The organism is Mycobacterium sp. SMC-19 (genome assembly GCF_045310815.1).
Taxonomy (GTDB): domain Bacteria; phylum Actinomycetota; class Actinomycetes; order Mycobacteriales; family Mycobacteriaceae; genus Mycobacterium.
This window is the reverse complement of sequence record NZ_JBJIAM010000014.1, coordinates 1-56741: the sequence shown is the minus strand read 5'-3', so window position 1 is coordinate 56741 and position 56741 is coordinate 1. Positions and strand designations below refer to the sequence as shown.

Genomic DNA, 56741 nt, shown 5'->3' with positions numbered 1-56741 from the left:
GACCAGGCGAACGCAGCGTCTGGCGGCCGCATGCAGCCGCGGGTCGGCCAGGCCGATCCGGGCGGCGACGTCCCAGGCGGTGGCGACGGGCGCGACGGCTTCGGCTGCGCTGTCGGTGGCGGCCGGGTCATCGAGCAGGGTGGCCAGAGTGAATACCAGTGCCGGCCAAAGGTTGTCGTCAACGCTGTCGAGGTAGCGGATCTCCAGCCATCCGCGCGGGCGCACCGGAGGAAACAGCGTGGTCAGGTGGTAGTCGAGGTCTTCGATGCCGGCGCGGCGGCCACCGAGCCGCACCCGTCCGTCGGCCCAGTCGGCAAACGGCACGTAGCGGCTGACCGGAATCGCTTCGGGAGTGTGCACCAGCATGACGGGCGCCTTGAGCGCATACCGCGCCCAGTCGGTGGCGGGGTCGGTGCCGTCCAGGCCGAGGACGGGACCGCAACGCGCCGAGTCCAGCCGGCTCCAGACCCGCTGCCGGGTGGAACGCCAGCCGGAGAGCTCGCCGGCCAGCAGCGGGGAGTTGGCGGAGATCGCGACCATCGTCGGGCCCAGCGCGTGGGCCAGCCGGACCCGATCGGCCCAACCGGAACGCGCACCGGCATCCAGATTGAGCTGGACCGAGGCCGTCGCCGTCATCATCGCCGCGCCGGCCGAACCGGTGTGGCTGGCGGCGAAGAACTGTTCCATCGCGGCGTAACGCTCGCCGGGGTTGACCCGCTCGGTGGGCCGGAGCGGGTCGGCACCCAGCTGCACCAGCCCCAGTCCGGCGTCGGCGAAAGCCGCCCGCAGCACCGCCTGATCGGCGGTCATCGCTTCGATCGCGGCGAGCGCATCGGCCAGCGGAGGGCCGGAGAGCTCCACTGCGCCGCCGGGCTCGACCGTGACGACACTGCCGCCCGGCAACTCCGGCAGGGACCGCAGCACATCGCCGATCTCGGCCCAGCCCGGGCGACGGTGCGGGTCGGTCGGGTCGAAGCAGTGTGCCTCGATCTCCAGTCCCACCCGGCCGTGCGGGGCATCGGTGAGGCAACGCTGCGTGATGTAGTCGGCGGCCTCGGCGGCACCAGACAGCTCGGGGCCGCCCAGGCAAGACTGATCTCCGCGGGACAGTTGCGTCGCCGCGGCGAACCCCATATCAACCCCTCCGCCCGTTGATCTTCCCGACGCTACCGGAGAGGGCCGACAAGAGGACCGGTGATTACTGACCCAGGGAGTTCTGCATCGCTCCTGCCAGCACGTTCACCGCCGGGCCGGCGTTACCGGACTGACAGACCTTGGCTTGCAGCACGACGTTGGCCCGCAACCGGGTCTGGTTGAAACAGCGCCGATCGGTGCCGGCCTCCTGCTTGCTCCAGGCCGCATCCGTTGCCGTGGCCGGCCCGCCGCCGAACGCCCAGACCTGCGTGGCTCCGTTCTCCAGATGCATCGCGGTGGTGCGGCCCGAGCAGCCGACGGTCCGGTCGACGACACGATGGAACGCCGCGGCGGCAGCATCGTTGGTGGCGAACACCCCCACCGCCTGCTTGACGAAGTGCCCCTGATCGGTGGCCGAGGTCTGGGTGACCGCGCTGTTGTAGGACGCCAGGTCGGGATCGTTGTAGACCTCGGGCAGGCCGATGTCGGCCCAGTTGTTGCATGCCGGGTCGTCGACCCAGAAGGCCTGGAACGGTTCGCCGGAGACGGCTTCGTAGCCCATCGGGGCGCCGACGATGTTGCCGACCGATCCCTTCGGCAACACCGCATAGGAGACCACGCCCGGTTCGGAGGGGCCCGCGCCGGCGACCGGAGCGGCCACTGCGCCGGCAGCGGCCAACCCCAGTCCCGCCAGCAGGGTTGCGGCGGCCCGCCGGCCGTCAGGCAAGGTTGGCCCGCACCCCGGCCTCCACCGCGCGACCCAGATCGGGATCGACGTTGCGCCAGTATTCGAACACCCGGGACAGCACCGGCTCGGTGACGCCGGCCGATACGTGCCCAATAATATTGGCGGCCAACCGTTTCCGTGCATCGTCATCGAGAACGTCGCGGACCAGTGTCCGAGCCTGGCTGAAGTCGTCATCGTCGGGGCGCAGCGTGTAGGCGGCACGCACCATGTCCCCATCGGCGTGCCAGCGCACTTCGGCGGCACGGGCCGGGTCGGCCTTGGGGCCGCCCATCGAGTTCGGCGCATACACCGGGTCCGTCGCGTTGACGAACCGCATGGCGCCGTCCTTGGAATAGCTGTGCACCTCGGATTTCGGTGCATTGACCGGCAATTGGCTGTAGTTCGTCCCGATCCGGGCGCGGTGCGCGTCGGCGTAGGAGAAGCCTCGGGCCAGCAGCATCTTGTCCGGGCTCAAACCTGTCCCGGGCACCATGTTGTTGGGCTGGAACGCCGCCTGCTCGATCTCACTGTGATAGTCGCTGACGTTGCGGTCCAGGGTCAGCTTGCCGACGTCGATCAGCGGGTAGTCGGCGTGCGGCCATACCTTGGTGAGATCAAACGGGTTGTAGCGGTAGGTCTTTGCCTCCTCGAACGGCATGATCTGCATCTTGAGTGTCCAACTCGGATATTCACCACGCTCGATCGCCTCATACAGGTCGCGCTGGTGATAGTCGGCGTCGACGCCGGCCAACCGGTCGGCCTCCTCCTGGGTGAGGGACTCCACGCCCTGGTCACTGATGAAGTGGTACTTGACCCAGAAGATCTCTCCGGCGGCGTTGATCCAGCTGTAGGTGTGACTGGAGTAGCCGTTCATGTGGCGCCAGTTCTTCGGAATGCCCCGGTCCCCCATCAACCAGGTGACCTGGTGCGCCGACTCCGGCGTGAGGCTCCAGAAGTCCCATTGCATGTTGTGGTCGCGCAGGTTGCTGGCCGCGCGACGCTTCTGGGAGCGGATGAAGTGTTGGAACTTCAGCGGGTCACGCATGAAGAAGACCGGGGTGTTGTTGCCGACCAGGTCGAAGTTGCCCTCAGACGTGTAGAACTTCGTCGCGAAACCGCGGGGGTCGCGCCAGGTGTCTGGGCTGCCCCGCTCGCCCGCGACGGTGGAGAACCGCGTCAGTGTCTGCGTCTTGGCCCCCGGCGCGAACACCGCGGCCCGGGTGTACTTGGTGACGTCCGCGGTGACCTCGAAGTGCCCGAAAGCCCCACCACCCTTGGCGTGCGGCTGACGTTCCGGGGTGCGTTCCCGGTTGAACATCGCCATCTGTTCGATCAGGTAGTGGTCCTGCAACAGGATGGGACCATCCGGGCCGATCGTCAGCGATTCGCCGTCACTGGGTGCCGGGATTCCGGCATCGGTGGTGGTGTGGTGCTCGGTCATCTGCCTGTCTCCTCTTGTGGTCAAGACCTTGTGACTCAACGCGTTCCGGGGAGTGTGCGGTTACCTACGCCCGGCATGACCAGTCGCGCAGGAGACCGCACACTCAGCAGCCCTTTGCAGGGTCAGCGGTGCGGTGGAGCCGACGGCGGTGGTGGCGGAGCGGGTGGGCCACCGGGACCACCGGGCCCATTACCCGGGCCGGCCGGCCGGAAGCCCGGCCATTCCGGTTCCTCACCGGGACCTGCGGGCCCGAAGCCGGGGCCGAATCCGGGGCCCATCGGCGGGCCGTGATGCATCATGCCTGGGCCGTGGTGGTGATGGTGCCAGCACCCACCGTTGCCGCTGAGGTAGACACCGGTGCCGAAGATGACGGCCGCGACGAAGACCGTTCCGGCGACGATCACCACCCAGGCCGCGGCTTGGTAGAGCCGGTTCGGCGGTGGTGGCGGAGGCGGCGGTGGCGTGGGGGCTGGCGACTCGCTCATACCGATCAATCATGCCCGAGAACGACGCCGGCCGCCGCCCTTCGGGAGGGGCGGCGGCCGGTTGCTCGTAGCCGGACCGGGTTACCGGCCGGGTGGTGACGGCGGAGACTGGGTGCTCACCGATGGCGGCAGCTCGCCGGGTCCCCGCTGGTCCGGGCCGGGTCCCATCGGCCCCGGTCCGCGGTGGTGGTGGCCCTTGTGGAACATCGCGTGTTGGCCGTGATGCCCGTGATGACCATGGCAGTGGTGTCCGCCCGGGCCGCCGCGGCTGACCCAGACGCCGGCGAAGAAGATCGACGACACGATGAAGACGATTCCGGCGACGATGGCGACCCAGGCAGCCAGCCGGTAGACCCAGTAGGGCTTGGGCTCACCCGGCGGTGCGGGTGGGGTGGTTGTGGTGACAGGTGTTTCGCTCATGTAATGCATCTTGCCGGGGGCAACACCGGGCACCGCTAGGTCTCGGCTATGCATCCGCTATGAGCCGCCGCGCCCGGCCAGGCAGTCCGCCGGATGGCCCGAAGAGCCCGGGGTCACCCTATAAACAGGGTCAGAAAATTCAGGGAAAACCCTGTATCCCCGCCACGCCGCTCGCTCCTAGCATCGCTCTCAACACCAGCCAACAGGGCGGGGAGCAGCAGGGGAAGGCAGAAAAATGGGGAATCTGAAACGTGTGAGCAGCCTTAGCGTATTGGCCGCTGGGCTGGGCATCGGCGCCGCTCTGGCGGCTACGCCGGCCGCTTCGGCCGGGACGAACTCGGTGGACGGCGGAGCCGGTGCGCTGGGCGTCGTGGCCGCCTTTGCGGCCGCAGACATCGGTGACGCGGTCGCCGGGATCGGTGCGGCGGGCTCGATTACCCCGCCGACCGTCCCCACCGATTACGCCAACTTTGCGATCTCGTTCAGCGGGATCCCGTTGTATCAGTCGGGTACCGCGTTTGCCGTGTCGGATTTCGGCAACTTCGCGATCGCCCACGGCGACGGTGCCGTCGCCACCGCCTGGCACGGCCTGTTCAACTACGCCTCGGCCACCGGTGACAACAGTGTGGCCGACGCCGGCTACGGCGGTGGATCGTTCAACACCGCCACCGTGGTGGGCGAGAACAGTGCCGCCTATGCGGGGTGGGTCAACGGAATCACCGCCAACGGCAATGTCGCCAGCGTCACCGGTGACTTCTCCACGGCCTACGCGGGAGTCCCCAACGGGGGGATTGCGGGCGGCAGCTTCAACTCGTCCACGGTTGAAGGCGCGCACTCCTTCGCCACCACCGGCCTTGACGGCAGCAGCGGCAACGTGGCCAGCGCGATCGGGGACTACACCACGGACGTCGTCCCCGCCTCGAGCGTCGCGGACGCCAACCTCCTCGGTGACGGTGGCGGGGACTTCTGGGCCGACCTGTGGCAGCTGTTCAGCTGACCGACCAGGGCTTGAACGGGTTCACCGCGAACTGGATCACCCGATAGGGCGCGCGGTCACGCGGCTGGGTGTTCCATTGGCTGACGAACACGCGCAGCTCATCGAGGGTTGATCCCGGCGAGATGTAGCCGCCGTAGGGCTGGGCCAGCCGGTTGTCGTAGGGCGACGGCAGGGTCTCGACGGGCACCGGCGGATCCGGCCACTCGGCGTGCTGCACCACCGTGGTCACCGGGGCGGTGCCCAACCCGGTCGGCTCGTAGGCCACCCGAACTTCCATGTTCCCGGTGGTGCCGTTGAAGTAGGACAGCACCGGCCTGCCGTCGATCTGGCGCAAGCTGAGCTCGCCGATCTGGTCGTTCCACAGCGGCGTGGGCGCATGGCCCCAGCCTGCGGTGGCCGACCAGCCCTGCCAGGCCGACCGGTCGGTGAACGCGCCCGGAGCGACCCGATACAGCGTCACCGCCGCACTGCGGTCGAAGTTGTTGGCCACGATGTACACCCAGCCGGTGGCCGAGTCCGGGGTCGGAATCGGGTCGTAGTAGCCGCTGATCTGGGACTGCCCGTGATCCTGGTAGGAGGCGGGCCGCACCGATCCCGGCACCGTCTGCCAACCCGGTTGCGCCGGATCGGCTTTCACCAACCGTGTGCTTTGGGGAACCAGCATCTTGGCGGTGGTCACCAGCAGATAGTTGGTCCGGTTGATCGAGACGATCCCGGCCGGCAGCTGCGTACTGCCCGCCGGCGCCGGGTCGGCCAACAGCGGCCTGTCCACCCCGATCACCCCGGTGTAGCGCACCCCGTCGGAGTCAACGACCGAATCGGGGTCGGCGCGCAGCGCGATCGGCGAATACCAGCCGCCATACCCCACGCCCTGGCCTGCGAAGCTGTCCCCGCAGATCTGCAGCACCGCGGTGGGGAACTCCATGAACTCGCACAGGTCGGTGGCGCCGATACCGTAATCCCCGGTGGGCGTTCCGGTTCCGGCACTGGGGCCGATCCGCACCACTTGGCCTTCGGCCAGCGGCCACAGCACCGGACGCGGGATGGGCGCGGGCGGCTCGGCGTGCGCCACCCCGGGCAGAGCCAACAGCAGTGCCATCAATACCGACCCCGCCGAGCGTGCACTCAGCCCGAAAAATCGCGGAGAATTTCGCGCTGAGTGCACGTTCGGCGCCTTGGCAGGGCCGCGTCAGGACCCGGAAGATGCAGCCAGCAGCTCGGCGATCTGAATCGTGTTGAGCGCCGCGCCTTTACGTAGGTTGTCCCCGGAGACGAACAGCGCCAGGCCACGCCCGTCGGGAGCACCCGGGTCGACCCGGATTCGGCCCACCAGCGAGTCGTCGGCGCCGGCGGCGGCCAGCGGCGTCGGCACGTCGGTGAGCGTGACGCCCGGGGCATCCGCCAGCAGCTCGGCGGCCCGTTGCGGAGACAGCGGCCGGGCGAACTCGGCGTTGATCGACAGTGAGTGACCGGTGAACACCGGCACCCGGACACAGGTGCCGCTCACCAAGAGCTCTGGGATGCCGAGGATCTTGCGGCTCTCGAACCGCAGCTTCTGGTCTTCGTCGGTCTCGCCCGAGCCGTCGTCGACCAGCGAGCCCGCCAGCGCGACCACGTTGAACGCGATGGGCGCGACGTACTTGTCCGGCGCCGGGAAGTCGACCGCGCCGCCGTCGTGCACCAATTGCTCGGCACCGTCCACGACCGCACGCACCTGCGTCGCCAGCTCCTGCACGCCGGCCAGCCCGCTGCCCGAGACCGCCTGGTAGGTCGAGACGATCAGCCGGGTCAGACCGGCCTCGTCGTGCAGCGGCTTGAGCACCGGCATCGCCGCCATGGTGGTGCAGTTCGGGTTGGCGATGATGCCCTTGGCCAACTGCTTCCCGCGCACCTCGCGGTCGAAGTTCACCTCGGAGACCACCAGCGGCACATCGGGATCCTTGCGCCAGGCCGACGAGTTGTCGATCACCGTGACACCGGCCGCGGCGAACCGCGGCGCCTGCACCCGCGACATGGTCGCCCCGGCGGAGAACAGCGCGATGTCCAGCCCGGACGGGTCGGCGGTCTCGGAGTCTTCGACCTCGATCTCGGCGCCGCGGAATGCCAGCTTGCGTCCGGCCGAGCGCGCCGAGGCGAAGAACCGCACCTCGTCTGCCGGGAAGTTGCGCTGCTCCAGCAGAGCGCGCATCACCTGGCCGACCTGGCCGGTAGCACCGACCACACCGATGGAAACCATTTAGCGCCCCGTCCCGCCGTAGACCGTGGCCGCCTCGTCGGTGCCGAGGCCGAACGCCTCGTGCAGCGAAACGACAGCCTTGTCCAGATCATCTTCGGCGCACAGCACCGAGATGCGGATCTCGGAGGTGGAGATCAGGTCGATGTTGACCCCGTTGTCGGCCAGCGTCTCGCAGAACGTGGCCGTCACACCCGGGTGGCTGCGCATCCCGGCGCCGATCAGCGACACCTTGCCCACCTTGGCGTCGTAGAGCACCTCGGTGAAGCCGATCTCGCCCTTGAGCGACTCGAGCTTGGCCACCGCGGCCGGCCCGTTGTCACGCGGGCAGGTGAAGGTGATGTCGGTCTTGCCGTCCTCGACCTTCGAGACGTTCTGCAACACCATGTCGATGTTGATGTCGGCGTCGGCGACGGCACGGAAGATCTTGGCCGCGTAGCCGGGCAGGTCGGGGATACCGACCACGGTCACCTTGGCTTCGCTGCGGTCGTGCGCGACTCCGGTCAGGATGGCGTCTTCCATGGGGATGTCCTTGATCGATCCGGAAACGATGGTGCCCGGCTTGTCCGAGTAGGACGACCGAACGTGGATGGGCAGGTGGTAGCGGCGGGCGTACTCCACGCAGCGCAGCATGAGCACCTTGGCGCCGCACGCGGCCAGCTCGAGCATCTCCTCGAAGGTGACGGTGTCCAGGCGCTTGGCGTTGGGCACGATGCGCGGGTCGGCGCTGAAGATGCCGTCGACGTCGGTGTAGATCTCGCAGACGTCGGCGTTCAGCGCCGCAGCCAGCGCTACCGCGGTGGTGTCGCTGCCGCCACGCCCCAAGGTGGTGACGTCCTTGGTGTCCTGGCTGACGCCCTGGAACCCGGCGACCAGCACCACCTGGTCTTCGCCGAGCGCGGCCTGCAGCCGGCCCGGGGTGACGTCGATGATCTTGGCCTTGCCGTGCGCGCCGGTGGTGATGACGCCGGCCTGCGACCCGGTGAACGAGCGGGCGTTGCAGCCCAGCTCCTCGACGGCCATCGCGACCAGGGCATTGGAGATCCGCTCCCCGGCGGTCAGCAGCATGTCCAGCTCACGGGCCGGCGGTGCGGAGCAGACCTGCTGTGCCAGGTCCAGGAGGTCATCGGTGGTGTCGCCCATCGCGGAGCACACCACTACGACCTCGTTACCAGCTCGTTTGGTCTCGACGATGCGCTCGGCCACCCGGCGGACCCGGTCGGCGTCGGCCACCGACGATCCGCCGTATTTCTGCACGACGAGCGCCACGGTCGTCCTTTCCGCCGATTTGACTGATCGGGCCTCTACAAGAACCTCAACAAGGATAGGGGAAGGACTTCGCCGGTTCACTCGGCCTCCAGCGCGGCAACGTGCCAGGACATCGCGGTGCGGCCGCCGGATCGGCGTGTAAGCTTCTTCACGTGCAGCGCGCGCTCCTGCTCGGTCGCCGCGACGGGGTCTGACCAGGACCGGCTCCCCGTCGCGGGTTTCGCCGATGCGCCGGTTCTCCAGTCCACTGGACAAGTCCCCTTGACAAGCCGGAGCGAAAATCGTGACTACCTATTCCAGCCCTTCTCACCCGGACGCCTTCACGTCCACCCGCGCCATCACCAAACCCGCGGGACCACCCAACCCCGGCCAGCCCGCTTGGAACCCGCAGCGCGGCTCGGCAATGCCGGTCAACCGGTACCGCAGCTTCGCCGATGAGGTCGAGGCCATCAGGCTGCCGGATCGCACCTGGCCCGACCGCGTCATCGAGCGCGCCCCGCTGTGGTGTGCGGTCGACCTGCGCGACGGCAATCAGGCGCTGATCGACCCGATGAGCCCGGCCCGCAAGCGCCGGATGTTCGACCTGCTGGTGGCCATGGGCTACAAGGAGATCGAGGTCGGGTTCCCGTCGGCCAGCCAGACCGATTTCGACTTCGTCCGCGAGATCATCACCGAGGGCGCCGTTCCCGACGACGTCACCCTGCAGGTGCTGACCCAGTGTCGTGACGAGCTGATCGAGCGCACCTTCGAGGCCTGCGCGGGCGCATCGAGCGTGATCGTGCACTTCTACAACTCGACCTCGGTCCTGCAGCGCCGGGTGGTGTTCCGCGCCGATCAGGCTGCGGTGCAGGCCATTGCGGTGGCCGGGGCGCGCAAGTGCCTCCAGGAGCAGGCCAAGCACCCGGGGACCCGCTGGCGCTACGAGTACTCGCCGGAGTCCTACACCGGAACCGAACTGGAGTACGCCAAGGCGGTCTGCGACGCGGTGGGCGACGTCATCGAGCCGACGCCGGACAACCCGATCATCTTCAACCTGCCGGCCACCGTGGAGATGGCGACCCCGAACGTCTACGCCGACTCGATCGAGTGGATGAGCCGCAACCTGAAGCGACGCGACTGCGTGATCCTGAGCCTGCACCCGCACAACGACCGCGGCACCGCCGTGGCCGCCGCGGAGCTGGGCTATGCGGCCGGGGCCGACCGGATCGAGGGCTGCCTGTTCGGCAACGGCGAACGCACCGGCAATGTCTGCCTGGTGACGCTGGGCCTGAACCTGTTCTCGCGTGGCGTGGACCCGCAGATCGACTTCTCCAACATCGACGAGATCCGCCGCACCGTCGAGTACTGCAACCAGCTGGGTGTGCCCGAGCGTCACCCCTACGGCGGCGACCTGGTCTATACGGCCTTCTCCGGCAGTCACCAGGACGCCATCAACAAGGGCCTGGACCAGATGAAGATCGACGCGGACGCGGCCGACTCCGACGTCGACGACATGCTCTGGCAGGTGCCCTACCTGCCGATCGACCCACGCGACGTGGGCCGTACCTACGAAGCGGTGATCCGGGTCAACTCGCAGTCCGGCAAGGGCGGCGTGGCCTATGTGATGAAGACCGATCACGGCCTGGTGCTGCCGCGCCGGCTGCAGATCGAATTCTCGCGTGTGATCCAACAACTGACCGACGGTGAGGGCGGCGAGGTCACCCCCAAACAGATGTGGGACGCCTTCGCCGACGAGTACCTGAACCCGATCCGGCCGCTGGAGCGCATGCACCAGAAGCTGCTCGCCGCCGAGACCGACGACGGCACCGACCGCATCGAAGCCGTCGTCAAGATCGACGGAACCGAGACCGAGATCGCCGGGTCCGGCAACGGCCCGCTGGCCGCGTTCGTCGACGCGCTGAGCCAGGTCGGTGTACAGGTCCACGTGCTGGACTATTCGGAGCACGCGATGAGCGCCGGTGAGGAGGCTCAGGCCGCGGCGTACGTGGAGGCTCAGATCGGTGACCACACCGTCTGGGGCGTCGGGATCGCACCGTCGATCACCACCGCGTCGCTGCGGGCGGTGGTCTCCGCGGTGAACAGGGCGGCCCGGCTCGGCTGACGCGACCTACGGGGGGCAGGTATGACGCGAGTGACGCGATGTCCGGGGATGACAACCCGCTGCTGAGGGCTGCCGCCGACCGGATGGCATTCCTGGAGTTCGGCAGGCCAAGCGTCGCGGGAGTCTCCGACCTGGTTGTCGCTTCGTGGGAGCGCAGCCGGGATGCCGGGGTGGATGTCGTCCGCCCGATCAGCACGTTCACCGATGAGATCGACACCGACTCGCTGCTGGCGCGCTGCGCGCGACCCGTGCTGAAGCAGTTGGGCGACGACACCTCCCCCGCCGATCTGCCGCTGGCCATCGGCCTGACCGACCGCAGGGTGCGCGTCGTCGAACGGATCGACACCTCGGCGACGGCCACGCGCCTGTTCGATCGAGTCCAGTACGCCCCCGGATTCGACTTCTCGGAGGCGGCCGTGGGCACCAACGGGGCCGGAACCGTCTTCGAGTCGGGCCAGCCCGCCAGTATCGTCGGACCGGAGCATTACAGCGAGAGCCTGGAGAACTTTGCCGCCTGTGGCGCTCCGATCCTCGACCCCGTCACCGGCCGCGTCGAGGGCGTGGTGGCAATCGCCACGCTGACCCAGGCGTGGAACCCCATGATGCACGTTCTGATCAAGAACGCCGCGAAAGAGATCAGCCGCAACCTGCTGCTCGACCGCAGCCAGACGCAACAGGCCGTCTTCGACGCCTACCTACGCGTCACGGCCCGGTCGGCCCGGGCGGCGGTCTTCGCCTTCGGTGCCGCACTGTTGATCGCCAGCCCCGCCGCCCAGCAGATGTTCGACGCCGGCGAACAGCAGGTGCTCCGCGACCACGCGACCTTCCTGCTGGCCCACAAGGAACGCGCCAGCGACACAGTCGTGCTGCCGAGCAGTCAACGCCTGGTGCGCATTCGCGGAACCCGGGTCTTCGCCGGCACCGAGGTCGCCGGCCTGTTGGTGATCGCCGAACCGGCGAGCGCTGGGCGCGCCGGGTCGGCGGTGGCGTCCGCTGAGCCCGGCGTACTCCCGCCCGGGGTGAGCACGTTGTTCGGCTCGCAGAAATCCCTGGCCGGCGGTCGCTCGCCGGCGTGGGTGCGAGCAACCGACGACCTACGGCAGGCGCTGGAGAACACCGTGCCGGTACTGCTGGTCGGCGAACCCGGGGTAGGCAAGTTCACCCTGGCGACGCAGCTTTTTCAGTCCGTCTACCCCGGCGCTCGCAGCATCACCGTCGACGCCGAACAGCTTGCGGCGCACGGCGCGGCCGGCCCGCCGCCCAACGGTCCGGGCGGACCCGCGTTGCACATCGCGCGTGATATCGATCAGGCAGGACCGGCCGGTACCGCGGCGCTGAACGCCTACTTCGCAGCGGTCGAATCGCTCGATCTACCCGGATGGGTGGTCGCCACGGTGTCGCAGGAACCGTCCGGCTCGACGCCCGAGCTCGGTGAGCTCTTGAGCCATTTTCATGCCGCGATCACCGTGCCGCCGCTGCGATACCGCACCGATGATCTGCCCGGCATCACCGGCGCCCTGCTGCGCGGGATCGCACCGGAACGCAAAGTACGGCTCAGTCCGGCGGCGCACCGGCTGATCAGCCGATATTCCTGGCCCGGCAACATCGCTCAGCTGCGGGAGGCGTTGGTGCATGCCCTTCGCCAACGCCAGATCGGCGAGATCGCCGACACCGACCTGCCCGGCTACTGCCAGAGCGTGGCCCGTCGCGCCTTGACTCAGCTGGAAGTCATCGAACGAGATGCGATCGTCGCGGCGCTACGACAGGCAGACGGCAATCGGGCCGCCGCCGCGATGCAACTGGGGATGTCTCGGTCGAGCCTGTACCGGAAGCTGAAGACCTACGGGATCACCACGTAATCGTCGATCCCGTCCGGAACTGCCATCCAATCGGTCACATCACGGATGTACTGGCCGATCTGGCGCAACGAGCGGACAGCCTCCGGCACCATCGGACCGGCGATCTGGAACACGTGCATCTGGCCCGGCCACACCCGCAGCTCGACCGGAACGCCAACCTCGGCCAAGCTGTGCGCAACCAGCCGGGCGTCCTGCAGCATGGCCTCGGAGCCGGACACATGGATCAGGGTGGGGCACATCCCGGATTCGATGTGGTCCAGCGGTTCGAAGACCTCTTCCGGGACGCCGCCTGTGCTGCGGCGGTCGGCGGCGTGGGTGACCAGGTCGATCAACGCGTCGAACGCCTTGGCCGGGAACATCGCATCGCTGCCGCTGTTGGGGTGCGTACGCCGCGAGGTCTTGGCGATCTGGGTCAGCGGCGACATGCAGACCAGAGCCGCGGGTTGTTCGGCCTCGTCGAGAAGCCGTTGGGCCAGCGCCAGAGCCAGGTAGCCGCCGGCGGAGTCACCGGCCACCACGATCTGGTCCGGCGCGTAGCCCTGGCTACGCAGCCACTGGTAGCCCTCGTAACAGTCGTCGACCGCGGCGCCTACCGAGTGTTTGGGGATCTTCCGGTAGTTCACCGCCAATGCGGGGCTGTCCGCGTACTTCGACAACATGGTGATCAGCCGGTCATGGGTGTTGACGCCGCACGTCAAGAAGGCGCCGCCGTGCAGGTAGAGCACGACGCGCCCGGCACCGTCCGCCGGCCGCACGCCGGCGGCGCGGACCAGCCGTGCCGTGCAGCGCGACAACCGAACCGTGTGGCGAACGCTGCCCGGGGCGGAGGGGACGACCCGGGCAGCGTGGTCTACCAGGCCCCAGGGCCATGGCGCCTTCGGCAGCTGACTGCCGATCGCCAGGATGGGCCGGATGCTCAGACGGGCGGCGAGCCCGACCAGTTGGCCGGCGAGGCTGGGACCGTTCTCCACGACCTCGTCCGGCATCGAAGAATCCCGCAGGCGAGCCGGGGTCGACGCGCCTCGGCGAGCCCGGCCTAGCAGCGGGGTCACGCCGGCGGTTGCCCGGTCTTCGCGTACAGCGGTGGTCATCGCCGCAGCGCCGATGACCGCAAATGTTTCGTCACGGTTAACAGCATGGCGTTATCCGTTCACCTGTGGATGTCCCAAATTGGGACACTCCCCGCCTCGGGAAGGCACTAAAACAGCGAGATCTGGTCGCCGGCGACCCCGGTGTCGACGAATTCTTCGATGCCGGTGCCTCCGACGACGCCGCCGATCCCGCCCACGCACGCCATGAAGTCGCGGTCCGAGACCGTCGGCACCCCCAGCTCGCGCGCCAGGTAGCCCTTGCCCTGTTCGGGGCGGTCCTCGTTGCAGATCACCAGCGACGTGTGGGCGTCGACGACGTCGCTGTAGGCCAGCCCGGCGTGCAGGATGCGCTCGACGAGTTCCTCATGCGTGCGGGTGCATTCCGCGGACAACGCCACCCGCATGCCCTGCACCAACGGGCGGCCCCGCACGTAGCGGCCCGGATTGAGGTACGCGCACGGCATCCGCGACGCCAGCGCCTTCAGCGGCCGCAGTTCCTCATGGGTGATCCGGCCGTTGGGCCAGCGGCGCCGAGTCACCGGCCGCACCGGCAACCACACGTCACGCTCCCGGGCGCGCTGCAGGGCGGGCTCCAGCACGCCGGCCAGCACCCGGGCGTCATCGAGTGCGTCGTGCGCCCGGGTCTGGACGACGCCCCAATGCGCGGCCAGCGTCTGCAACCGGAGGTTGGGCAGGCCCAGGTCCAACCGTCGCGCAAGCTCGAGCGTGCACATCACCGAATCGACGGGCAGCACGGCCCCGGCCATCTCCGCTTCGGCAGCCAGGAACGTGTAGTCGAACGCCACGTTGTGGGCCACCAGGGTCCGCCCCGCCAGCAGGGCGACCACCTCGCCGACGACGTCGGCGAACTGCGGCTGGCCGGCCAGCATCTCCGCGGTCAGCCCGTGCACGTGGGTGGGCCCCGGGTCGGTGCCCGGGTTGACCAGGTGCGACACCGATTGCTCTACCCGACCGTCGACATCGAGCGCCAGCGCGGCGACGCTGAGCACCCGGGCCTGTCCCGGCCGAAACCCCGACGTCTCGACGTCGACAACGACCCAGCCGTCGCCGGGTTCGCGGGCCGGACGGCCCCACCGAGCACTCATGTGACGAGGATGGCATGCGGGTCGGACGATGCCGGCCGGCGATGGCCCGTGTCGGGGCACTTTAAACTCACCGGATGATCACCGCCCGTGGACGCCTGGCGCTGGCCGCCGGCGCCAGTGCCCGTTGGGCGTCGCGGGTGACCGGCCGCGGCGCCGGCGCGATGATCGGCGGTCTGATCGCGATGACCCTCGACCGATCGATCCTGCGTCAGCTCGGCGACGGGCGACGCACCGCGATCGTCACCGGCACCAATGGCAAGTCGACCACCACCCGCATGCTGGCGGCCGCGCTGGGCGACCTGGGCGCGGTGGCCACCAACTCCGAGGGCGCCAACATGGACGCCGGGCTGGTTGCGGCGCTGGCCGCCGACCGGACCGCACAGCTGGCGGCACTCGAGGTCGACGAGATGCATGTGCCCCACGTGGCCGATGCGGTGTCGCCGGCCGTGGTGGTGCTGCTCAACCTGTCCCGCGATCAGCTGGACCGGGTCGGGGAGATCAACGCCGTGGAGCGCGCGCTGCGCACCGGCCTGGCCCGTCATCCGCAGACGGTGGTCGTCGCCAACTGCGATGACGTGCTGATGACCTCGGCCGCCTACGACTGCCCCAACGTGGTCTGGGTCGCCGCGCGCGCCGGCTGGTCGGGCGACTCGGTCAGTTGCCCACGCAGCGGCGAGGTGATCGACCGCCACGAGGACCACTGGCGCTCCACCGGAAGCGAGTTCAGCCGGCCCACCCCGCAGTGGTGGTTCGACGACGACTCGCTGTATGGGCCGGACGGTCTGGTGCTGCCGATGCGGCTGGCCCTGCCCGGCACCGTCAACCGCGGCAACGCCGCCCAGGCCGTCGCGGCCGCCGTCGCCCTGGGCGCCGATCCGGCCAAAGCGGTGGCCGCGGTGTCCGCGGTCGACGAGGTGGCCGGGCGCTACCGCCGCGTGCAGGTCGGCGACCACACGGTGCGGATGCTGCTGGCCAAGAACCCCGCCGGCTGGCAGGAAGCACTGGCGATGGTCGACAAGCATGCCGCAGGCGTGGTGATCGCAGTCAACGGTCAGGTGCCCGACGGCGAAGACCTGTCCTGGCTGTGGGATGTGCGCTTCGAGCACTTCGAGGACACGACGGTGGTGGCGGCCGGCGAGCGCGGCACCGACCTGGCGGTGCGGCTGGGCTACGCCGGCGTGCAACACACCCTGGTGCACGACACCCTCGCCGCGATCGCATCGTGCCCACCCGGGCCGGTCGAGGTGGTGGCCAACTACACCGCGTTCCTGCAATTGCAGCGGAGGTTGGGTGATGGCTGACGGCACCGTGCGGATCGGGCTGGTGCTGCCCGACGTGATGGGCACCTACGGTGACGGCGGCAACGCGGTGGTGCTGCGGCAGCGACTGCTGCTGCGCGGGATTCCCGCCGAGATCGTCGAGATCACCCTGGCCGAGCCGGTGCCCGAGTCGTTGGACCTCTACACCCTGGGCGGCGCCGAGGACTACGCGCAACGACTGGCCACCCGGCATCTGATCACCCACCCGGGCCTGCAGCGCGCGGCGGAGCGCGGAGCGCCCGTGCTGGCGATCTGCGCGGCCATCCAGGTGCTGGGGCACTGGTATGAGACCTCGGCCGGCGAGCGGGTCGAAGGGGTCGGGTTGCTGGACGTGACCACCTCTCCGCAGGAGTCGCGCACCATCGGCGAGGTGGTCGCCACGCCGCTGCTGGCGGGGTTGTCGGCGCCCCTGACCGGCTTCGAGAACCATCGCGGCGGCACCGTGCTGGGGCCGGACGCCTCGCCGCTGAGCGCGGTCACCAAGGGCGCCGGCAACAAGGCCGGCGACGGCTACGACGGCGCGGTGCAGGGCAGCGTCGTCGCCACCTATCTGCACGGGCCATGCCTGGCCCGCAACCCCGAACTGGCCGATCTGCTGCTGGCGAAGGTGGTCGGCGAGCTGGCACCCCTGGAGTTGCCGGAAGTGGACGTGCTGCGCCGCGAACGACTAGCCGCGCCCCGGCGGGTCTGACTACGTTTGCGACCATGACCGATCAGAGCACCATTGCGCAGGCCGCGATCGGCGTCTCGGAACGGCTCTACGATCGACTCGCCGACACCACCCAGGTGATCGAGGATCTGGTGGCCAGCCAATCGCCGGAGCTGACCGGGGACCCGTCCCTGCTGGGGCTGCTGCACGGCACCGTCGCCGCCAATGTCGACACCTACTTCACCGCGATCCGGCACAACATCCCGGTGGCCGAGATCGCCGCGCCCGCCGTGGCACTCGAACACGCCCGCCGGCTGGCTCAGCGCGGAGTGCCGGTGAACGCGCTGGTGCGCGGCTACCGACTGGGCCACTCGATTGCGCTACAACTGGTGCTCGAAGAGATCCGCGCCGCCCAGCTGGAACCCGATCTGAGCCTAAGCGTGCTCGGACAGATGTCGACGCTGATGTTCGGCTACATCGACGAGATGTCACAGCAGGTGGTCGCCGTCTACCAGGTCGAACGGGAACGCTGGTTGGAGAGCCGAAACGCGGTGCGCGCGTTACGGGTCCGCGAAATCCTGTCCGGCGACGACTTGGACGTCGATGCGATGACGACCGCGATACGTTACCCGCTGCGTCGAACCCACGTCGCGATCGTGGTGTGGTACCCCGAGTCGGGCGGCGACAGGCTTTCGGCCGCGGAGGCTTTCACCAAGCACCTCGCCGAATCACTTGCGGTGCATGGGGCGCCGTTGTTCATTCCGGCCGACAACACCACCGGATGGGCGTGGATTCCACTGCCATCTGCCGACGCCCCCGATGTGGTGGAGCAGATCCGCGCCTACGCCCAAGCCGCCAGCGACGAACCCTGGGTCGCGATCGGTGATCCGATGCCGGGCGTCCAGGGCTTCCGCCGGTCGCACCAGCAGGCGCTGGCGGCACACGGCCTGGCAGTCGCCTCCGGCTCGGCCCGGGTCAGCGCGGCGGGCGATCCGGGGCTGTCCGCCGCGGCACTGCTCGGCGGCGACAACCTGCCCGCCGCCCGGGCCTGGGTCGGCGAGGTGCTCGGCCCGTTGGCCTGCGCCACCGAGGCCGACGAGCGGCTGCGCGAAACCCTGCGGGTGTTCCTGCGGACCGGATCGAGCTTCAAGGCGGCCGGCGAGCTACTCCATTTCCACGTCAACACCGTGAAGTACCGGGTGCAGCGCGCGGTCGAGCGGCGCGGTCGCCCGATCGCCGACGATCGCCTGGACGTCGAGATCGCCCTGCTGCTGTGCCAGTGGTACGGCGCTGCGGTGTTGTCTTCGCAGGACGAATAGCCGGCCGAATTCCGGCCGCGCGGGACGAGCGGCGAGGCTGCGGCGCTACCTAACGTCAGGCACATCCGAAAACACGTGGTGTGACCAAGGCGAGGGATGAATGCGATGAGCACCGAGATGGCCAGCGAACCGAAGCTCTGGCAGGACAAGAAGCGTCACCTGTGGCTGTTGGGCCTGGTGGTGCCCACCATGCTGTTCTTGATGCTGCCGCTGGTCTGGGCGCTGAACCAAGCCGGCCTGCACACCGCGGCGCAACTGCCGTTGTACATCGGGCCGATCCTGCTCTACGTGCTGCTGCCGGCGCTGGACCTCTGGATCGGTGCCGACGGGCAGAACCCGCCGGACGAGGTGATGGCGGCGCTGGAGAACGACAAGTACTACCGCTACGCCACCTACGCCTACATCCCCTTCCAGTACGCCAGCGCCATCTTCGGCGCCTACCTGTTCACCGCCTCGGATCTGGGCTGGCTCGGCTTCGACGGGTCGCTGGGCGCCCTGGGCAAGATCGGCGTCGCGCTCACCACCGCGACCGTGGCCGGGGTCGGCATCAACACCGCCCACGAGCTGGGCCACAAGCGGGAGTCGCTGGAGCGGTGGCTGGCCAAGATCACCCTGGCCCAGGTCTGCTACGGCCACTTCTACGTCGAGCACAACCGCGGCCACCACGTCCGAGTGGCCACCCCCGAAGACCCCGCGTCGGCCCGCTTCGGTGAGACGTTCTGGGAGTTCCTGCCGCGCAGCACTTTCGGCGGCGTCCGGTCTGCGTGGGAGCTGGAGGCCCAACGGGTGCGCCGGACCGGCAAGAGCCCGTGGAACCCGCGGACCTGGGCGGACAACGACGTGGTCAACGCGCTGGCGATGTCGGTGCTGTTCTGGGGCGTGCTGATCGCGGTGTTCGGCGTGGCGCTGCTGCCCTACGTGCTGATCAACGCCATCTACGGGTCGTCGCTGCTGGAGTCGGTGAACTACCTGGAGCACTACGGACTGGTGCGCCAAAAGCAGGCCAGCGGCCGCTACGAGCGCTGCACACCGCAGCACAGCTGGAACTCCGACCACATGGTCACCAACCTGTTCCTCTACCACCTGCAGCGGCACAGCGACCACCACGCCAACCCGACCCGGCGCTACCAGACGCTGCGCAGCTTCGACGACTCGCCGAACCTGCCGGCCGGCTACGGGGCGCTCATTGGGGTGACCTACTTCCCGACGGTGTGGCGCAAGCTGATGGACCACCGGGTGCTCGAGCACTACGCCGGTGACATCACCCGGGCCAACATCTCGCCGCGGCGCCGCGAGAAGATCCTGGCTCGCTACGGGGCGGTCGCCTGATGGCCGGGTACGGATGCCCGGGCTGCGGGTACGTCTACGACGAGGCGGCCGGGGAACCCCGAGAGGGGTTTCCCGCCGGGACTCCCTGGCAGCAGATCCCCGACGACTGGACCTGCCCAGACTGTGCGGTACGCGAAAAGCTGGATTTCGAACCGATCGGAGTGAACTCATGAGCGACTACAAACTGTTCCGGTGCCTGCAGTGCGGCTTCGAATACGACGAGGCGCTGGGTTGGCCGGAGGACGGCATCGAGCCCGGTACCCGCTGGGCCGACATCCCAGAAGACTGGAGCTGCCCGGACTGCGGTGCGGCCAAGGCCGACTTCGAGATGGTGGAAGTGGTCCGGCCGTGAGCGGGGTGGTCATCGTCGGGGCGGGCCTGGCGGCGGTGCGCACCGCCGAACAGCTCCGGCGTAACGACTTTGGCGGCCCGATCACGATCGTCGGCGCCGAAGAGCACCCGCCGTATGACCGACCACCGCTGTCCAAGCAGATGCTGCGCGGCGAAGTCGACGACGTGGCTTTGAAGCCGGCCGGGTTCTACGAGGACAACGGGATCGGGTTGCGTCTCGGCTGCCCGGCAGTTGCCGTCGACGCCGCGGCGCACACCGTGACGCTGGCCGACGGTCAGGTGCTCGGCTACGACCACCTGGTGCTCGCCACCGGCCTGGTGCCCAACCGCATCGCGGCGTTCGGCGACCTGGACGGCATCTGTGTGCTGCGCTCGCTCGACGACTGCGTCGCGCTGCAGCGCCGGGCTGCTGATGCGCGGCGCGCCGTGGTGATCGGCGCCGGCTTCATCGGCTGCGAGGTCGCGGCCAGCCTGCGCGGTCTGGGAGTGCAGGTGACGCTGGTGGAGCCGCAGCCCGCGCCGCTGGCCGGCGTGCTGGGTGAGCAGGCCGGGGCACTGATCGCCCGGCTGCACCACGATGAGGGCGTCGACGTGCGCACCGGTGTGACGGTGGAGGCCGTCTTGGGCGGCGACGACGTCGAGTCGGTGACGCTGTCCGACGGGTCGGTCATCGAGGCCGACCTCGTGGTGGTCGGCGTCGGGTCGCGCCCGGCCATCGACTGGCTGACCGGCAGCGATGTCGACGTGGCCGACGGCGTGGTCTGCGACGCGGTCGGGCGTACCAGCGCCCCGGATGTCTGGGCGATCGGCGATGTGGCGTCCTGGCGGGACGCCACCGGCGCGCAGATCCGCGTCGAGCACTGGAGCAATGTCGCCGATCAGGCCAAGATCCTGGTGGCGGCGATGCTGAACTCCGAAGCGGTGGTGAGTCCTGGCGTGCCCTACTTCTGGAGCGACCAGTACGGCGTCAAGATCCAGTGCCTGGGCCGGCCCCGAGCCGGCGACACCGTGCACCTGGTCTCCGATGACGGCCGCCGGTTCCTGGCCTACTACGAGCGCGACGGGGTGCTGGTCGCCGTGGTGGGCGCGGGCGTCCCGGAGAAGGTGCGCACCGCCCGTGCCGGGATCGCCGCCGGTGTGGCGATCTGCGAGGTGCTGCAGCCGGCTTAGGGCTTCAGGGTCGCCAGCCGCGAGACTGCAGGGCCGCGCGCACCCGGGTTGTCACGTCACGGGGATGGTCTTCATTGATCACCCGGATATTGATCCAGCCCACGGCTTCCAGCCGGCGCTGACGCTGGTGGTCCTTGACGTACTGCGGACGGTCGGTGCGGTGCTGATCCCCGTCGTACTCGGCGGCCACCCGGTACTTCTCCCAGCCCAGGTCGAGGTAGGCGAACGGCGCATAGCTGCGGTCGCACACCGGGATCTGGGTGGTCGGAGTCGGCAGCCCCGCATCGACGAGGAGTAGCCGCAGCCAGGTCTCCTTGGGTGAGGCGGCGCCGGCGTCGACGAGCGGCAGCACCGTGCGCAGCCGGCGTAGACCCCGTGCGCCTTTGTGATGCTTGGCGATCAACAGCACGTCCTCGGTACTGAACGGGGTGGCCCGGGCCAGGGCATCGAGCCGGGCGAGCGCCCTGCCGCGGGGCAGGTGGCGGGCCAGGTCGTAGGCGGTGCGGGCCGAGGTGGTGACCCGCAATCCCCCGGCGTGGGTGATCTCGTCGTCACGCAGCGTCTCGTCGCGCACGATCAGGCCGGTTTGCGGGCGGATATCGGTCGCGATGAGCTCGACAGCGATGTTGTGGTCGACCCATTGGGCGCCATGCAGGGCAGACGCCGCGACCCCGGCGATCACTCCTTCGCGCCCGGCACTTAACCAAGCCGCCATCGTGCGGTCACGCAGCGTAGGAGTCGCGTCTTTGCTCAGGTAGGTCCCGCGGTAGAGGCGGCGATACCAACGCTGCAATTCGTGGCGGGTCAGGCGGCCGTCGGCGATCGCCTCGCTGGCGACAAAGACCTCTCCCATGGCGAGATGGTGCCAGCCCTCACCGACACGTCACCGAGACCGACGTTTTGCAGGGAAAGTGCGAGTAGAGATCTGCAAAACGTCGATTTCGCGGCATTAGGGGCTAGGCCATAGCGCGGCGGCCGGTGAAGGCCCGGCCCAAGGTCAGCTCGTCGGCGAACTCCAGGTCACCGCCCATCGGCAAACCGGACGCCAAACGCGTCACGCTGAGTCCGGGAATGTCGCGCAGCACCCGCACGAGGTAGGTGGCGGTGGCCTCGCCCTCGGTGTTGGGGTCGGTGGCGATGATCACCTCGCTGACGTCAACCCCGTCAATCCGTTCCCCGACCCGATTCAGCAGCTCACGCACCCGCAGTTGCTCGGGGCCGATCCCCGACAAGGGATCCAGCGCCCCGCCGAGCACGTGGTAGCGGCCGCGGAACTCCCGGGTGCGCTCGATGGCCGCGACGTCTTTGGGCTCCTCGACGACGCAGATCTGGGCGAAGTCGCGGCGCGGGTCCCCGCAGATCCGGCAGCGTTGCGCGTCGGCGACGTTTCCGCACACCTCACAGAACTGCACCCCGTCGCGGACCTTGGTGAGCACCGCGGTGAGCCGGTCGATCTCCGGCGGCTCCACCGACAGCAGGTGAAACGCGATCCGCTGGGCGCTCTTGGGGCCGATGCCCGGCAGCTTGCCCAGCTCGTCGATCAGGTCCTGAACCGGACCCTCGAACACCTAGGCTCCCGGCATGCCGAGCGCACCGCCCATGCCGCCGGCCAGCGGCGAGAGCCGCTGCTGGGCCAGCGTGTGCGCCTTCTTCGAGGCGTCGGCGAGCGCTCCCACGAGCAGGTCCTGCAGGGTCTCGATGTCCTCGGGGTCGACGACCTTGGGGTCGATGTGCACCGCGAGCACCTCGCCGCTGCCGTTGGAGGTGACCTTGACCAGGCCTCCACCGGCCTCGCCGTGCACCTCGGTGACGGCCAGCTCCTGCTGCGCCTGCAGCAGTCGCTGCTGCATCTGCTGAGCCTGGGCCAGCAGCGCCGACATGTCGGGCGGGCCTCCTGGTTGCATGACACTCCCCTTGCGTTGTCGTGTGCGTGGTCTCGACTGGGTTGCGGCTTGGTTTCAGCTGCGAGACCCGGTGCGTGTGAGATTTCCAGCGTAGTCGGCCCCGGCCTACCTTGGCGGCGTGCGCGTACCAGTTCTTGTCCGTGTCGGTATCGCGATCACCACCGGCCTGGTGGTGGCCGCCGCGATACCGAGCGCCCCGCTGTCCTTCGCCGCCCCCACCAACATCGCCGGCATGATCGTGTTCCTCGACCCCGGACACAGCGGCGGGGGCGACCCCGCCGCGCTGTCACGCCAGGTGCCCAACGGCCGGGGCGGCACCAAGAACTGCCAGACCAGCGGCACCGCGACCAATTCCGGCTACCCCGAGCACAGCTTCACCTGGGACACCACACTGCGGATCCGCCAAGCCCTCAACTCCGCCGGGGTCCGCACCGCGATGTCGCGGGGTGACGACAACGGGCCGGCCCCGTGCATCGACGCACGCGCCGCGGCGGCCAATGCGCTGCACCCCAATGCCATCGTGTCCATCCACGCCGACGGCGGGCAGCCCGCCGGCCGCGGATTCCACGTCAACTACTCCGCACCGCCACTGAACCCGGCCCAAGAGGGCCCGGCAGTACGGTTCGCCCAGATCATGCGCAGCCAGTTGCAGGCCGCGGGCATTCCCCCGGCCAACTACATCGGCACCGACGGCTTGAAGGGGCGGGCCGACCTGGCCGGGCTGAACCTGGCCGAATACCCGTCGATCCTGGTCGAGCTGGGCAACATGAAAAACGCCACCGATGCGGGCCTGATGGAGAGTCCGGCGGGCCGCCAGCGCTACGCCGATGCGGTGGCGCGCGGCATCGCCAGTTTCCTGAGTAGTCAGACTCAGCTGCCCTGACCCGCTGCGCGGTGCGTGCAGATCCGCCGATCCGCCGTTAGCGTGGGAGGTGATGTCCGTTCGGCCGGCCGATACACCGACATCCCACGCGCGGGGGGTGCAGCTCCTGCTGGACAGCTACCGGAACATCCCCGCCGACGAATCGGTCCGGTTGGCCAAGCCCACCTCCAACCTGTTTCGGGCGCGCGCGAAGCGCCAGGCACCCGGTCTGGACACCTCGGGCCTGGTCAGCGTCATCGCCGTCGACCCGGAGAACCGCACCGCCGACGTCGACGGCATGTGCACTTACGAGGATCTGGTCGCCGCCACCCTCCCGTACGGCCTGGCGCCGTTGGTGGTCCCGCAGCTCAAGACGATCACGGTGGGCGGCGCGGTCAGTGGCCTGGGAATCGAGTCGGCATCGTTCCGCAATGGCCTTCCGCACGAGTCGGTGCTGGAGATGGACGTGCTCACCGGCAGCGGCGAACTGCTGACGGTATCGCGCGACCGGCATGAGGACCTGTTTCATGCGTTTCCGAATTCCTATGGCACGCTGGGATATTCGACGCGACTGCGGATCGAGCTGGAAGCCGTCAAGCCGTTCGTCGCGTTGCGGCACATCCGATTCGATTCCCTCGACGAGCTGGTGTCGGCGATGGATCGCATCATCGACACCGGCGGGCTCGAGGGCGTTCCGGTGGATTACCTCGACGGGGTGGTGTTCAGCCCCCGGGAGAGCTACCTGTGTGTCGGTATCGCGACCGATTCTCCCGGTGCCGTCAGCGACTACACCGGCCAGCAGATCTACTACCGCTCGATCCGGCATGCGCACGGGATCAAAGACGACCGGCTGACCGTCCACGATTACCTGTGGCGCTGGGACACCGACTGGTTCTGGTGCTCGCGCGCGTTCGGGGCACAGCGCCCCCTGGTGCGACGGTGGTGGCCGCGGCGCTACCGGCGCAGCAGTGTCTATTCGAAGCTGATCGCCTACGACCAGCGCTTCGCGATCGCCGACCGGATCGAGAAACGGAATCACCGCCCGCCACGTGAGCGCGTGGTGCAAGACATCGAAGTCCCGCTAGAGCACTGCCGGCAGTTCCTGGACTGGTTCTTCGCCCACGTGCCGATCGAGCCGGTGTGGTTATGCCCGCTGCGGCTGCGCGGTGACGAGGAGTGGCCGCTGTACCCGATCCGGTCCAACCGCACCTACGTCAACGTCGGGTTCTGGTCGTCGGTCCCGGCCGGAGCCACCGAGGGGGCCACCAATCGCCTGATCGAGGCCAAGGTGAGCGAGCTGAATGGCCACAAGTCGCTGTACTCCGACTCCTACTACACCGCCGCGGAGTTTGACGAGCTCTACGGCGGTGAAACCTATCGGCGGATCAAGAAGATTTACGACCCCGACTCGCGGCTACTGGACCTCTACGCCAAGGCGGTGCGACGACGATGACGATCGACAGCGCGCAGGTACGCACTCCGACCGGCAGGATGAGCCTGGCCCAGGTGCTGGAGACCCTGTCCACCGACGGACACCTGCCGCTGCGCTTCACCGCCTACGACGGCAGCAGCACCGGACCCGACGACGCGCCCCTGGGCCTGGACCTGCTGACCCCGCGCGGCACCACCTATCTGGCCACCGCTCCGGGCGAGTTGGGGATGGCCCGCGCCTACATCTCCGGCGACCTGGGGCTGCACGGCGTGCACCCCGGGGATCCCTATCTGCTGCTCAAGGCCCTCGCCGACGAGCTGCACTTCAAGCGGCCCTCGCCGAGAGTGCTGGCCAACATCGTGCGCTCGATCGGGATCGAACATCTGGTGCCGATCGCCCCGCCACCCCAAGAGGCACTGCCCCGGTGGCGGCGCATCGCGGAAGGCTTACGGCACAGCAAGTCTCGGGATGCCGAGGCGATTCACCACCACTACGACGTGTCCAACGACTTCTACGAATGGGTGCTGGGGCCGTCGATGACGTACACCTGCGCGGTCTACCCGTCGCCGGATGCGACGCTGGAGCAGGCCCAGGAGAACAAGTACCGGCTGATCTTCGACAAACTGCGGCTGTGCCCCGGCGACCTGCTGCTCGACGTGGGCTGCGGCTGGGGTGGCATGGTGCGCTACGCGGCGCGGCACGGGGTACGCGCGATCGGTGCGACACTGTCGGCCGAGCAGGCCCAGTGGGCACAGCGCGCGATCGCCGACGCCGGCCTGGCCGACCGGGCCGAGGTGCGGCACTGCGATTACCGCGACGTCGGCGAATCCGGATTCGACGCGGTCTCCTCGATCGGGATGACCGAACACATCGGCGTGGCCAACTACCCCGCCTATTTTGAATTCCTCAAGTCCAAGCTGCGGCCCGGCGGCCTACTGCTCAACCACTGCATCACCCGGGCGGACAACAAATCCAGTGCGACCGCCGGCGATTTCATCGACCGCTACGTGTTCCCCGACGGGGAGCTGGCCGGATCAGGCCGCATCATCAGCGAGATCCAGGACGCCGGCCTGGAGGTGCTGCACACCGAGAACTTGCGCAACCACTACGAGCTGACGCTGCGCGATTGGTGCGCCAATCTGGTAGCGCGCTGGGACGACGCCGTCGCCGAAGTCGGGCTGGCCACCGCCAAGGTGTGGGGTCTGTACATGGCAGGTTCCCGGCTGGGCTTCGAGCACAACGTGATTCAGCTTCATCACGCGCTGGCGACCAACGGCGGCGACGGTGCCGGTCTGCCGCTGCGGCCGTGGTGGCGGGCCTAACGGCGGGCGAAGGCCGGGGCACGCTCGGGGCGCACCCCCACACCGACCAGGTAGGCCGGAATCGCCGAGAGCCAGGGCAACCTGGCGAACAACGTGCCCGCACTCGCCGGCGGGCTCAGGTTCTCGCCGCGCAGGATCGGGTTGAGCGCCCGGTGCGCCGCCCGCTGCACCGATTGGGTGACGACGGTGGGCAGCTCCCGACGTCGCTGTACGGCGGCCAGATCCCGGCGGGTCACCCGCCCTTGCCGTAGCGGCTCGGCCAGGATGGTCGCGGCGGCCACCGCATCCTGCACCGCCAGATTGATGCCCACACCACCCACCGGCGACATGGCATGCGCTGCGTCGCCGATGCACAGCAGCCCGTCAATACTCCAGTGCCGCAACCGATTCACCCGCACGTCAAGATGTTTGACGTCGTCCAGCGTCCGGAGCGCCTCCACCGAATCCGCGGCCTCGGGAATGAGCTCGACCACGTCGCGGCGGAACGCCTCGATACCGCGCGCCCGCTTGTCCGCGTCGGTGCCTTTGCGCCCCAGGTAGGCGACCTGGAAGTAACTGTCGCGCGGAATCATGATCGCGGCCCGGCCCGGCCCGAGCCGGGGCAACAGGGTGGGCTGGGCGGCGCGGTCGTTCGGCAGCCGGAACCACCACACATCGAAGTTCACCGGAAACTCGCGCGAGTGCAAGCCGGCCTCGTGCCGTGCGACAGACCAGCGCCCGTCACAGGCGACCGTGAGGTCGGCGCGCAGTTCACCGGTGCCGTCGGCGTCGCGGTAGCGCACTCCGGCCACCCGACCGTCTTCGTGCAGCAGCCCGGTGACCTCGGTCTGCATCCGCAAGCTGAACGTCGGCTCGGTCTGCGCGGACTCGGCGAGCAGGTTGAGCAGGTCCCACTGCGGCACCATCGCGACGTAGGGGTGCGGCTGGCGGCGCAACCGGCCGAAGTCGACCACCGTGACGTCGTGCCCGGCCACGTCCAGGCTGACCTGGTGGATCTCGCTGTGCGCCAGCGTCGTAAAGCGCTCCCAGAGCCCGAGCTCGTCGAGGAGTCGCAAGGTGGTGGGATGCACAGTGTCGCCACGGAAGTCACGCAGGAAGTCGGCGTGCTTCTCCAGCAGCGTCACCTGCACACCGGCCCGGGCCAGCAATAACCCGAGAACCATGCCTGCCGGTCCACCACCGACGATCGCGCAGGTGGTTGTTTCGGTCATCTCGCCCATTGCGGTGCAACGTTACGCGTGTTTGAGGTGGCGCCCGGGCGGTTATCCGCATCTCGACAAGGGGGGTTTCATCATGACGGCCAAAACACTCATCAGAAGCACGAACACCACCGCGAACGGCAAGCTGGGGCTGGCCGAGATTCTGGTGCTACTGGCCGGCGGGGGGCAGCCGCCGCTGAAGATCTCCGCCTACGACGGCAGCACTGCCGGCCCCGATGACGCAGAACTGGGAGTCGATCTGCTGAATCCGCGCGCCACCGCGTATCTGGCCACCTCACTGGGCCAACTCGGCATAGCCCGGGCCTACGTGTCGGGTGACCTGGAACTGCGTGGTGTCCATCCGGGAAATCCCTACGAGGTGCTCAACGCCATGGCGGACCTCGAGTTCAAGCACCCGTCGCCGCGCGATATGGCCAACATCGTCCGCTCCATCGGACTGAGGAATCTCAAGCCGATCGCGCCGCCTCCGGAGGAGGCGCCACCCAAATGGCGACGCACCGCCAGCGGGCTGCGGCACAGCAAGTCTCGGGACGCGGACGCGATTCATCACCACTACGACGTGTCGAACACCTTCTACGAGTGGGTGCTGGGCCCGTCGATGACCTACACCTGTGCGATCTACCCGACCGCCGACGCGACACTGGAAGAAGCCCAGGAGAACAAATACCGGCTGATCTTCGACAAGCTGCGCCTCAAGCCCGGAGATCGCCTGCTTGACGTCGGCTGCGGCTGGGGCGGCATGGTGCGCTACGCCGCGCGCCGCGGGGTGCACGCGCTCGGAGCCACCCTGGCGGCCGAGCAGGTCGCCTGGGCGCAGCAGGCGATCGCCGATGAAGGGCTCTCCGAGTTCGCCGAAGTCCGGCACTGCGACTACCGGGACGTGCGGGAGACCGAGTTCGACGCCGTCTCGTCGATCGGAATGACTGAGCACATCGGGGTGAAGAACTACCCGTCCTACTTCCGTTTCCTCAAATCGAAACTGCGCACCGGTGGTCTGCTGCTCAACCACTGCATCACAACGGCGGACAATTCGATCTACAAGGGCGATCCATTCACCGACCGATACGTCTTCCCCGACGGGGAGATCACCGGCGTGGGAACCATCACCGCCGAGATCCAGCAGACCGGTCTCGAGGTCCTGCACGAGGAGGACTTCCGGCTCCACTACGCCAAGACGCTGCGCGGCTGGTGCCAGAACCTGGTGGACCACTGGGACGAGGCCGTCGCCGAAGTCGGCCTGGGCCGCGCCAAGGTGTGGGGTCTGTACATGGCGGCGGCGGTAATCGGCTTCGAGCGCAACCAATGTCAGTTACACCACGTGCTGGCCGGCAACGTCGACAAGCAGGGTGGCGATGGGGGCCTGCCGCTGCGGCCCTGGTGGACCCCCTAGAAAAACCAGCCTTCAGTCGCCTCTGATCGGGCGGGCGCCCAGCTCGTTCTGCAACAACTCCAGGGCCACTTCTTCGGGGTCGCGGCGGGGTGGGGCGTCAGAACCGGCGTCCACAGCAGCCTCGGCCAGCATGGCCTCCTCGTCGGCACGCCGCGCCGATTCCACATCGACGGCAGCGGGCGCAGCCGAGGGGCCCGCTTCCGGAGCGGGTCCGCCGGCCTCGCAGCGCACCCGCCAGTTCACCCCGAGGGCATCCTTGAGCGCCTCGACGATGACGTCGGCGTTGCGTTGCTCCGAAAGCCGCCGGGCCAGCGGGGCCGACTCGTGACTGAGCACCAGGGTGTTGCCGTCCACGGTGCGCACCGTGGCGCCGGCCAGCATCACCTCGGTGGTGCGGCTGCGCTGACGAACCTTGTCGCGCACCGTGGTCCACATCGCGCGCACGGCGGCGGCATCGGGCTCGCCCGGGGTCACCGCCGCAGCGGGCGCAGGCGCCGGCGGCGCGGGTTCAGGCTCGGGTTGCGGCGTCGGCGCCGGCACGGGTGGCGCAGCGGGGTCGGGTTCGGGCACTGCCACCGCGGGTGCCGGCACCGGCTCGGGAGCGGGGGCGGGGGCGGGCGCGGGGGCAGGCACCGGCGCAGGCTCGGGCGCGGACTCAGCTGCCCGGGCCGAGCGGCGGGTGAACTGCTTGCCGGCTGACGCGGCGGGTGCCGCTGGGGCGGCTGCTGGGGCGGCAGCGGCCGGAGCCGGCGAGCTCGCGGTGGGAGCGGCGCCGGCTCGCGCGGGCGCCGACGGGATCGACATGTCGAGCCGGCCCTCAATGCGCTCAACCCGTTGCAGCAGTGCGGCTTCGGTGTCGGCGGCCGAGGGCAACAGCAGCCGGGCGCACACCACCTCCAGCAGCAGCCGCGGCGCGGTCGCACCACGCATCTCACCGAGGCCGGCATGCACCACCTCGGCATAACGGGCCAGGGTGGCCGGACCCAGCCGGGCGGCCTGGTCATGCATCCGCTCCAGCATGTCCTCCGGCGCGTCGACCACACCCTTGGCGACCGCATCCGGGACCGCCTGCAGCACGATCAGGTCCCGGAACCGCTCCAGTAGGTCGATGGCGAACCGGCGCGGGTCATGGCCGGCGTCGACGACTGCCTCGACCGCACCGAACAGCGATGCGGCGTCCCCAGCTGCCAGGGCGTCGACCGCCTCATCGATCAGGGCGACATCGGTGGCCCCCAACAGGCCCAGCGCCCGCTGATAGTGGACGTGGTCAATGCCGGTGTCGTCCTTCTCCGAGCCGGCCAGCAACTGGTCGAGCACCGAGAGGGTGTCGCGCGGCGAGCCGCCACCGGCCCGGATCACCAGCGGATAGACCGCGTCGTCGACGGCGACATGCTCCTGCTCGCAGATCCGGCCGATCAACTCCCGCATGGTCCGCGGGGCAAGCAGGCGGAACGGATAGTGGTGGGTGCGCGACCGGATGGTCGGCAGCACCTTCTCCGGCTCGGTGGTGGCGAACACGAAGATCAGGTGGTCGGGCGGCTCCTCGACGATCTTGAGCAGCGCGTTGAAGCCCGCGGTGGTCACCATGTGCGCCTCGTCGATGATGAAGATCCGGTAGCGCGACTGGGCGGGGGCGTAGAAGGCGCGATCGCGCAGATCGCGGGTGTCGTCGACGCCGCCGTGACTGGCCGCGTCGAGTTCGACGACGTCGATGCTGCCCGGACCGTTGGGGGCCAACGCCACGCACGAGTCGCACGTTCCGCACGGCGTCGGGGTGGGCCCCTGCGCACAGTTCAGCGACCTGGCCAGGATGCGCGCCGACGACGTCTTGCCGCAGCCGCGGGGCCCGGAGAACAGGTAGGCGTGGTTGATCCGGTTCGCCGACAAGGCGGTGCACAGGGGTTCGGTGACGTGCTCCTGCCCCACCACTTCGGCGAAGGTTGCCGGTCGGTATTTGCGGTAGAGCGCCACGCAAGGGAGGTTACTTGCTCGGCCCGACGACGGTGCAGGCCCGGCAGGCCAAGCGCTACGGCTTCGGGCGCAGATACCCCAATGTGTTCCACATCGGGCTGAAGTCACGCTGGTTGAGCGTGACGAACAACCGGCCGCCGGCGTTCTGGTCGGCGGTCTGATAGCTCAGCAGCGGACCGTGCCCGCGGACGTCGGTGACGACCGCGGCGTGCCCGTGCTCGCTGACGTAACCGCCGGGGTCGTAGACCACGATGTCGCCGACCCGCGGCTCGTTCAGGCCGCCGTCGAACGGCACCTGGTCGAAGTACCGGCTCAGGCCGTTGGTGGGGAAATGGTGGTAGAGGTCGGAGACGTTGCCGCTGGGATCGGTGTTGCGCCACCAGCCCAGCGACTGGATGTAGTGCTCGACGAGCGGGTAGCACTGGCCGTCGCCGTAGACCACCGGATTGCCCAGTGCGGCTTCGGCGGCGTCGTGCCGGAAAAGGTCGAGCTCCTCAGCCGCCCTGGGCGGCAAGGCCTCGACTTGCTCGGGCGCGGCAGCTGGAGCCGGCACCGGCTTCGGGTCGACGGGCGGACCCGGCAGTGCGGACGCTGCCGGTACCGGGCCCAGCACCACGAAAGCTGCCGCCACCACCGCGCAGCCCCAGACTCTGGACATCTCAGCCCAGCAGCTGCTCGGCAGCGGCCAGCAGCGCACAGGTGGCCAGTCCGTCGACGGCGTCGCGCAGGTCCTCGGTGGACGGGAACGACGGGGCGATCCGGATGTTCTTGTCCTCGGGGTCCTTGCGGTACGGGAACGACGCACCGGCCTCGGTGACCGCGATGCCGGCGTCCTTGGCCAGCGCGACGGTGCGACGCGCGGTGCCCGGCCAGACATCCAGGCTGATGAAGTAGCCGCCCTTGGGGTCGGTCCACGACGCGATCTTGGAGTCCCCGAGGCGACGCTCCAGGATTTCGGCGGCCAGCTCGAACTTGGGCGCCAGGATCTCCTGGTGGCGGCGCATGTGCAGCCGCACCCCGTCGGCGTCGCCGAAGAACCGCAGGTGACGCAGCTGGTTGACCTTGTCCGGGCCGATCGAGCGCTTCCCGGCGTACTGCAGGTACCAGGCGATGTTGCCCAGCGAGCCGCCGAAGAAGCTGACACCCGCACCGGCGAAGGTGATCTTCGAGGTGGAGGCGAACACGTACGGCCGGTTCGGGTTGCCCGCGGCCGCGGCCAGCCCCAGCACGTCGATCTGGTGGGGGAATTCGGTGGTCAGGGTGTGCACCGCGTAGGCGTTGTCCCAGAACAGCCGGAAGTCGGGAGCGGCGGTCTTCATCTGCACCAGCCGGCGCACGGTCTCCCAGGAGTAGGTGATGCCGGTCGGGTTGCCGAACACCGGCACGGTCCACATGCCCTTGATGGCCGGGTCGGCGGCGACGAGCTCTTCGATCAGGTCGACGTCCGGGCCGTCCTCGCGCATCGGGACACCGATCATCTCGATGCCCAGGGTCTCGGTGATCGCGAAGTGCCGGTCATAGCCGGGCACCGGGCACAGGAACTTGACGGCCGGCTCCTGGCTCCAGGGCCGCGGCGAGTCCACGCCACCGTGCAGCATCGAGTAGACGACGACGTCGTGCATGAATTCCAGGCTCGCGTTGTTGCCGGCGATCAGGTTGGGCACCGCGATGCCGAGCAGCTCCCCGAAGATGGACCGCAGCTCGGGCAGACCGTGCAGGCCGCCGTAGTTGCGGGTGTCGGTGCCGTCGTCGGCGCGGTAGTCGTCGGGGCCGGGCAGGGCCAGCAGGCCGTTGGCCAGGTCGAGCTGCTCGGGCGCCGGCTTGCCGCGGGTCAGGTCCAGTGACAGCTTCTTAGCCTGCAGCTCGGCGTAGTCCCGCTGGTAGCGCTCATATTGCGCGGTCAGGTCGGCACGGTTGAGGGTATGCAGCGACACGACGACCCTTTCAAGTCCCTTATCAAGCGCGATCCGCCGGCGAAGGCCCGACATATAAGGGGACCCCGCGCACCCGCCAGAGCCCATTGACCCTTGCTGCCTTCCGGCCCTGGGGGAGTTCACAGGATGGACGCCGCGCGGGGTCCAGGGGCAAGTCTAGCGGTCCAGCAGAGCGCGGCGACGCGGGGCGGGAACCCGACTGGAAGAGCAGTGCGCAGGCCCGCCGAGGGACTCAGTTACCATTGCCGACGGAGGATTCGCCTAGTGGCCTATGGCGCTCGCCTGGAACGCGGGTTGGGTTAATAGCCCTCAGGGGTTCAAATCCCCTATCCTCCGCACCCGATTCAGGTGCGGCCGGACCGAAAGATCGAGGTCCGGTCGCACCTGAATCACTAGCTGACGAGCATGGGAGGTGGCGTGAGTCGTACCGTCGCCACGATTTGGCACGCGTCGCTCTCGACCCTCGCCGCCATTCTGTATTTCCTCTTTGTCCTGCCGCGATGGTGGGAGCTGACCGGCTTCAGTCCGCATGTGCTGGGCACCGTGATGCGAGTCATCCTCGGACTGCTGGTCGGGGCAACGGCCCTGCCGGTGGCGGCGGTGTTGAAGCAGGCCCGCAAGCCCGAGTACGGCACCCCGCAGCTGGCACTGTCGCTGTTGACCGGCTCGATCGTGGCGCACCTGGTGGCCGGAGCGTTGATCGCGGGCACCGCGGTCAGCGAGATCTGGTTGTCGCTGGACAGCTTCGGAATGTGGCTGTTCGGGATTTACGGGGCCGCGGCCGCGATCGCCCTGTTGGGAATCGGCGCGTTCTACCTGGCGTTCGTCGCCGAGATGCCGCCGCCGCCGCCCAAACCGATCAAGCCCAAGGCCGAAAAGCAGCCCAAGAAAGAGCGCCGGCGGGGCAAGAAGTCCGGCGACGCGAAGGCCGAAGACTCTGAGGCCGACGACGAGGACACTGACGAGGCCGACGACGACGTGGCCGACGAGGACGTGGCCGACGAGGCCGACGACGACGTGGCCGACGAGGACGTGGCCGACGAGGACACTGACGAGGCGACGGACGCTGACGACGCCGAGACCGAAGCCGACGACGAAGCCGAGTCGGCGGGCGAGGACGCGGACGAGCCGGCATCGACCGACGAGAACAAGCTGCGCCCCACCGGCAAGCGCCGGGCGAAAAAGAGCCAGTAGCCCGACCCGGCCCGACTACCCTGTGCGCTATGGCCGAGAACCTCGGTGCTTTCGCGGATGCGGCGCGCGCGCGTGAAGACCTGCTGGCGAACCGGCTGGCGGCATCGGTAGCGGCCGACAAAGAGCTCCAGTCGGTCCTGCAGCAGGCCGTGCGGCACAGCGTGAGTTCGCGGCAACGCCTCGACGCCATCGAGGCCGAGATCCGCGAATCGGCAGCCAGCTGGCCGGGCCTGGACACCCCCACCGGTTCCCGCCAATTCCAGCGATTCCTGACCGCCAAGACTCGCGAGATCCACCGGGTGGTCTCCGAGGCCGCCGCCGACAGTCGGCAGCGGGCTCAGCTGGTGCAGACCCTGACCAACCACTACAAGCTGGGCAGCGGTGAGGACGGACAGGACCCACATATCCGGCTGGTGGACAACACGATTCCCGCCGACGGCCAGCAGCCGCACGACCCCACCATCGCCGGCGTGGGCAGCCCGCCCATGCCGGAGAAGCAGGACGGTGCACCGTATGACCTGGGGGCGACCATCCCGGGCACCGGCATCGTCATCACCGGCGATCCGGAGAGCGGCCACCCCCGCATACACATCCCCGGCAAGCCCGACATCGACAACCCGTTCCCCGTCGACGACGGTTTCCGGGCACTGCCGACCGGCACCGCCGTCGGCCCCGACGGTCAGCAATACGCGTTCTACAGTGTGCGGCCCTACGGACTCGGCACCTCACCGGACAACTACATCGCGCCGGAGTCGCGGGTACAGAATCTGGCCGACCCGGCAACGGATTTGGGTCCGCTGCTGGGCACCCCGCTCGGTTCGGACACCAAGGTGGGCATCTCCCAGGCCAGCGGCGTCTACGACCCGGCATCCGGAACCATGGTCATCGTCGGGAACGTCGGCCAGGACGGTCAGCGCGCCCTGTGGCAGTCGGCCCCGGTCGTCGCCGGTGATCCGCCGAACTCCTGGATGAACAGCCTGCACGAGGTCGGTACCTTCAACAACCTCGGTCCCGGCAACCGGGAGAACCAGATTGTGCCCCTGCCCCAGGGCGGGTATCTGTTGACCAGCGCAAGCGACGACCATCAGGTCATGGGCGTGGCCGCGGGTACCCCCCAGGGCCTGCTCCAGGCTCCCGCACAGGACCTCACCGGCCCCGGATTCATCCCGAGCCCCGGCAACCAGCCGGCCGTGCCGTATGGGCCGAGCATCGTCAACGTCGAGACGCTTCCCAACGGGCAAGAGCAGGTGACCATGCGGGTCAGCACGTGGCCGACACCGGAGGGCTGGCCGGTCGGGCCAGATGCCCCACCACCGCCCTATCACCCGCGGACCTACACGACCACCTTCAACATCGACCCGTAGCGCAGCCGGGGCCTTGGCAGCGTCAGAACGCCGAACTGCCCGACGGGCTCAGCACGAACCCGTGATGCCCCAGCGAGGTGTCCAGGCAGGCGACGAGCTGGTCGGTGCCCACTGCGCAGGTGACATTGCCGTAGGTCAGCTTCTGCCCTACGCCCAGGAAGGCCCCGTTGGAGAATTGGCGGCCGCACCCGGTCGATTCGCGGTTCAGCCGCAGGCCCGCCGCGCCCTGGGAGCGCACCGTCCCGATCACACAACCGCCCGCCACCGGGGCGCCCGAGCCGAGCGGCGCGTTGGCCAGGCCCGGCATGTCGCCGTCGCACATGATGGCCTGCGATGATCCCGCCGGCGGATCGATGGCGTCGAATTGGCAGGCGACGTTGTAGGGCGTGGAAAAATTCACCCAGCGCCCCGGCCCCTTCGGGCCCGTCGAGATGTAGTTGTCCACCGGGGCGGCGGTGAAGTCGTCAAAGTTGGGGAACCCCGCAGGTTGAGCACCCGCAGGAGATCCCGGAGCCCCGAGGAGCAAGCCGCCCGCCGCGCCGGCGACGAGCAGAACCCGCATGACTCGACGGATGGAACCGCTCATCGCCTCTCCTGTTACGGCTTGGGGGCCCAGTCCCACACCGACATGTCGTCGCGCGGGTACTGGCTGCAGGCCTCGGTCGACTTGGCGACGACGCCCTTGTTGTTGAAGAAGATCTTGGCGTGGTTGGGCCACGACACCGTCACCGGGTCGGCGAAGTTGGTCGCCAGTTCCTCGGAGTAGGCCCGGCGCTGCTCGGGGTTCAGCGAGAAGAACCAGTGCATCTTGTCGATGGCAGCCTGCTGCACCTGCACCGGCTTGTTGTGCATGTCGATCATGTAGCGCTCGTAGTAGATCGGCGACAGGTCACGACTGGCGGCCAGCATCTGCTCGGCGCTGCATTCGGTGCGGATCACCCGGCGTGGGATCGGGAAGTCGTCGGTCGCGTCGGCGGAGGCGGTGGCGGGCAACAGCACCGCGGCCGCTGCTGCACTTACCGCGGCAGCAGTCACGACGATGCCCCGCAGAAACGGGCGGTGCGTACGCATGGAGTCCACTGTAGCCATTCCCCCGGTCCTTTCACTCTGTCAGTTTTCGGACGCCGAACCCGACGGTGAGACCACTGAGTCGGGTGAAGCAGGTGAGGCGAATGCGCCAGCAAATGGCCGCTCAGCCATTCGAACTCAGTAAGCAATGCTACATAACTTTAGTCATGCTACCTAATTGGTTTTCTGGCCCCTGAGCATGCAATCGCTCACATCCGGCTACCGGTTGTGGGCCAGCTCCTGGGTGTCATCTCCCCGCGCGAGCGCGGCGGCTTCTCGGTGCCGGGCGGCTTTCCCGCCGACGTGCGGCAACACGTTGATCGGCCACCAGAACCAGCGCCCCAGCAGCGCCGCGATCGAGGGCGTCATGAACGACCGCACGATCAACGTGTCGAACATCAGGCCCAGCCCGATCGTGGTGCCGATCTGCCCGATGATGCGCAGGTCACTGACCGCCATCGACGTCATGGTGAAGGCAAACACCAGTCCGGCCGACGTCACCACCTTCCCGGTGCCGCCCATCGCCCGGATGATGCCGGTATGCAGCCCGGCGTGGATCTCCTCCTTGAACCGGGCTACCAGTAGCAGGTTGTAGTCGGAGCCCACCGCCAGCAGGATGATCACGCTCATCACCAGCACCAGCCAGTGCAGCTGCATGCCGATGAGGTACTGCCAGAACAGCACCGACAGCCCGAACGACGCGCCCAAGGACAGCGCCACGGTGCCGACGATCACCAGCGCGGCGATCAGGGCACGGGTGATCAGCAGCATGATGATGAAAATCAGGCACAACGAGGCGATTCCGGCGATCAACAGGTCATAGTTGGAGCCGTCGTGCATGTCCTTGAACAGCGACGCCGTGCCGCCGAGATAGATCTTGGCGTCTTCGAGCGGTGTGCCCTTGAGCGCCTCTTCGGCCGCGGTGCGGATCTTGTCGATGTGCGAAATACCTTCGGCCGTAGCCGGATTGCCGCGGTGCGAAATCATCATCCGGACGGCCTTGCCATCCGGAGAGATGAACATGTTCATCGCCCGCTTGAAGTCCGGGTTCTCGAACACCTCGGGCGGCAGGTAGAACGAATCGTCGTTCTTGGACTCGTCGAACGCCTTGCCCATCGCGGTGGCGTTGTCGCTCATCTCGTCCATCTGGGCGAAGATGCCGGACATGGTGCTGTGCATCGTCAGCATCATGGTCCGCATGGTCTCCATGGTGTCGATCATCGGCGGGAACGTGGTCAGCATCTGCGGCATGAGGGCGTCCATGTCAGCCATGTGCGCGATCATCTTGTCCATGCTCTCGCTCATCGGATCAACGCTGTCGACCATGTCGAACGCCGAGCGCAGCGAGAAGCAGATCGGGATGTCGTAGCAGTGCGGTTCCCAGTAGAAGTAATTGCGGATCGGCCGCCAGAAGTCTTCGAAATCGGCGATGTGGTCCCGGATCTCGTAGATCTGGGCCTGTAGGTCGTCCATGTCGACGACCATCGCGTGAGTGGTGGCGGCGAGTTGGCCCATGTAGCCCAGCATCTGGCGCATGGTGGCGATGGTCTGCTCCATGGCCTCGGCCTGGGTCAGCATGTCGTCCATGCGCTTCTTCTGGAACTGCATGGTCTGCAGCTGGCCGGCGTTCTGCATGCTGATCTGGAACGGGATCGAGGTGTGCTCCAGCGGGGTGCCCTGCGGGCGGGTGATCGCCTGCACCCGGGAGATCCCGACGACCTTGAACACCGACTTGGCCAGCTTGTCGATGATCAGGAAGTCCGACGGGTTACGCATGTCGTGATCGGACTCGATCAGCAGCACCTCGGGCATCATCCGGGACTGCGAGAAGTGCCGGTCCGCCGCGTTGAAGCCCTCATTGGCGGGGATGTCGGACGGAATGTATTTCCGGTCGTCATAGGCGGGTTGATATCCCGGCAGCGTCAGCAGGCCTACCGCCGCGACCGCCAGCGAGGCGACCAGAACCGGGCCGGGCCAGCGGACGATCACCGTGGCCACCCGCCGCCAGCCGCGGGTGCTGGTGGCGCGCTTGGGGTCGAACAGGCCGAACCGGCTACCGACGGTGATGAGCGCCGGGCCCAGCGTCAACGCCGCGGTGACCGAGATGAGCATGCCTACCGCGCACGGGATGCCCAGCGTGACGAAGTAGGGCATCCGAGTGAAGTGCAGGCAGAACACCGCCCCGGCGATGGTCAGGCCCGAGCCCAGGATGACGTGTGCGACGCCTTCAAAGGCCGTGTAGTACGCCGATTCCCGGTCTTCGCCGGCTTGACGGGCCTCGTGATAGCGGCCGATCAGGAAGATCGCGTAGTCGGTGCCGGCGGCGATCGCCAGCGAGACCAGCAGGTTGACGGCGAATGTCGTCAACCCGACCCAGTGGTGGTGGCCCATGAACGCCACCACGCCGCTGGCGGCGTTCAGTTCCATGTAGACCATGCCCAGCAGCAGCGCCACCGTGATGACCGACCGGTAGACGAGCAACAGCATGGTCAGGATCACCAAAATGGTGACCACCATCATCTTGAACATCGACTTGTCGCCGGCATGGTTCATGTCGGCGGCCAGTGCCGCGGTGCCGGTGACGTAGACGGTCAGCCCCGGCGGTGTCTGGACCGAGTCGACGATCTCGCGGACCGAGGCGATGGAGTCGTTCGCCGCCGCCTGGCCGATATTGCCCACCAGGTTCAACTGCACGTACGTGGCTCTGCCGTCGGCACTTTGGGCGCCGACGGCGGTCATCGGGTCGCCCCAGAAGTCCTGCACATGCTGGACGTGCGCGGTGTCGGCCTTGAGCTTCTCGACCACTTCGGCGTAGTACTCGTGCTCGGCGTCGCCCAGTTCGTGGTCGGCTTCGAGCACGATCATCGCGGTGCTGTCGGAGTCCGACTCCTTGAAGACCTTGCCCATCTCCGTCATGGCCTGCATGGAGGGGGCGTCTTTAGGACTCGCCGAAACGGCGTTCTGCTTGCCGACTTCTTCCAGCGGCGGAACGGTGGCGACCAGTACCGCGATCAGCGCCAACCACGCCAAGATGATCGGTATGGCGAACCGGCGGATGGTCCGTGCGATGAACGGTCGCTCCGGCTGTTCGCCGGCGCGAGGCGTGTTGGGCTGGCTCATGCCGCCTTCAGCAGGCAGAACGTGTAGGCGTTGACCTCGTTGGAGATCCGCTCGGCCTTCACTTCGCCGTCCACGATGATGCGGCAGCCGATGCTGTTGCTATTGCCTTGAGCCATGATGCTTCCCACCACCGCGGGGAGGGTGGTGACGATTTCGAGCTGCCACGGCAGGGTGACGTCCTGGACGCGTTGCGGTTCGGAGTTGACGTCGAAGTAGCTGATGTCGGCCACCGTCCCTGGCGGACCGAAGATTTCGTAGGTCAACCGCTTGGGGTTGAACGGTTTGGTCTCGTCGTTCTGGCCGTCTGAATAGGAGGGGCGCTTCTCAGAGCCGAACAGGCCGTGGATACGCGTCACGGTGAATGCGGCAACACAGACCACTGCCACTATGACGAGGGGTATCCACACCCGGCTCAATACCTTGAAAATCGAAGTCCCCTCACACCAGGAAGCTTTGGATACCCTAACCCACATCAACGTGCGTAAACGCACGCTACAGCACTCCCATGGAGGCCTGCAACGCACATCGTGTGCGTTATCCTCTCGCTGTGCGTCAGGTCTCCTTCAAACGCGCCCGCAGTGACGCGAACAAGCGTCAGCGGGCTGATGCGTTGATGGAGGCGGCGCGTTCGGTGGCCTCGGAGAACGGTGTCGCGTCGGTGACGCTGACGGCGGTGGCGAGCCGGGCCGGGGTGCACCACTCGGCGGTACGGCGTTACTTCAGCTCGCACAAAGAGGTGCTGCTGCGGCTAGCCGCCGAGAGCTGGGAAGGCTGGTCAGACACCGTTTGCACCGCACTGCGTCAGCCCGAAACGATGTCGCCGGACCGGGTGGCCGCCACCCTGGCCAGCGGATTGGCCGCGGACCCGTTGTTCTGCGACATGCTGGCCAACCTGCACTTGCACCTCGACCATGAAGTAGACGCCGAGCGGGTGATCGAGATCCGACGAAAGATCACCGCGGCGGGGCTGACCATGGCCGACGCTCTCCTGCAGGCGCTCCCCCGACTGGGCAAGCAGGGTGCCTTCGACCTGTTGTTGGCGTCCTATTCGCTGGCGGCGCCGCTGTGGCAGGTCGCGCACCCACCGACGAAGCTGGCCGACGCTTATGCCGCCGAGCGGCAGGTGCCACCGGAGTGGAACCTGGACTTCACCACCGCGTTGACCCGACTGCTCACCGCCACCTGCATCGGGCTGTTGGCGTCCCCCAACTGACTCAGTCGGATTTCTCCCGGCTGGGCTGTACCCGCTTGGGCTCACCCGGCATCTTCGGGTAGTTCGGCGGGTAGGGCATGTCCCCCAGTCCGCGGGCTTCGTCGGCGGCCACCATCTCGAGCAACGGCTCGAGGGATTGTTCGAGGTCGTCGATGGCGTTCCACGGGTCACCGCGCCGCGCGATCAACTCCGGCACCGTGCCGATGGTGTAGTCGTCCGGATCGGCACCGTCGGCCAGTTCGTCCCACGTCAGCGGGGTGGACACGGTGGCGATCGGCGTGGCCCGTACCGAATAGGCCGACGCCATGGTGCGGTCGCGGGCGTTCTGGTTGAAGTCGACGAAGATCCGCGCGCCGCGTTCTTCCTTCCACCACGAGGCGGTGACCGCCTCCGGTGCACGCCGCTCGATCTCGCGGGCCAGCGCGATACCGGCCCGGCGGACCTCGATGAAGTCCCAGTCGGTCTTGATCCGCAGATAAACGTGCAGGCCGCGGCCGCCGGAGGTCTTGACGTGGCCGACGAGCCCGAGCTCGTCGAGCAGCGGGCGCACCACCTCCAGAGCGACCGCACGGGCCTCGGCGAAGCCGGTGCCCGGCTGCGGGTCCAGGTCGACGCGCAGCTCGTCGGGGTGATCGGTGTCGGGGCAGCGCACCGGCCAGGGATGGAAGGTCACGGTGCTCATCTGCACGGCCCACAGGATGTCGGCGGGCCGGGTGACCTTGAGGGCGTCGGCAGTACGCCCGGACGGGAACGTCACCCGGCAGGACTCCACGTTTTCCGGGTGCGAACGTGGCAGCCGCTTCTGGTAGACCTCGTCACCGTCGATGCCGTCGGGGAACCGCTGCAGGTGACTGGGCCGGTCGGCCAGGGCGTGCAGCAGCGGTCCGCCCGCCACCGCGAGGTAGTAGTCGGCCAGTGCCCGCTTGGTGCCGCCGGCACCCAGCCGAGGGAAGTACACCTTGTCGCCGCTGGTGAAACGGACCGCGGTGCCATGGACGTCCAATTCCTCGGGGCCGCGCATCAGGTCTCCAGTACGTCGGCGAGGTCGTAGTTCAGCGGCACCTCGAGCTGGTCGAAGGTGCAGCTGGCCGGGTCTCGGTCGGGACGCCACCGCAGCAGCTTGACGGTGTGCCGGAAGCGATCCCCTTCCATCTGGTCGTAGGCGACCTCGGCGACGCGCTCGGGCTGGATCGGGACCCACTGCTTGTCGGCCGCCGAGTTCCACCGGCTGGCCTCGCCGTCGCGGACGTCACCGATGCGCAGCGGTTCCAGCTCGGTCAGGAGCTTGAGCCGATCGGCGTCGGTGAACGCCGACGAACCGCCGACCATCGCCAGCTCGCCGTCGGGGCGGTACAGGCCCAGCAGTAGCGAGCCGATGCCGACGCCGCTTTTATGGATGCGATAACCCATCACCACGCAGTCGGCATCGCGGTGGTGTTTGACCTTGACCATCTCGCGCTTGCCGGGCAGATACGGTCCGTCGGTGCGCTTGGCGACCACCCCGTCCAGCCCGGCCCCCTCGAACGTGGTGAGCCAGCGGGTGGCCAGTTCGGGGTCGGCGGTGGCGCGGGTGACGTGGCAGCTTCGGCCACCGGTGATCAACTCACCCAGCGCCTGCCGGCGCGCCCGGAACGGCTCGTCGAGCAGCGACGCCGACCCGGTGGCCAGCGCGTCGAAGGCGATGAACTGCGCCGGGGTCTGTTCGGCCAGCAACCGCACCCGGCTTTCGGCGGGGTGAATTCGCTGACTGAGCGAGTCCCAGTCCAGCCGGATCCGCCCGCCGATCTGGCGCGGCACCACCACTTCCCCGTCGAGCACACAGCGCGGGGCGGTCTCGGCGCGCAGCCCCTCCAGAAGTTCCGGGAAGTAGCGGCTCAGCGGTTTGCCGTTGCGGGACTGCAGCAGCACGTCGTCGCCGTCGCGAAACACAATGGCACGAAAGCCATCCCATTTGGGTTCGTAGGACCAGCGCCCCGGCTCTTCTCCGTCACTCGGAACCCTGGCGGCCGCCTTGGCGAGCATCGGGGCCACCGGCGGCGCCACGGGCAGATCCATGGAGTCCATCATGGATGCTGCGGCCCCATCTGTCATAGAAGCGCGCCAACGGTCAGCGGCGCAGGAACTCCACGACGTGGCGGGCCAGTTCTTCACCGGCATCCTCCTGCAGGAAGTGCCCGGCGTCGTGAATCACCGGGTGTGCCCGGCCGTGTGCCCCGACCATCTCGCGCTGAAAGATCGGTGCCATGGCTCCGGTGATCGGATCGCCGTCGCTGAACGCGACCAGCATCGGGGTCTGCGAGGCGCACAGCGCAGCCCACGCCGCCCGGTTGGCCGGGGCCGCGGGATCCTCCGGTGTGGTGGGGATCAGCGACGGCATCGTCCGGGGACCGACGCAGTAGCTGTCGTCGGGAAACGGGGCGTCGTAGCCGGTTCGGACGGCTTCGCTCATCGGGCGGCGGCACCCGGACTGCACGAACCATCCGACATCGATCGTCGGTGCGGTCTGGATCGCCTCCCGGAAGCGCCACCAGACCTCCGGCATCGGAATGTCCCCGGTGGGCAGACCGGTGTTGGCCACGACGACGCCACTGAACCGGTCCGGGTTCTCGGCGAGAACCCGCAGCCCGATCAGCCCGCCCCAGTCCTGGCACACCAGCGTGACGTTGCGCAGGTCGAGGACGTCGAACGCCAGCGCACGCATCCACTCGACATGTCGCGCGTAGGTGTGGTCTTCGGAACGGGTCGGCTTGTCGGAACGGCCGAATCCGACCAGGTCCGGACAGATGACCCGATATCCCGCCTCGGCCAGGATCGGCATCATCTTGCGGTACAGATACGACCACGACGGTTCACCGTGCAGCATCAGGATCGGTTCCCCATCTTCGGGACCGTCTTGTACCCACGCCACCCGAAGCGTGCCGCCGTCATCGTCGTCGAGGTCGCAGAACTGCGGCGGGTAGGCGAAATCCGGGAGGCCGGCGAACCTGTCGTCGGGCGTGCGCAGGGTCTGCATGAGGCGACGATACCGTGACGGTATATACCCCCGGGGGTGTCTGATAGAATGGGCTCACCGCAACCAAGGAGGCCTCATGTCCGTGGCGATGAGCACTGCAGTGACCGGCACCGATTTCGACGCAGTCACCGCGAAGACCCGGGAGATTTTGAAGGACAACGGTTTCGGCGTGCTGACCGAAATCGACATGCAGGCAACACTGAAAGCCAAGCTCGGCGAGGAGATGGAGCGCTACCTGATCCTGGGTGCCTGCAATCCGCCGCTGGCGCACCGGGCCGTGACCGCCGAGAAGCGCATCGGGGTGCTGCTGCCGTGCAACGTCGTGGTCCGCGAAGACACCGAGCATCCGGGCACGGTGCTGGTGGAGGCGATGAATCCGCAGCTGATGGCCCAAGTCATCGACAATCCGGCGTTGGCGGCGATCGCCGACGAGGTGAGCGAGAAAATCCGCACCGTCATCGATACGCTGGCAGTTGCCTTGCGCACCCCCTGAAAGGAACCGCCGATGTGCTACCCCGTGCCGTGCCAGGTCTGCGGCAAAATCACCTGGGACGGCTGCGGCGAACACGTCGCAGAGGTGAAGGCCCAGGTGCCACCGGAACAGTGGTGCGGCGGCCACTCGGAGACGCAACGCTCCTAGGGGCGCCCCTGGGTCCACGGATTATGGTGTGGGCATGCCTGAGCAGTTCATTCCAACAACGCCCACCCTGGTGGACTTGCTTCGGCTGCAGGCCGACCGATACAGGGACAAGGTCGCCTTCCGCTTCGCCCCCGACGGCAACAACGTCACGGCCAGCCTGACGTATCAGGAACTCGACGCCAAGGCTCGAGCCGTTGCGGCCGACCTGCAGCACCAAGGCGCCACCGGGCAACGAGTGCTGGTGATCTGCCGACCGGGCCTGGACAGCATCGTCAGCATTTTCGGCTGCTTTTACGCCGGGGCGATCGCAGTGCCGGTCGACACTCCCCTGGCACGCCTGAAGCTGGTCGCGCCCGATGCACAGGCCACCTTTGCGGTAGCGACCTCGGCCACCCAGAACCAACTTCAGGCGGCGGCCGCGGATGTGCCGGGTATGTCGACGCTTCGGTGGTGCGCCATCGACCAAGCCGTTACCCCCGAAGCGTGGCAGGCGCCCGACATCGACCCGAGCACCACGGCGATGATCCAGTACACCTCGGGTTCGACCAAATCACCCAAGGGCGTTGTGGTGACGCACGGCAACCTCATGCACAACTTGGAATCCATTCGGCGGGCCTACCACGGCAACGAGAACGAGACGAGCGTCTACTTCCTGCCGCAGCAGCACGACATGGGACTGATCGGCGGAGTCCTGGAGATGATCTACGTCGGCTGCACCACCGTATTGATGTCGCCGATCGTCTTCTTCCAGCGGCCGATGGCGTGGCTGGAAGCCATGTCTCGGTTTCGCGCCAACACGACCGCAGCACCCAACAGCGCCTACCGGTTGTGCGTCAAACACAGCACCCCCGAGGAGCGTGCGGCACTGGATCTGTCGCACTGGACCACCGCCGCCAGCAGTTCCGAGCCGATCCACGCATCGACCATTCAGGAGTTCGCCGACGCGTTCGCTCCGGCGGGATTCCGTATCCAGGCGTTTCTACCGTGCTACGGCCTGGCCGAGGCCACCCTGCTGGTCGCCGCGGACCCCACTCCCGACGTCGCCGGCGTCCGCTACCTCGACAGCAGGGCGCTGAGCGAGAACCGCACCGTCGACGTCGACGCCACCACCGACGCCGTCGCGGTGGTCAGCTGCGGCCCACCGGTGTACGGCCAACGGGTGGTGATCGTTGATCCAGACACCCGCCAGCAGCGCGGACCCGACGAGGTCGGGGAGATCTGGGTATCGGGGCCCAGCGTTGCGCAGGGTTACTGGGCACGGCCGAAAGAGGACGCGCACACCTTCGCCGGATTCCTGTCCGACACCGGTGAGGGCCCCTTCCTGCGCTCCGGCGACATGGGATTTCTTTGCCAGGGCGAGGTATTCGTCACCGGGCGGTGGAAGGACCTCATCACCATCGGTGACAGCAACTACTTCCCGAACAACATCGAGCCGACTGTGCAGGAAAGCCATCCGGCGTTGCTGGCTGACCGCGGCGCGATCTTCGCGGTGCAACCGAAACCGAATGACGACAACCGACTAGTGATCGTGCAGGAACTGGACTACCGGCAACAGGTCGCCGAGAGCGAGTACCCCGCAATCATGGAGTCCATCCGCGCGGCGGTCAGCGAGCAGCACGGCCTTGACGCGCAGGACGTGCTGCTGGTGCCGGCGATGCGGGTGCCCACCACCTCGAGCGGCAAGATTCAGCGGGGCGAATGCCGGCGCCAGTTCCTCGCCGGCGAGCTGAATGCGCTGGCGCAGTGGCACGCTCCGGCGGCGCCGGCCGTGCGGTCCCCGCAGGGGGCCGCGGCAACCGGAGCGAGCACGCTGGCGCGGATGATCGTTTCCAGCCTGGCGCAGCGGCGTCAGCAGCAACAAGGAACACCGCCGACCCAGACCGGCGGTTAGGGCTCGATCCCCAGGTAGTGCACCAACCGGTCGAGGACGGGCCGCTGCCCGGCCAGCAGCTTGATTCGCGCCTGGCCCACCGAGAACCAGCCGACCCGGTCGACCTCGGGAAACTCCCGTAGTTGTCCCGACCGCGGCGGCCACTCCAATTCGAAGGTGTTGCTGCGGGAGTCGGTCACGTCGAGGTCGCCGCGCACGGCGAACACCGTGACCACCTTTCCGCCGGCCTGGCGCACCTCGCCGAGGTCGGCTCGTTCGCCATCCGGCGGCTGAAAGCCGAGTTCCTCGGCGAATTCACGTCGCGCGGTGTGCCATGGGTCCTCACCCTCGGGTTGCTCACCCTTGGGAATCGACCAGGCCCCGTCGTCCTTGCGCGCCCAGAACGGGCCGCCGGGATGGGCGATCAACACCTCAACACCGCCGTCGGCGCCCGACCGGTACAACAGCAACCCGGCGCTGCGCTTGGCCACGCCTCACACCCCCACGGCGTGTTCCAGCTCTTCCAGCGCGGTGTTCAGATGCCCGAGCAGGCGCTGCAGGTGCGGAACCGAACGACGGCAGCCGACCAGCCCGAAATCGAGATTGCCGGCGTTGCTGACGACGGTCATGTTCAGTGCCTGCCCGTCCAGCGCGATCGACATCGGATAGTTGCCGTCCAGGCGGGCGCCGCGCCAGTACAGCGGCTCGGCCGGACCGGGCACGTTGGAGATGACGATGTTGAACGGCGGCTTGGCCACCGAGACGAAACCGGGAATGGCCGCCAAGGCCAACGGCGCCATGTTGGCCGCCGACAAGGCCAGCGCCTGGGTGCGCGGCAGTTCGCTGAACACCTTCTTGTTGCGGCGCATCGACTCGCTGATGGTCGCCAGTCGCTGCGCCGGGTCCTCGAGGTCGGTGGCCAGGTTGCACAAGATGGTGCCGACCATGTTGCCGCCGGAGTCGGCTTCGGCTTCGGTGCGCAGGCTCACCGGGACCATCGCCACCAGGGGGTGGTCCGGCAGGGCGTGCTGCTCGTCGAGGTAGCCGCGCAGCGCGCCGGCGCACATCGCCAGCACCACGTCGTTGAGGGTGACCCCGGCAGCTCGTTTGACCGCGATCACCCGCTCCACCGGCCAGGACTGCGCCGCACACCGGCGGGCACCGCCGATCTTGACGTTGAGCATGGTGCGCGGCGCTTCGAACGGCAGGGTCAGCTGATGCTCCAACAGCGCGGCACGCGCCAACTTCACCGTCGACGGCCCCAGGGCGGCAACGCCTTTGACCATCGACGTCAATTCGCTCAGCGGCGACGGGGCGTCGGGGCGCGGCCGCGACGGGGGCCGGACCGACCACGGAGTGCGCAATTCCGACTCGCGCGGGTCGGTCGACAGGGTGTGGCGCATCAGCCGCAGCAGCGAGACGCCGTCGATCAGTGAATGGTGGATCTTGACGTAGACGGCGAACCGGCCGTCGGCCAGGCCCTCCACCACGTGGGCTTCCCACAGCGGGCGGTGCCGATCGAGCAGGCTGCCGTGCAGCAGCGAGGTCAACTCCAACAGATCACGCACCCGGCCCGGCACCGGCAGCGCCGAGCGCCGCACGTGGTACTCGAGATCGACGTCGTCGTCGAAGGCCCAGCGCGCGCTCGGTATGCCACCGAACAGCGACGCCGGACGCTTCCGGAAGGCGGGCTGCAGGTCACGGGCGCCCAACAGGCTCCGGTAGATCTCGCCGACGAACTCCGGTCCGGACCCCTCCGGCGGCTCCAACAGCATCAGCCCGCCGACGTGCATGGGGTGCTCGCGCGTTTCGGTCAGCAGAAAGACCGAGTCGAGCGGTGACATCAACTGCATCGATCCATTAGACCCCGGAGGGGCCCATGGCCGCTTGCTAGTCTTGCCCCGTGCGTCGCCGGGCCATTGTCTGTGTCGCCTCGGCCGGGTGCTTGCTCACGGCCGGCATTGTTGCGCCCGCCGCCCCGGCAGATCCCGCAACTCCCGCCGTTGCCGGCAAAACGGTGTTCCTGGACCCCGGGCACAGCGGCGCCAACGACGCCTCGATCGCCCGGCAGGTGCCCAATGGGCGCGGCGGCACCAAGCCCTGTCAGACCAGCGGGACCGCCGCCGACGACGGCTACCCCGAGCACAGCCTGAACTGGGACGTGACCAACCGGATCCGGACCGAACTCGAGCGACTCGGCGTGCACACCGAACTCTCGCGCGCCGACGACACCTCGGTAGGCCCGTGCATCGACGCGCGAGCCGCCGCGGCCAACGCCGCGCACCCGGACGCGATCGTGTCCATCCACGCCGACGGTGGACCGGCCTCAGGCCGCGGTTTCCACGTCAACTACTCCAGCCCGGCGCTCAACGACGCCCAGTCCGGCCCGGCCGTGGCGCTGGCCGGTGACATCCGGGATGCCCTGTCCGCCGCGGGGATCCCCCAATCCAGCTACTTGGGCGCCGACGGCCTCTACGGGAGAGCGGATCTGGCCGGACTGAATCTGGCCGAGTATCCGGCGGTGCTGGTCGAGCTGGGCAACATGCGTAACGCCCAGGACGCGGCGCTGTTGGAGAGCGCCGACGGCCGAGCGCAGTACGCCTCGGCGGTCACCAGCGGGATCGTGGCCTACCTGAGCAGGTGACGATGGCTCAACGCGGATTCGGTCGTACCGCCATAACACTTTTCGGGGTGGCCGCCCTGACCCTGACGCTGGCGGGCTGCTCGCAGGACAGCACCCCGACGGTGGTCGCCGGGCATGCGATATCGATGCTGTACGACCCCGGGCGGGTCGGCGGACTGCCCACCGCGGAGGGTCCCAGCGGCCCGCGCGGCGACGTTCCGCCGGTGACCGCCCGGGTCCAGGGCAGCGACGGCGGCGACATCGACCGGTTGTCGCTGCTGGCGATCGACGACATCGAAGACTTCTGGACGCAGCACTACACCGAGTCGCTGCGCGGACGCTTCCAGCCGGTCTCGACGCTGATGTCCTATGACTCCACCGACCCAGACGGCCCGTCGGTGTGCGGCGGCGAGGTCTACCACCTGCCGAACGCGATGTATTGCCGCCGGATGGACACGATGGCCTGGGATCGGGCCAAGTTTCTGCCCACGGCCCGAAAGTACTTCGGCGACATGGCGATCAACGGTACCCTGGCGCACGAATACGGGCACGCCTTGCAGAACATGGCCGGGATCGTCAACCCGCTGACCCGCACCCTGGTCCGCGAACAGCAGGCCGACTGCTTTGCCGGGGTGTATCTGCAGTGGGTGGCCGCGGGCAGTTCGCCGCGGGTGCAGCTGAGCACCGGCGACGGCCTCAACCATGTGTTGGCCGGGCTGATCGTGATCCGCGACCCGGTGTCGACGCCGGACAATCCGGTGTCGATCTCCGATGAGCACGGCACCGCCCTGGACCGGGTCGGCGCGTTCCAGACCGGCTTCGACGGCGGCGCGGCGATGTGCGCCGGGATCGACATGGACGAGATCCGCAAGCGCCGTGGCGATCTGCCGAATTCCCTGTTCGATTCGGAGAACCCGCAAAGCGACCTCACGATCGACGCGTCCGTGCTGTCCACCCTGATGGAGCAGCTGGGCCAGATCTTCGGCCTGTCCCGCCCGCCGGAGCTGTCCACGTCGGGCAAATGCCCCAGTGGCCACCAACCCGATCCGGTGGCCTACTGCCCGGAGTCCAACCTCATCGTCGTCGATCTGGCCGGACTGCAGGAGATGAGTGCGCCGACCGATCAATCGACCCTGGGTATGCCGCAGGGCGACAACACCGGGCTGTCGGCCGTCACGTCGCGGTACGCCCTTGCAGTGCAACGCGAACGCGAAGTCGGATTGGAATCGGCGGCGGCGGCGTTGCGAACCGCGTGCCTGACCGGGGTGGCCCAGCGCCGGATGGCCGAGCCCATGACGTTGTCGTCCGGCCCGGGCTTGACGCTGGCCGGCGGTGATCTGGACGAGGCGGTCACCGGTCTGCTGATGAACGGCATTGTCGCCAGCGACGCCAACGACGACACCGTGCCGGCGGGTTTCACCCGGATCCTGGCGTTCCGCTCCGGGCTGCACGGCGACATCGACGGATGCTTCGAGCGGTTCCCGTGATGGGCACGATGTCATGAACCGTCCAGAGGATCCGCGCGAACCGCCGGAGCGGCGGACCACGCCGCTCCCCCGGCCGCCACAACAGCCGCGTGGGCCGCGCGGGCCGCAGGGGCCGCCACCGCAGCGCCCACGGCCGCCCTCGGGACGGCCTGAGCAGCCTTGGTATCTGGAGGTCCGCCGGCCCCCGGCGCCCCCACCGCGTCGGGTGCCCCCGCAGACGCATCGGCCGCCGCCGTCGGGCCCGCGGCCTCCGGTACCGCAGGACCGTCGCCAGCCGCGGACCAACCCCGCGGCCGCTCCTGGCAAGCCGGCGGATCCGAAGCCGCTGTCGAATCGTGTTCTGCTGATCGCCTCGGGCATCACCGGCCTGCTCGCGCTGGCCATGCTCCTGACTCTGGTGCTGCGGGGCGTAGTCGGCGGCTCCGGGCCGGTCGAACTCGATGTGCGCAAGGCCCAAGACGGCGTCCTGCAGGTCCTCACCGATCCGATCAACGGTTATGGACGCGACAACGTGACCGATGTCCGCTGCAACAACGGGGTCAATCCGACCGTGCGCAAGGGCGGCAGTTTCAGCTGTGTGGTCACTGTCGACGGCGCCCAGCGCCGGGTGCTTGCGGAATTCACCGACGACGCCGGCACGTACGCGGTCGACCGGCCTCGGTGATGTTTTAGCTGGTAAAACGCCGCGAAGGTGCGGCGAAGACGTTGTTGGGCAACGTCTGTGGGCTGACTAGGAGTTGGCTGGCGAGCAAGGTCCGAGCGGGCCGCCGCGAAATAGGGTCACACGCGCCGTTGCAACCAACCACTTCGCCCTGCGGTCCCTGAGGAGTTCGATGACCTACGTCAAGCCGCCCGAGTTGATCAATGTGATGATCGACGCCGGCCAGTCCAAGATCTTCATGTCCACCCGCGACACCCTGATCCGCGCATTCATGGCCGGTGCGACGCTGGCGTTGGGTGCCGCGTTCGCGGTGGCCATGACCGTGCAAACCGGTCACGCGATCATCGGGGCGATGCTGTTTCCGGCCGGCTTTTGCATCCTCTACCTGCTCGGATACGACCTGCTGACCGGAGTGTTCGTGTTGGCGCCGCTGGCCTGGCTGGACAAGCGCCCCGGTGTCACCATCGGCGGGGTACTGCGGAACTGGGGACTGGTTTTCCTGGGCAACTTCGCCGGTGCCTTCACGGTCGCGGTGCTGATGGCGATCGTGTTCACCTACGGCTTCTCCAGCCCGCCCAACGAGATCGGTGAGGCGATCGGGCACATCGGCGAGGCTCGCACGCTCGGCTATGCCGCACACGGCTTTCCGGGCATGCTGACCTTGTTCGTGCGCGGCATGCTGTGCAACTGGATGGTGTCCACCGGGGTAGTCGGGGCCATGCTGGCCACCGACGTCACCGGAAAGGTGATCGCCATGTGGCTGCCGGTGATGCTGTTCTTCGCAATGGGATTCGAGCACTCGGTGGTCAACATGTACCTGTTCCCCTCCGGCCTGATGCTCGGCGGGAACTTCACCATCGGCGACTACATCGAGTGGAACGAGATTCCCACCGTGCTGGGCAACCTGGTGGGCGGATTGGCGTTCACCGGACTGGCGATGTATGCGACTCATTCGCGGACCGCGCCCAAACGCGGTACTTCGGCGCTGCAGAAGGAAGTGATCGCGGGAGTCTGACGGCCGCATCCGGTAGAGCCTGACGTCCAGTGTGCGGTTTCGTACGCCGACCCTGTCGGATCGGGTACGAAACCGCACACTCGGCACGTGTTTCGCTTGGCGGTGGCGGAGGGATTTGAACCCTCGGTAGCTACCCGTTCGAACTATGTATCTACCTGCATATCAGCTACATAAAGCTGGTTCGAGTACCTACGATCGGTGCATCGTTAACGAGGCCCACGCGCTGTGAGCACCTCGTTCGCAAACGAAAACCCGCCCGTGGGCGCCTCGCAGTCGATACCCCCACCATGAAGCGCGGTGCATGAGAACGGCCCGACGGTAATCCGATGATTCGGTAGCAATGCTTTCGCCGTCTGAGGGCCGCCCTCGGAGATCGCATTCGTAGGCCCATCGGGAAGCCTGATCTGTATTTCATTCGGTGGCCCACTAAACGGTGGGTTACTTACCTCCGGCGTACCTGCCGGGAAAGCAACTGAACACGACAATCCCTCAGGTTCCGTGGATTTCATGGCTAGCGGAAAAATCCCACAATCCCGATAGTACGGCGTCCGAGCGTAAACCCACCTGTAAAGCCCGGGGTACTCAGAACTTTCGTACTCTGTTGGATCTACGTCAATGATTGCGGGTGCTGTAGGGGTAGTTGTGGTGAGCGTTCGCGGTGGAGGAACCATCGGCCAAGTGGCCGCAGCAGCAGGCTCGGTTGAGACAAGGGGCGTGGCGGGCTTAGATGACGAGGATGCCAGCATTCCACTTTTCGCCCAAGGGTGCCAAGCCAGAACAACGAAGCTTGCCAGCACCACGACGGCCAGTACGGATCCCGATACCAACCACCGCCCCCGGGCACCACTGATGGTTCGGCGTCCCAGCGGGGATGGGTTATGGGCAACGACTGACATCGGTCTGAATGATCCTGTTGTCGGTTTCGATGGAGTTGTCGTCGCCGACATTGATGCGGGATTTGCTCGCCCACTCTGAGCCTTACCGCGTGGAACTCCCGTCGGTTTAGCTGACGCATTCGCTTTCGTGACCGCGACGGGGGGTGACGAAACGCCCATAGAAGATGCCTGCTCCGCAAGCGCGCGTGCGAAGTTCGCGGTAAGACGAAAGCGATCCCGCGGTGTCTTGGCCAGCGCAACGGCAAAGATCGGGTCAATCCCACCCAGTTCGGGGCGATGGTCGGCCAAGGCGGGCGGTGTCGCGTTGAGGTGGCGGCTGATCACCACGGCTGGGTTGGTATGCGGGAATAGTTGGGTGCCTGTGGCCAGGTGGTAGGCGGTGGCCGCGAGTGCGTACTGGTCGGCACGACCATCAAGGTCTTCGCCCATGAGTTGCTCGGGGGCTGCGTAAGCCACGGTGCCGACCGTCATGTTGGTGGCGGTCAGTCCGCTGATGTCGCTGATGTTGCGGGCGATCCCGAAGTCGGTGAGCAGGATGCGCTGTTCGCTATCGCCTCCGGGACGGGTGAGCATGATGTTGGCGGGTTTGACGTCGCGGTGCACCAGGCCTTGCCTGTGCGCGTAGTCCAAAGCGCTGGCCACCGCCGTGACGATCTCGGCTACCTCGCTGATCGGCATCCCCGCCGGGTAACTTTCGGCTAGGAGCTGGGCTGCATCACGCCCGTCGACGTAGTCCATCGAGATCCACAGCTGGCCGTCGGTTTCGCCGCGATCATGCACACCGACAATGTGCGGGTGCCACAGCGCCGAGGCTAGGTCGGCTTCACGTTCAAACCGTCGCCGGAACTCCTCATCAGCGGAGACCTGGCTCGGAAGAATCTTCAAGGCGTCGTGGCGCGGCAACCTCGGGTGTTGAGCGAGGTAGACCTCGCCCATACCCCCGGATCCCAGCAAGCGCAGGATCCGATACCCCGCGAAGACGTCACCACTGTGCAACGACATGGCCAGATCCTAGGGAGTGGATACGACCACTGGAGGGCAGAACGGTAGGTCCCGGCCAATCCTGTGGCCGCCCGATATGCTGGACGGGCTTCATGAGTTGCCGCCGTCAAGCTCCAACTCTGTGGCATACCAACCCCATGCTCGTGGGTGGCTCTCCGGACTGCTGTCTATGGCTTACGACCTATTGTTACCATCCTGGGACCTACCCCGTTGGTCGGCCACGGCACCTGAAGGGAACGGGCCGAGGGTGACCAGCGGCCTATGAAAACTTGCAGGCGCGAAGAGTTTCAGCACAGGAGGCTTTCAACGATGAGGCGGCTAGGTAGAGCGCCCCAGACCTTGGCGCTATAGGCAGCCACCATCTTGGCTATCCGGTAGCCGTCGCAGCATGCTCCGACACGACACCTGGTAGACCGGTGTCGATGCCCTAAGACGATAGAGACCAAGCAAGAAGTAAAGGGCCAGGGGCGAGGAACCTATGAAGGAATCCAAGATCACAGTGACGCGGAGTGCATGTGCCGGGGTCGTCATTGATTTAACGGTGGAGGTGGTGACCCCAGCGTGACTTCGCGAGAACCGGCGCAAAATACTGCTGGGCAGGGAAATGGGAAATCGCTGAACCAATCGCTGATTGAGTCCGCACAAGAATTCCGTGATTCAATTGAGGCGCTGATCGAACTAGCAGCCCTAGTGGACGATTCTGCGCGTCGACTGGACGACGATAAAGCCTCATTCGAGAGGCGCTTACTTCTGGCGCACCCGTCGCTCGATGATGCAGGACGGCTCTACGAGCGACTGATTTCAAAACTTGAGAGCGCTTTACAAAGCGCACGCAGGTCGCGTCAGAATCAAACTTCGTCCGAAGAAAAGACAGCCCCGACCAACAATGAGATTGCAATTGAAATAGATCTTAGCGACCTCATTGAGGAGTACGGTCTCGATCTCATTGATTCCGCGATGTTAACAATTTCACGTGTGCGCCGTGCGAGAGCCACCGTCGCATTTAATTCCCTTCTGGTCGCTGCCGTGGGGGAATTCGAAGCGTTGTGTTATCAATGCATCAAGAACTTTGTTAGGAAGTACCCCGCGAAACTTTCGAGTTCAACCAAGGAATTCACTTTCGAAGAGGTGAACGCCTTCGGCGATCTGGACGATTTTAAGGCTCACGCTATCGACGTATACGCCGAGGCGATCATGCGCGGAAGTGTCGACGACTGGCTGAAGTGGTTTGCTACCAATATCAAGCTTCAATCTAGCGATGTTACAGATGACTGGGACCAGTTTTTCGAAATCTTCCAACGACGACATCTGCTAGTTCACAACGGCGGTGTAGTTAGCCGCCTATATCGAAAGAAAGTAAAGATCCTCCCGGATGACATCGCCGCGACAGGTCCGGGGCTGGAGCCGCGGGCAGAAGTTACGCGAAGTTATCTTCAAGAAGCCCTCGCGCGCCTCCACGTGGCAGGTCTGTTGCTTGCGATCCGCACGTCACTCTGTATTGAACCGCCGAAGCGTGCTACCCGTCCGCCGTCAGACCCCCTTATAGCGGACGTATCTTTCGAATTCCTCCAGCAGAATCGCGGCAGAGAGCTATTGCTTTTCTCGGACCGGGCCTTGCCCTACTGCACAGAAGAGGGGATTCGCCTGCTCCTCCAGGTAAATCTGTGGATACAGCGCAAGCGCGACAACGGGGTCGAATCTATTCGCGACGAAGTTACCCAATGGGATGTGCGACATTGCTCCCAGCGCTTCGAGATCGCTAAATTCGCCCTGCTGAACATGCACCGTGAAACTAACGAGTTAGGCAAGCGTTTGGTTGCCCAAGACACGCTCACTCAGTCAGAGTGGGACTCCTGGCCGCTCTTTGAAGAATCGCGCGCATGGGCAGAAGCCACCTCTGGTACCCTGCAGGAGAGCCAAGCCGCACCGGAGGCGGAAGAAGGAGATGAAGCGATGGGTCGTCCATAGGCGATAACTCTTGCAGGCAGGTTCCCCGGGTCAGTGTGTTGACCCGGGGATTTTTGTTGGCGTACCTACCCCTGCCGCGTGTCTCGAAACGATGGGTTGATGCGATGCTGACCATCATGGCCGCCTTCGCCCAGCTGGAGCGCGACACCACGATCGAGCGGACCCGCACCGGTCTAGTCGCGGCCGCGGCGAACGGATGAAAGCCCCCTCCCGCAAGGTCAATGACGCCGACGCTGCTGCCTGACCGCCCGTCCGTCCCAGCTATCGCGACTCGACGCTGCTCAATATTGAGGGTCTGGGGCCGGGATCGCGAACGCCGAGACGTAGACAAGGCGCCGTAAGGCCCGCAACCTACCGGTCGGGGAGCGGTCGCCGACAGAGTACGGGCCAAAATTTGGTAGCGGCAGCCCACGACTGACCGCCTATGCGAAAAGCCCCGCGACCTGCATAGACAGGCGCGGGGCTCTTGGCGGTGGCGGAGGTGTGTGAGTTCACGACATAGGTGACAGGTGAGTCGGGACATGGGTGACACCTGCGGTGATGGTCGATGAGTCGGGTCATAGGTGACAGTC

At 67.5% G+C, this 56741-nt stretch carries 52 protein-coding genes, 1 tRNA gene and 1 other RNA gene (1 of these 54 running past the window's edge); 26 read left to right on the top strand and 28 right to left on the bottom strand.

Features of this window, described 5'->3' with window-relative positions:
• The 5 genes from egtA to ACJH5R_RS21580 form a co-directional block, all read right to left on the bottom strand.
• A protein-coding gene (egtA, locus tag ACJH5R_RS21600; protein ID WP_406782874.1) for an ergothioneine biosynthesis glutamate--cysteine ligase EgtA crosses the window boundary here: on the bottom strand, positions 1 to 1134 show its 5' portion. It extends 153 nt beyond the left edge of the window; only the first 1134 of its 1287 coding nucleotides appear in the window; it begins with the start codon at positions 1132 to 1134; its stop codon lies off the left edge, out of view.
• 64 nt (positions 1135 to 1198) lie between these two features.
• The gene (locus ACJH5R_RS21595; RefSeq protein WP_406756920.1) at positions 1199 to 1831 is read right to left on the bottom strand and encodes a sensor domain-containing protein; all 633 of its coding nucleotides are present in this window, start codon (positions 1829 to 1831) and stop codon (positions 1199 to 1201) included.
• Between the two features lie 22 nt (positions 1832 to 1853).
• Entirely contained in the window at positions 1854 to 3302 is a 1449-nt protein-coding gene (locus tag ACJH5R_RS21590) for a catalase (RefSeq protein WP_406756825.1), read from the bottom strand.
• Positions 3303 to 3424: 122 nt separating this feature from the next.
• On the bottom strand, positions 3425 to 3787 hold the full coding sequence (locus ACJH5R_RS21585; protein WP_406756824.1) for a hypothetical protein: 363 nt from the start codon (positions 3785 to 3787) through the stop codon (positions 3425 to 3427).
• Between the two features lie 81 nt (positions 3788 to 3868).
• On the bottom strand, positions 3869 to 4207 hold the full coding sequence (locus tag ACJH5R_RS21580; RefSeq protein ID WP_406756823.1) for a hypothetical protein: 339 nt from the start codon (positions 4205 to 4207) through the stop codon (positions 3869 to 3871).
• Positions 4208 to 4460: 253 nt separating this feature from the next.
• Here ACJH5R_RS21580 and ACJH5R_RS21575 point away from each other — a divergent pair, with 253 nt between their 5' ends.
• The gene (locus ACJH5R_RS21575) at positions 4461 to 5204 is read left to right on the top strand and encodes a hypothetical protein (protein WP_406756822.1); all 744 of its coding nucleotides are present in this window, start codon (positions 4461 to 4463) and stop codon (positions 5202 to 5204) included.
• On the opposite strand, the gene ACJH5R_RS21570 is transcribed toward ACJH5R_RS21575, so the two are convergent.
• The 3 genes from ACJH5R_RS21570 to ACJH5R_RS21560 form a co-directional block, all read right to left on the bottom strand.
• Complete coding sequence (locus ACJH5R_RS21570; protein ID WP_406756821.1) at positions 5197 to 6303, bottom strand: DUF4185 domain-containing protein; 1107 nt, start codon at positions 6301 to 6303, stop codon at positions 5197 to 5199. The genes ACJH5R_RS21575 and ACJH5R_RS21570 overlap by 8 nt on opposite strands.
• A gap of 90 nt (positions 6304 to 6393) precedes the next feature.
• Positions 6394 to 7440: an aspartate-semialdehyde dehydrogenase gene (locus ACJH5R_RS21565; protein ID WP_406756820.1), complete on the bottom strand. Its 1047-nt coding sequence runs from the start codon at positions 7438 to 7440 to the stop codon at positions 6394 to 6396.
• On the bottom strand, positions 7441 to 8706 hold the full coding sequence (locus ACJH5R_RS21560) for an aspartate kinase (RefSeq protein ID WP_406756819.1): 1266 nt from the start codon (positions 8704 to 8706) through the stop codon (positions 7441 to 7443).
• A 283-nt stretch (positions 8707 to 8989) separates the two neighbouring features.
• Between ACJH5R_RS21560 and leuA the strand changes: the two genes are divergently transcribed.
• Together leuA and ACJH5R_RS21550 are read left to right on the top strand one after the other, a co-directional pair.
• Positions 8990 to 10807 (top strand): 2-isopropylmalate synthase, encoded by a 1818-nt coding sequence (leuA, locus tag ACJH5R_RS21555; protein ID WP_406756818.1) that lies wholly within the window; start codon positions 8990 to 8992, stop codon positions 10805 to 10807.
• A 38-nt stretch (positions 10808 to 10845) separates the two neighbouring features.
• Positions 10846 to 12666 carry a sigma-54-dependent Fis family transcriptional regulator gene (locus ACJH5R_RS21550; protein WP_406756817.1) on the top strand — a complete coding sequence of 607 codons (1821 nt, stop codon included), beginning with the start codon at positions 10846 to 10848 and terminating at the stop codon, positions 12664 to 12666.
• Here the strand turns inward: ACJH5R_RS21550 and ACJH5R_RS21545 are convergent.
• Positions 12648 to 13757: an alpha/beta hydrolase fold domain-containing protein gene (locus ACJH5R_RS21545; RefSeq protein WP_406756816.1), complete on the bottom strand. Its 1110-nt coding sequence runs from the start codon at positions 13755 to 13757 to the stop codon at positions 12648 to 12650. The two genes, ACJH5R_RS21550 and ACJH5R_RS21545, sit on opposite strands and share 19 nt — an antisense overlap.
• 107 nt (positions 13758 to 13864) lie before the next feature.
• Entirely contained in the window at positions 13865 to 14863 is a 999-nt protein-coding gene (locus ACJH5R_RS21540) for a DEDDh family exonuclease (protein ID WP_406756815.1), read from the bottom strand.
• A gap of 74 nt (positions 14864 to 14937) precedes the next feature.
• Between ACJH5R_RS21540 and ACJH5R_RS21535 the strand changes: the two genes are divergently transcribed.
• The 7 genes from ACJH5R_RS21535 to ACJH5R_RS21505 all read left to right on the top strand — a co-directional run bounded on the left by ACJH5R_RS21535 (position 14938) and on the right by ACJH5R_RS21505 (position 21000).
• The gene (locus tag ACJH5R_RS21535) at positions 14938 to 16164 is read left to right on the top strand and encodes a MurT ligase domain-containing protein (RefSeq protein ID WP_406782873.1); all 1227 of its coding nucleotides are present in this window, start codon (positions 14938 to 14940) and stop codon (positions 16162 to 16164) included.
• Positions 16157 to 16873, top strand: coding sequence for a type 1 glutamine amidotransferase (locus ACJH5R_RS21530; RefSeq protein WP_406756813.1), 717 nt, complete (start codon positions 16157 to 16159; stop codon positions 16871 to 16873). Before ACJH5R_RS21535 ends, ACJH5R_RS21530 begins: the two co-directional genes overlap by 8 nt.
• Positions 16874 to 16887: 14 nt before the next feature.
• Entirely contained in the window at positions 16888 to 18150 is a 1263-nt protein-coding gene (locus ACJH5R_RS21525; protein WP_406782872.1) for a PucR family transcriptional regulator, read from the top strand.
• A 105-nt stretch (positions 18151 to 18255) separates the two neighbouring features.
• Complete coding sequence (locus tag ACJH5R_RS21520; protein WP_406782871.1) at positions 18256 to 19479, top strand: alkane 1-monooxygenase; 1224 nt, start codon at positions 18256 to 18258, stop codon at positions 19477 to 19479.
• Complete coding sequence (locus ACJH5R_RS21515; RefSeq protein WP_406756810.1) at positions 19479 to 19652, top strand: rubredoxin; 174 nt, start codon at positions 19479 to 19481, stop codon at positions 19650 to 19652. Before ACJH5R_RS21520 ends, ACJH5R_RS21515 begins: the two co-directional genes overlap by 1 nt.
• Entirely contained in the window at positions 19649 to 19831 is a 183-nt protein-coding gene (locus tag ACJH5R_RS21510) for a rubredoxin (RefSeq protein WP_024443033.1), read from the top strand. The genes ACJH5R_RS21515 and ACJH5R_RS21510 overlap by 4 nt, the downstream gene beginning before the upstream one ends.
• Complete coding sequence (locus ACJH5R_RS21505) at positions 19828 to 21000, top strand: NAD(P)/FAD-dependent oxidoreductase (RefSeq protein WP_406782870.1); 1173 nt, start codon at positions 19828 to 19830, stop codon at positions 20998 to 21000. Before ACJH5R_RS21510 ends, ACJH5R_RS21505 begins: the two co-directional genes overlap by 4 nt.
• A 4-nt stretch (positions 21001 to 21004) precedes the next feature.
• Here ACJH5R_RS21505 and ACJH5R_RS21500 read toward each other — a convergent pair whose 3' ends face one another.
• The 3 genes from ACJH5R_RS21500 to ACJH5R_RS21490 all read right to left on the bottom strand — a co-directional run bounded on the left by ACJH5R_RS21500 (position 21005) and on the right by ACJH5R_RS21490 (position 22904).
• On the bottom strand, positions 21005 to 21853 hold the full coding sequence (locus ACJH5R_RS21500; protein WP_406782869.1) for a DUF559 domain-containing protein: 849 nt from the start codon (positions 21851 to 21853) through the stop codon (positions 21005 to 21007).
• 103 nt (positions 21854 to 21956) lie between these two features.
• Entirely contained in the window at positions 21957 to 22568 is a 612-nt protein-coding gene (recR, locus tag ACJH5R_RS21495) for a recombination mediator RecR (RefSeq protein ID WP_047319776.1), read from the bottom strand.
• On the bottom strand, positions 22569 to 22904 hold the full coding sequence (locus ACJH5R_RS21490; RefSeq protein WP_406756807.1) for a YbaB/EbfC family nucleoid-associated protein: 336 nt from the start codon (positions 22902 to 22904) through the stop codon (positions 22569 to 22571).
• Positions 22905 to 23022: 118 nt separating this feature from the next.
• Between ACJH5R_RS21490 and ACJH5R_RS21485 the strand changes: the two genes are divergently transcribed.
• Genes ACJH5R_RS21485 through ACJH5R_RS21475 form a run of 3 tightly spaced genes read left to right on the top strand, consistent with a single transcriptional unit; the run spans position 23023 to position 26520 of the window.
• Complete coding sequence (locus tag ACJH5R_RS21485) at positions 23023 to 23787, top strand: Rv3717 family N-acetylmuramoyl-L-alanine amidase (protein WP_406756806.1); 765 nt, start codon at positions 23023 to 23025, stop codon at positions 23785 to 23787.
• Between the two features lie 52 nt (positions 23788 to 23839).
• The gene (locus ACJH5R_RS21480) at positions 23840 to 25219 is read left to right on the top strand and encodes an FAD-binding oxidoreductase (RefSeq protein ID WP_406782868.1); all 1380 of its coding nucleotides are present in this window, start codon (positions 23840 to 23842) and stop codon (positions 25217 to 25219) included.
• Between the two features lie 38 nt (positions 25220 to 25257).
• The gene (locus ACJH5R_RS21475; protein ID WP_406782879.1) at positions 25258 to 26520 is read left to right on the top strand and encodes a class I SAM-dependent methyltransferase; all 1263 of its coding nucleotides are present in this window, start codon (positions 25258 to 25260) and stop codon (positions 26518 to 26520) included.
• Here ACJH5R_RS21475 and ACJH5R_RS21470 read toward each other — a convergent pair.
• Positions 26517 to 27731: an FAD-dependent oxidoreductase gene (locus ACJH5R_RS21470; protein ID WP_406756804.1), complete on the bottom strand. Its 1215-nt coding sequence runs from the start codon at positions 27729 to 27731 to the stop codon at positions 26517 to 26519. The two genes, ACJH5R_RS21475 and ACJH5R_RS21470, sit on opposite strands and share 4 nt — an antisense overlap.
• A gap of 82 nt (positions 27732 to 27813) precedes the next feature.
• Here ACJH5R_RS21470 and ACJH5R_RS21465 point away from each other — a divergent pair, with 82 nt between their 5' ends.
• Positions 27814 to 29130, top strand: coding sequence for a class I SAM-dependent methyltransferase (locus ACJH5R_RS21465; RefSeq protein WP_406756803.1), 1317 nt, complete (start codon positions 27814 to 27816; stop codon positions 29128 to 29130).
• A 12-nt stretch (positions 29131 to 29142) separates the two neighbouring features.
• On the opposite strand, the gene ACJH5R_RS21460 is transcribed toward ACJH5R_RS21465, so the two are convergent.
• From ACJH5R_RS21460 to ffs, 4 genes are all read right to left on the bottom strand, one after another.
• Positions 29143 to 31101 carry a DNA polymerase III subunits gamma/tau gene (locus tag ACJH5R_RS21460; protein ID WP_406782867.1) on the bottom strand — a complete coding sequence of 653 codons (1959 nt, stop codon included), beginning with the start codon at positions 31099 to 31101 and terminating at the stop codon, positions 29143 to 29145.
• A 55-nt stretch (positions 31102 to 31156) separates the two neighbouring features.
• The gene (locus ACJH5R_RS21455; RefSeq protein WP_406782866.1) at positions 31157 to 31759 is read right to left on the bottom strand and encodes a CHAP domain-containing protein; all 603 of its coding nucleotides are present in this window, start codon (positions 31757 to 31759) and stop codon (positions 31157 to 31159) included.
• Between the two features lies 1 nt (position 31760).
• Positions 31761 to 33089 carry an aminotransferase class I/II-fold pyridoxal phosphate-dependent enzyme gene (locus tag ACJH5R_RS21450; RefSeq protein WP_406756800.1) on the bottom strand — a complete coding sequence of 443 codons (1329 nt, stop codon included), beginning with the start codon at positions 33087 to 33089 and terminating at the stop codon, positions 31761 to 31763.
• Positions 33089 to 33185: signal recognition particle sRNA small type (ffs, locus tag ACJH5R_RS21445), an RNA gene on the bottom strand. The genes ACJH5R_RS21450 and ffs overlap by 1 nt, the downstream gene beginning before the upstream one ends.
• A 100-nt stretch (positions 33186 to 33285) precedes the next feature.
• On the opposite strand from ffs, the gene ACJH5R_RS21440 reads away from it, so the two are divergent.
• The 3 genes from ACJH5R_RS21440 (at position 33286) to ACJH5R_RS21430 (ending at position 35593) form a co-directional block, all read left to right on the top strand.
• Positions 33286 to 33371, top strand: a tRNA-Ser gene (locus tag ACJH5R_RS21440).
• Positions 33372 to 33452: 81 nt separating this feature from the next.
• Positions 33453 to 34229 carry a hypothetical protein gene (locus ACJH5R_RS21435; RefSeq protein ID WP_406782865.1) on the top strand — a complete coding sequence of 259 codons (777 nt, stop codon included), beginning with the start codon at positions 33453 to 33455 and terminating at the stop codon, positions 34227 to 34229.
• Positions 34230 to 34258: 29 nt separating this feature from the next.
• On the top strand, positions 34259 to 35593 hold the full coding sequence (locus ACJH5R_RS21430; RefSeq protein WP_406782864.1) for a DUF4226 domain-containing protein: 1335 nt from the start codon (positions 34259 to 34261) through the stop codon (positions 35591 to 35593).
• 22 nt (positions 35594 to 35615) lie between these two features.
• On the opposite strand, the gene ACJH5R_RS21425 is transcribed toward ACJH5R_RS21430, so the two are convergent.
• From ACJH5R_RS21425 to ACJH5R_RS21410, 4 genes are all read right to left on the bottom strand, one after another.
• Positions 35616 to 36179, bottom strand: coding sequence for a hypothetical protein (locus ACJH5R_RS21425; protein ID WP_406756797.1), 564 nt, complete (start codon positions 36177 to 36179; stop codon positions 35616 to 35618).
• Between the two features lie 11 nt (positions 36180 to 36190).
• The gene (locus tag ACJH5R_RS21420) at positions 36191 to 36664 is read right to left on the bottom strand and encodes a DUF5078 domain-containing protein (RefSeq protein WP_406756796.1); all 474 of its coding nucleotides are present in this window, start codon (positions 36662 to 36664) and stop codon (positions 36191 to 36193) included.
• Between the two features lie 216 nt (positions 36665 to 36880).
• Entirely contained in the window at positions 36881 to 39781 is a 2901-nt protein-coding gene (locus tag ACJH5R_RS21415) for an RND family transporter (protein ID WP_406756795.1), read from the bottom strand.
• Positions 39778 to 40254, bottom strand: a complete 477-nt coding sequence (locus ACJH5R_RS21410) for an MmpS family protein (RefSeq protein ID WP_406756918.1) — start codon at positions 40252 to 40254, stop codon at positions 39778 to 39780. The genes ACJH5R_RS21415 and ACJH5R_RS21410 overlap by 4 nt, the downstream gene beginning before the upstream one ends.
• A 56-nt stretch (positions 40255 to 40310) precedes the next feature.
• Here ACJH5R_RS21410 and ACJH5R_RS21405 point away from each other — a divergent pair, with 56 nt between their 5' ends.
• Positions 40311 to 40994 (top strand): TetR family transcriptional regulator, encoded by a 684-nt coding sequence (locus tag ACJH5R_RS21405; RefSeq protein WP_406756794.1) that lies wholly within the window; start codon positions 40311 to 40313, stop codon positions 40992 to 40994.
• 1 nt (position 40995) lies between these two features.
• On the opposite strand, the gene ACJH5R_RS21400 is transcribed toward ACJH5R_RS21405, so the two are convergent.
• From ACJH5R_RS21400 to ACJH5R_RS21390, 3 genes are read right to left on the bottom strand one after another with little or no spacing between them, the layout of a single operon-like run.
• Positions 40996 to 42015 (bottom strand): DNA polymerase domain-containing protein, encoded by a 1020-nt coding sequence (locus ACJH5R_RS21400; protein WP_406756793.1) that lies wholly within the window; start codon positions 42013 to 42015, stop codon positions 40996 to 40998.
• Positions 42015 to 43058 carry an ATP-dependent DNA ligase gene (locus tag ACJH5R_RS21395; RefSeq protein ID WP_406756792.1) on the bottom strand — a complete coding sequence of 348 codons (1044 nt, stop codon included), beginning with the start codon at positions 43056 to 43058 and terminating at the stop codon, positions 42015 to 42017. Before ACJH5R_RS21395 ends, ACJH5R_RS21400 begins: the two co-directional genes overlap by 1 nt.
• A gap of 43 nt (positions 43059 to 43101) precedes the next feature.
• Positions 43102 to 44007, bottom strand: coding sequence for a haloalkane dehalogenase (locus ACJH5R_RS21390; protein ID WP_406756791.1), 906 nt, complete (start codon positions 44005 to 44007; stop codon positions 43102 to 43104).
• A 76-nt stretch (positions 44008 to 44083) separates the two neighbouring features.
• On the opposite strand from ACJH5R_RS21390, the gene ACJH5R_RS21385 reads away from it, so the two are divergent.
• On the top strand, positions 44084 to 44500 hold the full coding sequence (locus ACJH5R_RS21385; protein WP_406756790.1) for a DUF302 domain-containing protein: 417 nt from the start codon (positions 44084 to 44086) through the stop codon (positions 44498 to 44500).
• Between the two features lie 181 nt (positions 44501 to 44681).
• A complete protein-coding gene (locus ACJH5R_RS21380; protein ID WP_406782863.1) occupies positions 44682 to 46538 on the top strand; it encodes a fatty acyl-AMP ligase in 1857 nt (618 codons plus the stop codon).
• Here ACJH5R_RS21380 and ACJH5R_RS21375 read toward each other — a convergent pair.
• Positions 46535 to 47008 (bottom strand): NUDIX domain-containing protein, encoded by a 474-nt coding sequence (locus ACJH5R_RS21375; protein WP_406782862.1) that lies wholly within the window; start codon positions 47006 to 47008, stop codon positions 46535 to 46537. The two genes, ACJH5R_RS21380 and ACJH5R_RS21375, sit on opposite strands and share 4 nt — an antisense overlap.
• 3 nt (positions 47009 to 47011) lie before the next feature.
• Positions 47012 to 48370 (bottom strand): WS/DGAT/MGAT family O-acyltransferase, encoded by a 1359-nt coding sequence (locus ACJH5R_RS21370; protein WP_406782861.1) that lies wholly within the window; start codon positions 48368 to 48370, stop codon positions 47012 to 47014.
• 50 nt (positions 48371 to 48420) lie between these two features.
• Between ACJH5R_RS21370 and ACJH5R_RS21365 the strand changes: the two genes are divergently transcribed.
• The 4 genes from ACJH5R_RS21365 (at position 48421) to ACJH5R_RS21350 (ending at position 52303) form a co-directional block, all read left to right on the top strand.
• Entirely contained in the window at positions 48421 to 49161 is a 741-nt protein-coding gene (locus tag ACJH5R_RS21365; RefSeq protein WP_406782860.1) for an Rv3717 family N-acetylmuramoyl-L-alanine amidase, read from the top strand.
• Positions 49162 to 49163: 2 nt separating this feature from the next.
• The gene (locus ACJH5R_RS21360) at positions 49164 to 50627 is read left to right on the top strand and encodes a neutral zinc metallopeptidase (protein WP_406782859.1); all 1464 of its coding nucleotides are present in this window, start codon (positions 49164 to 49166) and stop codon (positions 50625 to 50627) included.
• 13 nt (positions 50628 to 50640) lie between these two features.
• On the top strand, positions 50641 to 51291 hold the full coding sequence (locus ACJH5R_RS21355) for a DUF4333 domain-containing protein (RefSeq protein ID WP_406782858.1): 651 nt from the start codon (positions 50641 to 50643) through the stop codon (positions 51289 to 51291).
• Positions 51292 to 51460: 169 nt separating this feature from the next.
• A complete protein-coding gene (locus tag ACJH5R_RS21350; protein WP_406756783.1) occupies positions 51461 to 52303 on the top strand; it encodes a formate/nitrite transporter family protein in 843 nt (280 codons plus the stop codon).
• Positions 52304 to 52509: 206 nt separating this feature from the next.
• On the opposite strand, the gene ACJH5R_RS21345 is transcribed toward ACJH5R_RS21350, so the two are convergent.
• Positions 52510 to 54201 (bottom strand): serine/threonine-protein kinase, encoded by a 1692-nt coding sequence (locus ACJH5R_RS21345; protein WP_406782857.1) that lies wholly within the window; start codon positions 54199 to 54201, stop codon positions 52510 to 52512.
• 561 nt (positions 54202 to 54762) lie between these two features.
• Here ACJH5R_RS21345 and ACJH5R_RS21340 point away from each other — a divergent pair.
• Complete coding sequence (locus ACJH5R_RS21340) at positions 54763 to 56169, top strand: hypothetical protein (RefSeq protein ID WP_406782856.1); 1407 nt, start codon at positions 54763 to 54765, stop codon at positions 56167 to 56169.
• A 104-nt stretch (positions 56170 to 56273) separates the two neighbouring features.
• Entirely contained in the window at positions 56274 to 56369 is a 96-nt protein-coding gene (locus ACJH5R_RS21335; protein WP_406782855.1) for a recombinase family protein, read from the top strand.
• Positions 56370 to 56741 lie beyond the last annotated feature (372 nt).

Bases quoted from the DNA above. Each gene is read 5' to 3' on its own strand.
- ACJH5R_RS21590 (WP_406756825.1), bottom strand. From the start codon at position 3,302: ATGACCGAGCACCACACCACCACCGATGCCGGAATCCCGGCACCCAGT.
- ACJH5R_RS21585 (WP_406756824.1), bottom strand. From the start codon at position 3,787: ATGAGCGAGTCGCCAGCCCCCACGCCACCGCCGCCTCCGCCACCACCG.
- ACJH5R_RS21580 (WP_406756823.1), bottom strand. From the start codon at position 4,207: ATGAGCGAAACACCTGTCACCACAACCACCCCACCCGCACCGCCGGGT.
- ACJH5R_RS21570 (WP_406756821.1), bottom strand. From the start codon at position 6,303: ATGGCACTGCTGTTGGCTCTGCCCGGGGTGGCGCACGCCGAGCCGCCC.
- ACJH5R_RS21565 (WP_406756820.1), bottom strand. From the start codon at position 7,440: ATGGTTTCCATCGGTGTGGTCGGTGCTACCGGCCAGGTCGGCCAGGTG.
- ACJH5R_RS21550 (WP_406756817.1), top strand. From the start codon at position 10,846: ATGTCCGGGGATGACAACCCGCTGCTGAGGGCTGCCGCCGACCGGATG.
- ACJH5R_RS21545 (WP_406756816.1), bottom strand. From the start codon at position 13,757: ATGACCACCGCTGTACGCGAAGACCGGGCAACCGCCGGCGTGACCCCG.
- ACJH5R_RS21540 (WP_406756815.1), bottom strand. From the start codon at position 14,863: ATGAGTGCTCGGTGGGGCCGTCCGGCCCGCGAACCCGGCGACGGCTGG.
- ACJH5R_RS21535 (WP_406782873.1), top strand. From the start codon at position 14,938: ATGATCACCGCCCGTGGACGCCTGGCGCTGGCCGCCGGCGCCAGTGCC.
- ACJH5R_RS21530 (WP_406756813.1), top strand. From the start codon at position 16,157: ATGGCTGACGGCACCGTGCGGATCGGGCTGGTGCTGCCCGACGTGATG.
- ACJH5R_RS21525 (WP_406782872.1), top strand. From the start codon at position 16,888: ATGACCGATCAGAGCACCATTGCGCAGGCCGCGATCGGCGTCTCGGAA.
- ACJH5R_RS21520 (WP_406782871.1), top strand. From the start codon at position 18,256: ATGAGCACCGAGATGGCCAGCGAACCGAAGCTCTGGCAGGACAAGAAG.
- ACJH5R_RS21515 (WP_406756810.1), top strand. From the start codon at position 19,479: ATGGCCGGGTACGGATGCCCGGGCTGCGGGTACGTCTACGACGAGGCG.
- ACJH5R_RS21510 (WP_024443033.1), top strand. From the start codon at position 19,649: ATGAGCGACTACAAACTGTTCCGGTGCCTGCAGTGCGGCTTCGAATAC.
- ACJH5R_RS21500 (WP_406782869.1), bottom strand. From the start codon at position 21,853: ATGGGAGAGGTCTTTGTCGCCAGCGAGGCGATCGCCGACGGCCGCCTG.
- ACJH5R_RS21490 (WP_406756807.1), bottom strand. From the start codon at position 22,904: ATGCAACCAGGAGGCCCGCCCGACATGTCGGCGCTGCTGGCCCAGGCT.
- ACJH5R_RS21480 (WP_406782868.1), top strand. From the start codon at position 23,840: ATGTCCGTTCGGCCGGCCGATACACCGACATCCCACGCGCGGGGGGTG.
- ACJH5R_RS21475 (WP_406782879.1), top strand. From the start codon at position 25,258: ATGAGCCTGGCCCAGGTGCTGGAGACCCTGTCCACCGACGGACACCTG.
- ACJH5R_RS21470 (WP_406756804.1), bottom strand. From the start codon at position 27,731: ATGACCGAAACAACCACCTGCGCGATCGTCGGTGGTGGACCGGCAGGC.
- ACJH5R_RS21465 (WP_406756803.1), top strand. From the start codon at position 27,814: ATGACGGCCAAAACACTCATCAGAAGCACGAACACCACCGCGAACGGC.
- ACJH5R_RS21455 (WP_406782866.1), bottom strand. From the start codon at position 31,759: ATGTCCAGAGTCTGGGGCTGCGCGGTGGTGGCGGCAGCTTTCGTGGTG.
- ACJH5R_RS21450 (WP_406756800.1), bottom strand. From the start codon at position 33,089: ATGTCGGGCCTTCGCCGGCGGATCGCGCTTGATAAGGGACTTGAAAGG.
- ACJH5R_RS21430 (WP_406782864.1), top strand. From the start codon at position 34,259: ATGGCCGAGAACCTCGGTGCTTTCGCGGATGCGGCGCGCGCGCGTGAA.
- ACJH5R_RS21425 (WP_406756797.1), bottom strand. From the start codon at position 36,179: ATGAGCGGTTCCATCCGTCGAGTCATGCGGGTTCTGCTCGTCGCCGGC.
- ACJH5R_RS21420 (WP_406756796.1), bottom strand. From the start codon at position 36,664: ATGCGTACGCACCGCCCGTTTCTGCGGGGCATCGTCGTGACTGCTGCC.
- ACJH5R_RS21415 (WP_406756795.1), bottom strand. From the start codon at position 39,781: ATGAGCCAGCCCAACACGCCTCGCGCCGGCGAACAGCCGGAGCGACCG.
- ACJH5R_RS21410 (WP_406756918.1), bottom strand. From the start codon at position 40,254: ATGTGGGTTAGGGTATCCAAAGCTTCCTGGTGTGAGGGGACTTCGATT.
- ACJH5R_RS21400 (WP_406756793.1), bottom strand. From the start codon at position 42,015: ATGCGCGGCCCCGAGGAATTGGACGTCCATGGCACCGCGGTCCGTTTC.
- ACJH5R_RS21395 (WP_406756792.1), bottom strand. From the start codon at position 43,058: ATGGACTCCATGGATCTGCCCGTGGCGCCGCCGGTGGCCCCGATGCTC.
- ACJH5R_RS21390 (WP_406756791.1), bottom strand. From the start codon at position 44,007: ATGCAGACCCTGCGCACGCCCGACGACAGGTTCGCCGGCCTCCCGGAT.
- ACJH5R_RS21385 (WP_406756790.1), top strand. From the start codon at position 44,084: ATGTCCGTGGCGATGAGCACTGCAGTGACCGGCACCGATTTCGACGCA.
- ACJH5R_RS21380 (WP_406782863.1), top strand. From the start codon at position 44,682: ATGCCTGAGCAGTTCATTCCAACAACGCCCACCCTGGTGGACTTGCTT.
- ACJH5R_RS21370 (WP_406782861.1), bottom strand. From the start codon at position 48,370: ATGCAGTTGATGTCACCGCTCGACTCGGTCTTTCTGCTGACCGAAACG.
- ACJH5R_RS21360 (WP_406782859.1), top strand. From the start codon at position 49,164: ATGGCTCAACGCGGATTCGGTCGTACCGCCATAACACTTTTCGGGGTG.
- ACJH5R_RS21355 (WP_406782858.1), top strand. From the start codon at position 50,641: ATGAACCGTCCAGAGGATCCGCGCGAACCGCCGGAGCGGCGGACCACG.
- ACJH5R_RS21350 (WP_406756783.1), top strand. From the start codon at position 51,461: ATGACCTACGTCAAGCCGCCCGAGTTGATCAATGTGATGATCGACGCC.
- ACJH5R_RS21345 (WP_406782857.1), bottom strand. From the start codon at position 54,201: ATGTCGTTGCACAGTGGTGACGTCTTCGCGGGGTATCGGATCCTGCGC.
- ACJH5R_RS21335 (WP_406782855.1), top strand. From the start codon at position 56,274: ATGCTGACCATCATGGCCGCCTTCGCCCAGCTGGAGCGCGACACCACG.